The organism is Mediterranea sp. ET5, assembly GCF_023337025.1.
Classification (GTDB): domain Bacteria; phylum Bacteroidota; class Bacteroidia; order Bacteroidales; family Bacteroidaceae; genus Phocaeicola_A.
This window is the reverse complement of sequence record NZ_JAMBLN010000007.1, coordinates 57672-115342: the sequence shown is the minus strand read 5'-3', so window position 1 is coordinate 115342 and position 57671 is coordinate 57672. Positions and strand designations below refer to the sequence as shown.

The following is a 57671-nucleotide window of genomic DNA, read 5'->3' as shown; positions in this document are numbered from 1 at the left end:
AATTGCTTGTCTGGGATTGTTTTCAGGTTCAAGTGTAACATTGCGACTGGTCGTAAGGATATCGTTTTGTTCTTTAATATTGCATAAAGAACTTAAATAATTACGACTATGGCAATTGTATTGGAAAAAGGACAAAGGATAGGCATTGGCCTGTCTAAGGTAAGTGTAGGTTTGGGATGGGACCCCAACGAAGGCTCTGGTTTTGACTTCGATTTGGATGCCTCTGCCTTTATGCTGGGGAGCAACAAGAAAATCCCCAATGATAACTATTTCATTTTCTACAATAACCCCAAGTCACCGGATGGAGCTGTGGAATCTACAGGAGATGATACGACGGGTGGAAACAGTGACGGAGGTGACGACGAGACGCTGAATGTTGACTTGCAGAAAGTGGACTCCTCAATTCAGGAAATCCTGTTTGTAGCCACGATTTATAAGGCTGATGAGAGAAAACAGAATTTTGGACAAGTCCGTAATTCTTATATCCGCATCTATAATTCCATCACGAATGAAGAGATAGCCCGTTATGACCTGGATGAAGACTTCTCAGTGGAAACGGCTGTGGAGTTTGGCCGTCTGTATCGTCGTGGAGAGGAATGGAAGTTTGAAGCGATGGGTATCGGGAACAGAGGTGGTTTGCAGGCTTTGGTGAATAAATATCAATAACCTGCTTTTGGTATATTCCCAATTTATCAGTTGACAAAATTAGAACAATGTTAATGGTATTTGGATTATGGCGATACAATTAGAGAAAGGTCAACGCATCAACCTGGAAAAGGATAATGGTGCGAAACTTACCAACTTTTGTGTAGGTTGTAACTGGGGTGCTATCGTGGTTGAAAGAACCGGATTTTTCGGTTTTGGTGCAAGAAAAGAAGAACTGGATGTGGATGTGGACTTGAGTTGTGTGATGGTCGATCGTCAGGGACAACTCGTGGACACTTTATATTCCCCATTGTATAAACCGGCATTTTTTCAGTCTGAAGGACTCCCTGTCGGCAAGGATTGGTCGGCTGACCAGTCGATGTATCATACCCCGGATGATACGGAAGGGGATAAAGGAGGCGATGACGGACTGGACAATGAGATTATAACGGTTGACTTGAATAAAGTCAATCCTCAGATTGATCAGATATTTTTCTTCCTGAACATTTATCAACCGGACAATATCGATTTCCACCAAATTCCTTATGTGGCAATTCGCATGTATGAAGGAACTCCGGAGAAAGTAAAATCGGTATTTGCCCAGTATGATGTTGCCAAGGAAAGTCAATTTGCCGGAACAAACGCTCTCATCATGGGTAAACTATATCGGCGCAATGGCGAGTGGAAGTTTGCCGCTATTGGTGATGCTTTTGATGACCGGAATGACTTGAGGCAGACAGTAAGACGAATATTAACCTCCTATTCAAAATAGAAGCTCATGAGACGGTTACCTGTATATTTATTGCTGGATACCTCCGGCTCCATGTATGGTGAGCCGATTGAGGCGGTGAAGAATGGTGTGCAGACACTCATCTCTACCTTAAGAGGGGATCCGTATGCGTTGGAAACAGCGTATATCAGCATCATCACATTCAATTCTTCAGCTCAGCAGATTACTCCTCTCACAGAGCTGGCTGCTTTTCAACCACCTCAGATTGAGGCTGGCGGATGCACCGCTTTGGGAGAGGCATTGGCCCTGTTGGCGCAAAAGGCAGATACGGAGGTTGTGAAGACAACACCTGAGATGAAGGGGGACTGGAAACCTTTGGTCTTCCTGATGACGGACGGAGAACCTACGGATGACTTGCAAAAGGGATTGGATGAATTTCAAAAAAGAAAATTCGGTATGGTGGTAGCTTGTGCGGCAGGTCAAGGAGCAAATACGGATACATTGAAACGTATTACTGATAATGTTGTTCAGCTTGACACCGCTGACAGCGCTACGATCAAGGCCTTTTTCAAATGGGTCAGTGCAAGTATTAGTACCGGAAGCCAGAAAGTGGAAGATGCCCATGGCGATGTCGCCACGATGAGCGAGTTGCCGCCTCCGCCTCCGGAAGTAAATATTGTTGTATAGATAGATAATCAGATAGAGTGGCACGAATTGATTTGTGCCACTCTGTGTTATAACTTACTTAAGATTCGCATCAGTTCAACTGTAGCTTGAACTGGCGGATGTTGAATGACTGGATTTGATAATGAGACATTTGCCCGTATATATTTTGATAGATACAAGTGGTTCCATGAAAGGAGAGCCGATAGAGAGTGTGAAAGTCGGATTGTCTGACATGATAGCCGCCCTTCGTCTGGACCCTTATGCCTTGGAAACTGTTTGCATCAGTATCATCACTTTTGATAGAGAGGTTCATCAGATTCTGCCGCTGACAGAGCTGGCAGACTTACAGGTACCTGATATTGTGACACCTGACTCAGGACCAACCTTTCTTGGTAAAGCTTTGGAAATGCTGTGCGAACGAATTGAAGTGGAAGTTCAAAAGGGGACTGCGGAACAAAAGGGGGATTGGCGTCCGCTCTTATTTATACTGACCGATGGAAAGCCCTCGGATATTCAGGACTATGAAAATGTGATTCCGAACGTCAGGAAGGAGAATTTTGCCAGTATTGTAGCTTGTGCTGCCGGTCCCAAAGCAAAGGTTGAGCCATTGAAAAAACTGACAGACCAAGTCTTTACCTTGGACACGATGGATGCGACCTCTTTTAAGAAGTTCTTTGTTTGGGTGTCTGATGTGATAGGTGTGGGAGGAAAGAGTGTGGGGACGACGGATTCGTTGGAACTGCCCGGACCTCCTACGGAAGTAAATATTGTGATTTAACTGAAGTCCCGCATGCCCTCAATAATGACGAGAGCTTGCAGATGTTGAACAATTTGATTTTTTCTTTATGAGACGACTGCCTATATATTTTTTGATTGATGTGTCAGAATCGATGGTGGGTGACCCCATTATTCAGGTTGAAAAAGGAATGCGGAACCTTATTCAGGAACTAAGAACGGATCCGTATGCTCTGGAGACAGTTTTTGTTTCCGTAATCATATTTGCTGGAAAAGCGAAAGTCTTGTCTCCGTTAACTGAACTGTATAAGTTTTATCCTCCCCAGTTCCCTGTTGGTGGAGGAACTTCATTGGGCAGTGCCTTGAATTGCCTGATGGATGATATTGACAAGTCTGTTCAGAAAACCACTGTTGAGGTGAAAGGAGATTGGAAACCGATTGTTTTCCTGTTTACAGATGGTACACCGACAGACAATCCGCAATCGGCATTTAATCGTTGGAATACTCGCTATCGAAGGAATGCCAACCTGGTGTGTATATCAATTGGTGATAATACCGATACGAATATGCTGGGACAGATTTCTGAAAATATTTTGAGGCTGAATGATACTGGAGAACAATCGTTCAAAGCTTTCTTTAAATGGGTTACGGCATCAATCAAGTCTACCAGTGCTTCGGTGACAGATGCAGGGACCGATAATATTCAGTTGGCCTCCCTTTCCGGTATTGATTTAGAAAAAGTAGACACGACACGGAAGTGTACGGTTGATGAGAATTTTGCGGTACTGCTGGGTAAATGTTCCCATACGAAAAAGAAATACCTTATCAAATATGCCAAGCGAATCAGTGATATACCCGGTCTGGAGAAAGTGAGTGTGAAGGAAATAGGCTATAAGCTTGTAGGGGCCTATACCATAGATGACAAGATGTATGATGAATTGAGTGACGGAACATCCAATCGGAATATCAATACGATGTCATTGGTTGGGAACCCGACTTGTCCGTGTTGTGGCAGTCAATGGGGGCTGGTCGTCTGTGAATGTGGCAAGATCATGTGCTCAGATGGTCATGCAACGTCATGTCCCTGGTGTGGACTGAAAGGAGAACTGAGTGAGATTGGAGCAGATGGAATGAATATAACGAGAGGAAAGGGCTGATTATGAACCTGGAAAAATTGCTGGAACTCATGAGTAATGGGGAATCTGATGCACAGATGGAGGATTTTGTCAGATACTATGCCGATAAGTTATGGACGGAATACAATGAATACGTTATGAATGAAGTACTTGTAATGGAAAATAAAGTGAAGGAGTTGTCCATTGTCATCCCTAATGCTTCTATTGGGAAAAAGTATGATGCCGAAGTTTTCATACCTTGTGAAGAAATGACGGATACATCGCTGTCCGGCTTGACAGAGGAACAGCATGGTCTGCAAATAGAAAAGCTGCAAGGAGAACATTCTTTCAGAATCAGCGGCTCACCTAAGGTCAGTGGAACTTTTGATTTGGTACTGCAGTACAGGTTTCAGGGATTGCCTGTGGAACATGCTTGCTTGGAGCGTACCTTGCAGATAATCATAAATCCGGACCCTCGTGATTTATGGAAAGATGTGCCTGTACCCGATGGTATTGAATACCCGAAAGAGAATACTGCCAAGGAGTATCTGAAGATTCAGTCGTTACCTGATGGTACTCCACAAAAGGATATGGTGGCTGCCAGCAAGCGGGGGCGTTCACATGCTCAAGAAGGAAAGCCTAGAGATGACCATTTCTGTCTATACCATGATGATGTGACAAATTGGTATGTCATGGCCGTCGCTGACGGGGCAGGTTCTGCCTGCTATTCAAGAGAGGGAGCTAAAATAGCTTGTGAAACGGCTGTCAGACATTGTAAAGAGCAGTTAAGCAACTCTGCCGGTTTTGATGATGATATTACGTTATATCACCTTGACCAGAAGTCAGAAGCTGCGGGGCAGGCAATCAGTGCAGATATCTATAGGATTGTGGGCAATGCTGCCTTGAAAGCTCATAAGGCAATAGCTGCGGAAGCAATGCGAAAAGAACGGAAGGTGAAGGATTATTCAACTACGCTTTTGTTGGCTATATGCAAAAAATTTGACTTTGGATGGTTTATAGCTTCATTTTGGGTTGGAGACGGGGCAATATGCTTGTATGATGAAAAAGATGAAACGGCCATCATGCTTGGTATGCCGGATGAAGGAGAATATGCCGGGCAAACGAGGTTTCTCACGATGCCTGAGATTTTCACGGATACAGCAAGATTCTATCAAAGAATGAATTGCAGGATAGTGCGGGAGTTCACGGCCCTGTTTTTAATGACTGATGGGGTCAGCGATCCGATGTTTGAGACTGATGCCAATTTGAAGTCGTATGCCAAATGGAACATGCTGTGGCATACCCTGAGAAGTAATGGAGTTGAGTTGACGGATGATAATGAAGATGCAGCCGGACAGCTTTTGCAGTGGCTGGATTTTTGGTCTCCCGGCAATCATGATGATAGAACCATCGCAATATTGTATTAAAAAGGAGAGTCATGGCAAATAAAATATCCCTAAAGGCTAATGATGGGAGCACTGTGGAGTTTTATGATGAAATCAAAGCTCAAGGTGGTGTGAAAGATGTCTATTTCAGCTTGGACAAGAGTTATGTGGTAGCATTTTATCGTAAGCCGATCAATGCAAATGACAGAGAACGAATCAATAATATCGTAGGAATCTATCGCGAACGGATTTTCGACACTCCGGAGGGTGCATATTGGAAGAATCTTTTCGCTTGGCCGACCAAGATGGTTGAATGGAATGGCAAGACAGGTATTGTCATGCCGTTCTATGATAAAAAGTTCTTTTTTTCAAGTGGGCCTTTTAAGGGAAAGGAGAAAGAAGGAAAGTGGTTTGCTTCAGCAAAACTGAGAAATAAGTTCCTGCCGGCAGATCAAAAAGGTAATTGGCTGACTACGCTTCATATGTGCATCAAAATAGCCCGTGCCGTGCGCAGGCTTCATGCAGCAGGATTGGCGCATTCGGATTTATCGTACAAGAATATTTTGGTTGACCCAATATCCGGGAGTGCATGCATTATTGATGATGATAGTTTGGTCGTGCCGGGGAAGTTTCCACCGGAAGTTATCGGTACGCCTGATTTCATTGCTCCGGAAGTCATCGGAACGAAGCATTTGCCATTGGACGATAAACAAAGAAAGTTGCCGAGCATTTATACAGACCGTCATGCTTTGGCTGTCTTGATATACATGTACTTGCTTAACAGACATCCATTGAGAGGAGGCAAGGTCAATGATATCAGTGATAGTGGACATGATGAAGAGCTATCGATGGGAACAAAAGCTCTGTTTATAGAGAATCCTGTAGACCGTTCGAACAGGGTCAAGTCGCAACAACTGTCTCCTGCCGAGTTACCACAGGGAGACCCGGTAAAGATGCCTTATACAATCTGTGGCCCTTATTTGAAAAAACTGTTTGACCGTGCTTTTATTGATGGGTTGCATGACCCCTCGAAACGTCCAAGTGCTGCTGAGTGGGAGGATGCGTTGGTAAAAACCACAGATCTGGTGCAGCCTTGTCAGAATGCACGTTGTGAGGCTCATTGGTTTGTTTTCGACAATACGACAAAGCCCAAGTGCCCGTTTTGCGGGCAAGCTTATCATGGTCAGTTGCCGATATTGAACTTTTATTATGCACCCTCTCATGGCAAGTTCATATCAGAGAACTACCGTTTGATGGTATATGATAAACAAACCTTGTACAAATGGCATTCGAATAACCTTGTTTCGCCAACGGAACGTATATCTGAAGAGGATAAAAAGCCGGTTGGAGATTTTCATTTTTTCAAAAATCAATGGATACTGATTAATCGTGCTCTTCCGGATATGATGGATATCTCAGAGAATAAGGCTATATCCATAGGTGACTATGTACCTTTAACCGATGGGCGACAGATTCTACTGGACAGGGGACAAGGAGGAAGACTGATAGTTGTTCAGTTGGTTAACAACTGAGTATCATTACTCTTATTGGGCAAATGATTAATAAGTTAAAAGTTTACTATATGCAGAAGAGAAAGCATTACATGGGTTTGACAGATAAGGAAGTGCTGGAAAGCCGTAAGAAGTATGGAATAAATAAATTGACTCCACCGGAGAAAGACCCTTTGTGGAAGCAGTTCTTGGGAAAATTTGAGGACCCTCTTATTATCATTCTGATGATTGCAGGAGCATTGTCTGTCGGTATTTCATTTTATGAGTACTTTGGTCTTCATGAAGGCTTTGCCGTCTTTTTTGAGCCGATAGGCATCTTTGTCGCTATCTTGCTTGCAACAGGTTTGGCATTTTATTTTGAATTAAAGGCTGATAAAGAGTTTGCTATTCTTAATCAGGTAAATGATGATGAGCTTGTCGAGGTGATACGTAATGCGAACACCACACAGATTCCTAAGAAAGATGTGGTTGTAGGAGATATTGTCATACTCAATACCGGTGCCGAGGTTCCAGCTGATGGCGAATTGCTGGAAAGCGTCAGTCTGAATGTGGATGAGTCAACCCTTACCGGTGAGCCGATGTGCCACAAAAGTGCCAATGAACAAGATTTTGATAAAGAGGCAACTTATCCTACCAATCATGTTCTGAAAGGAACCAAAGTGATGGAGGGACATGGAGTGTTTCGAGTGACAGCAGTCGGCGATCGAACAGAGAACGGAAAGGTTTTCGAAGCTGCACAAATTGATGACAGTGTTAAAACTCCACTGAATGAACAGTTGGATGGATTAAGTGACTGGATTACAAAACTGAGTTATGTTTTTGCTGCCTTAGTAGTTGTAGGGCGTTTGTTCATTTATTTTTTAGGCGATAATTCTTTGGAATGGTCACACATCACAGCCTATGTCTTACAGACATTGATGATAGCGGTTACCTTGATTGTGGTTGCAGTACCGGAAGGATTGCCGATGGCCGTAACCTTGAGTCTGGCATATAGCATGCGTCGGATGTTGAAAACAAATAATCTGGTCCGGAAAATGCATGCTTGTGAGACGATGGGAGCCACAACGGTTATTTGTACAGATAAGACTGGAACACTCACCCAAAACCAAATGAGTGTGGAAGAAACCAATTTTTATGGATTGTCTCAGCAAGTTTTGGGTGCGGATGAAACGAGCCGTTTGGTTATGGAGAATATGGCTCTTAATTCTACGGCATCGCTGGATTTAAGTCATGCAGAGCAACCGGTTGTCTTAGGAAATCCGACGGAAGGAGCATTGCTATTGTGGCTTAGAGAGAAAGGCATTGATTATCGGGAGTTGAAAGAGCATGCTACAATCCTTGAAGAATTGCCATTCTCTACTGAGAGGAAATATATGGCGACGGTAGTAGAATCAGTTCAACTTGGAGGGAAGAAGATTCTTTATGTGAAGGGAGCCCCGGAAATTGTACGTTCCCTTTGCAGGCACATTGAGCGGAATGTATCGGCTGATGACATGGACAGGCAGTTAGCGGATTTTCAATGTCGTGCGATGCGAACGCTGGGCTTTGCATATCAGGTGCTCGAAGAGGGCGACATCGCAATATCGGATAATAGGGTAATTGCGGACAGACTTGTCTTTATGGGTATTGTGGCTATCGCAGATCCAGTACGTAAGGATGTCCCGGCGGCAGTCCATAAATGTATAGCAGCCGGAATCCATGTAAAGATTGTAACCGGTGATACCCCGGGTACAGCCATGGAGATAGGACGTCAGATTGGTCTTTGGTCAAAGCGGGACAAGGATGAGGCGATTATTACAGGAACAGAGTTCGCAAAACTTTCAGATGACGAACTTGATGAAAGAGTCTTGGATTTGAAAATTATTGCCCGTGCCCGTCCGATGGATAAGAAGCGTTTGGTTGAGTCGCTCCAACGTAAGAATCAAGTTGTTGCTGTAACCGGTGATGGGACCAATGATGCTCCGGCACTCAAAGCTGCTCATGTCGGTTTGTCTATGGGAGACGGAACATCTGTGGCAAAAGAGGCTTCTGACATAACTATCATTGATAATTCATTTGGCAGTATTTGTCGTGCCGTGATGTGGGGGCGTTCGCTCTATCAGAATATCCAGCGTTTTTTATTATTCCAGCTAACAGTCAATGTTGCAGCCTGCCTGATTGTGCTGGTTGGAGCGTTTATGGGAACGGAATCTCCATTGACTGTCACGCAGATGCTTTGGGTAAATCTCATTATGGATACTTTTGGAGCAATGGCACTTGCGTCGTTGCCTCCTTCGCAAGCGGTGATGAAAGACAAGCCGCGCGACCGTAAGGCATTTATCCTGACAAAGCCTATGCTGAAAGATATTCTTGGGGTCGGAGGATTCTTCTTTATATTGTTGGTTGGTTTCCTTTACATCTTCCAACATACAGAAATCACACAAATGACAGACCTTTTGCATTGCGAATTGGGAGAAGCCAATGGTTTGTCGGCATACGAGCAGACGTTGCTGTTCTCTATTTTTGTATGGACACATCTTTGGTATATGTTCAATACTCGTTCTTTTGAAACCGGGAAGAGCTTTTTTCGACTTCGGATGAGCAAGGAATTCTTTACAATTGTTGCAATTATATTTATCGGACAGATTGCTATTGTGGAAGTTCTTTATGATTTCTTTAATTGCACTCCCTTGAAGTGGGTTGACTGGGTGATAATAGTGACCTTATCTTCTCTTGTCCTGTGGTTCAGAGAACTATGGAATTTAATCGCTCATAGAAGATAAGCTACTCTCTATCTTTGTCCATAAAATACGTGTGTCAGAATAGTTGTTCCCATGATAGGGGGACAATGGATTCTGATACACGTATTCTTTTTCTCCGAAAAACACTACCTTTGCATGCATGCCTTACTTTAACAAGACAGAAATCATGAAAAATATACTTCGGAGGATACGGTGCGGTCTGCTGTGGGGCGGGTTGCTTGCCTGCACGGGTTGCAACCAGGAGGTCTTTGTAGACCATATTGCTCCGGCTGAAACACATTTCACGCTGGACGGCAACGGAGATACGCTGGTCATCGATTTTCCATCGGAAGACTGGAGCGTGCTCGATGTGACGTCGGAGTCGGGCAAGTCGCTCATCAGCTTTGTCAGTAGTGACAATGGTGGTCCGGTAACGAAGATGGAGGACCGGGAACGGCTGGAGTTCAGCCTTGGGGGACTGTTGGATTGCGCTGTTGTGCGCGACGAAGGACGTCAGCTGGTCGTGATGCTCGGTGAGAATCTGTTGCAGGAGGATTATCAGATGGACATCCATGTGGGCAACGACTATGTGGACATCCCGCTGGAGTTCCGTTTGACGCTGGGCGAACCTTATCGGGTGGACAGTGTGGTGTACCGGCTTGAACCGGATTCACCATGGACGGAGGTACGCGAGGGCGAGGGACTGGTGGTCTATAATCAGTCCGCCGACACCATCCGTCAGCAGCTCGTCATCTCGGGAAAGAATCGGAGCCGGGGAAGGTTCAGCGTAGTGTCGGATGACAATGTATCCTGGCTTTCCGGAACAGAATTGGAGGTTCCCGACAGCGTGTCGGGCGGAAGGCTGGTCTTCAGCGGAATGAAGTTGCCGTTTTCCCTGAGCGAACAGCCGTTACCCCTCTCCGTGCCTGACCGGATAAAAGTCGTCAGCATTGCTCCCAATGAACATGTACGCATCATCCCCCTCCTCGATTACAGCCTGTTCAACGCATCCTATACCGTCCATGCATCCCATCCGCGCAACGGCAGAAGACGGAGCCTCAGTGGCATGTATCGCGGAACGTTGTTCACAGGAAGTGATTATCATATAAAAATACCGTTGTGAAAAAGTCTCTTTCCCTTATCTTGAATTTCCGGATGCTGACGGGGCTGTTGCTGTCCTTCGGTCTGTCTTCCCCGCTTCTGTCGCAAGAGCAGGTGTCAGTGGCAGACAGTCTGCGTCCGCGCATCACCCACCGTCTCGGTGTAGACCTGCGGACGGGTTATGTGGCTCCTACCGAAACATTCTTTGAAGACGATAACTTGGCAGGCAAGCCCATACGCACGGCCTTGTCCGCCCACCTGAAATATGCCTTCCGTTTTGCTCCCCACACCCGTCTGGGGAAACTCTATCCGCACGCTTATCAGGGCATCGGCGTGGCATACAGCACCTTCTTCAACGCACGGGAGGTAGGCAACCCGTTGGCTGTTTATGTTTTTCAGGGCTCGCGGATGGCAAGTCTTTCCCGACGTCTGTCGCTCGACTATGAGTGGAATTTCGGGGCATCCTTTGGCTGGAAACCTCATGACGAGGAGACCAACCCGAAAAATACGGTCGTCGGCTCACGCATCAATGCGTATATCAATCTGGGGATATTCCTCAACTGGCAGCTTTCTTCTTCATGGAACCTCACGGCAGGTATCGACCTGACCCACTATTCCAACGGAAACACCCGCTATCCCAATGGTGGGGTGAACACGATGGGGGCACGCCTGGGAGTGGTGCGTTCGTGGGGTGAAGAAGGGCAGACGGAAGGAGGAGAACCGGCATCGGTGTTCCGGCCTCACTGGTCTTACGATGTGTTGCTTTATGGAGCTGCCCGCACGCGTGGACTGGACTGGGAAGGGTCGTCTTACCTGCTTCCCGGCAAGTTCGGTATCATCGGTCTCAACGTGGCACCCATGTATCATTTCACGAAGAACCTTGCTGCGGGCATCTCGCTCGACGGACGTTGGGATGAGGGAGGCAACCTGAAGGAACACCTGGCAGGCATTGGTCCGGGCGATGACATCAAGTTCTACCGTCCGCCCTTCCGCGAACAGATTGTCGTGGGACTTTCCGCCCGGGGAGAATGGACGATGCCTGTCTTCTCGGTCAACGTAGGCGTCGGTTACAATTGTTACCGTCATGGCGATGATGCCAAAGGTCTCTACCAGGTGCTTGCCTTGAAGGCCTTTTTCACCCGGAGCATCTTCCTGCATGTAGGCTATCAGCTACAGGATTTCCACGACCCCAACAACCTGATGCTCGGCATCGGGTACAGGTTCCATTGATCAGTGTTTCTTCCAGAAGCTCGGGCTGAACAGCAGCAGGACGGAGAACAGCTCCAGACGTCCGATGAGCATCAGGAAGGAACAGCCCCACTTGGCTGCATCGGGCAGGTTGTTCCATGAATACGCCGGACCGCAGTTACCTAATCCCGGACCTACGTTGCCCAGGCTCGACACCGTGATGCCGAATGCCTCCATGAACCCGACACCCAACGTCAGCATGAACACCCAACCCACAAGGATGATGCCGATGTAGGCGAAGAAGAAGGCGAGCAGGGTCGTCTTGATTTCGTTGGAGATGACCACTCCGCTGATGCGTAGCGGGAGTACGGCGTTGGGATGGAGCATGTGGCGGAACTGGTTGCGCACAATCTTGAACAGCATGGCCAGGCGGATGGACTTCATGGCTCCGGTTGTCGAACCGGCGCAGGCACCGACCATCATGGCGATGCACAACACCAGCCAGGTGCAGGAAGGCCACAGCATGTAGTCGGCCGTTCCGAATCCTGTCGTGGTCTGTGCCGTGGCAACCTGGAAGGATGCAAGACGGAAGCTCTCCTCCAGTCCCATCGGTGTGTCTACCAGCAGGGCGATGGTGATGAACAGTGTGAACACCGAGTAGCTCCCGATGTACCAGCGGAACTCCGTGTCCTTCAGCAGGCGGACGGGCTGCCGCTTCAGGATGGCAACATAGAGCAGGGTGAAGTTCACGCCCGAGATGAGCATGAAGAGGGTTGTGATGTACTCGATGTAGGGCGAGTTGTATGCCATGAGGCTGCTTTGCTTCACCGAGTAACCGCCGGTGGCGGCAGTCGACATGGCGGTGCACAGGCTGTCGAACCAGGGCATGTCGCCCAACAGCAACAAGGCTCCGTGTGTAAGGGTGATGATGAGGTAGATGGTCCATATCCATTTCGCCGTCACGTCGAGGCGGGGATGGAGCTTGCTGTGTGTCGGACCGGTGGTCTCGGCAGCAAAGAGCTTCATGCCGCCTGACCCGAAGATGGGCAGTACGGCAATGGTGAAGAACACGATGCCCAATCCGCCGAACCACTGTGTCAGGCTGCGCCAGAACAGGATGCCGTGGGGCAACGACTCGATGTTGTCGAGCACGGTGGCACCGGTGGTGGTGAAGCCGGACATGGTCTCGAAGAAGGCGTTGGCGACACTCTCGGTGTAACGCCCGAAAAGGAAGGGGAGCATGCCCAGCAAGCTGAACAGCACCCACGAGAAGGTGACGATGATGTAGCCGTCCTTGCGGTTCACCTTCTTGTCGGCATCATGTCCGATCCAGAACAGGATGAGTCCGATGAGGCAGGTGATACCTGCCGAGGCGAGGAAGGGCACGAGGTCGCTCTCCCCGAAACAGATGGGAAAGATGGAGCAGCCCAACAGGAGAATCGCTTCCAGGAAGAGGAGGATTCCCAGTATCTTTGCCACAATCTTATAGTTTATCATTTGGCTGTACGCTTAAATAAAGAATTTTTCAATCTTCTGCATGGTCATGCCCGTGCAGAACACCACGACGTGGTCGCCCGCCTGGAGCTGGGTGTTACCGGTTACGAGGGCGCCCGTCCCCTGACGGATGACACCACCGATGTTGATGCCCTTGGGCAGTCCGCAGTCCTTCACCGGATGCTTGGTAATTTTCGACCCTTCCTTCACGATGAACTCAGCCACGTCGGCATTTGCCACGGTGAGACACTTCACGTTGGTCACGTCGGCATCGAGCATCATCTGGTAGATGTGGCTGGCGGCAATCATCTTCTTGTTGATGATGGTGCCGATGTCCATGCCTTCTGCCATGCTGATGTATGCCATGTTCTCCACTTCCGCTACGGTCTTGCTGACGCCCGTCCGCTTGGCAGCCAGGCAGGCGAGGATATTGGTTTCCGCGCTGCCGGTGAGTGCTACGAACGCTTCGGTGTTTTCGATGCCTTCATCCATGAGGAGGTCCATGTCACGGCCGTCGCCGTTGATAATCATCACGCGGTCGTTGTCGATGAGTTCGGTGAGGCGGTGGCAGCGTTCGATGTCTTTCTCGATGATTTTCACCTTCATGTATTCGGGTGCCATCTGTGCCGTGCGGACGGCAATGCGGCTTCCGCCCATGATCATGACGTTGCGGACGTCCTTGTAGTCGTCTTTTCCGGCTATCTGACGGATGTAGGGGATGTACTTCTTCATGGTCATGAAGTACACGAGGTCCAGCTCCTGCAAGGTGTCGTCACCACGGGGGATGATGGTGTGCATGCCCCGCTTGATGGCAACGATGAGGAAGGGGGTGGACCGGGTGTCCAGCTGATGGAGAGGGATGTCGAGTATGTGTGCCGTGCGGCGCAGCTTGACGGCGATGAGCACCAGTTCACCACCGTCGACCTCCCACCACTGGCGGATCCAGCTCATCTTGATGGCGTCCACGATTTCGCGGGCGGCAAGCATTTCAGGGTAGATGAGTGAGTTGATGCCGATGTTGGCGAAAAATTCCTGATGTTTGGGTTGCAGGTATTCGGCGTTATCGATGCGTGCTACGGTCTTTTTGGCGCCCAGGCTGTGTGCCAGCAGGCAGGAAGTCATGTTGCGACTCTCGTCGGGAGTGACACCGATGAACAGGTCGGCGTTGGGTACGTTGGCTTCTTTCAGTCCGGCGATGGAGAGTGAGGAGGCATTGACGGTCATCAGGTCGAAATTGTCTTCCAGCTGACCCAGCTTTTCTTCATCCGTGTCCATGAGGATGATGTCCTGCTTCTCTCCGGATAACATTTTTGCCAGGTGAGTTCCCACTTCCCCGGCTCCGGCAATGATTATTTTCATACTTTAAATCCTTAGTCTGTGTCTTTTTGCGTGGCAAAGATAACCTATTTCATACTATATAAAAGCTTTTTGCTTTCTTTTTTTGCTATCTCGGCTTGACAATCCGGCGGTTTGCTTGGGAGGAATGTCCGATTGCTTCGCAAGGAGCAGTCTATCGGCTGACGGGGTGCCGGGCAGGTCTTCGTATGGTGTCAAAGTGTCAAAACGTCAAACGAATCGTTTGAGAGTGCCCTTCCTCGCACCCGAAGACAAGTCGGTGAGCAAAGAAGCGATTCTGGAGCGATTTGCAAAATACACTTTGTCGGGAGATGGCAAACATCGCTTTCAGAGCGCAGTGAGATATTCCCTGTAAGTGACTTTGTGGTGTATGCGGTTCCAGAATATGGTGCGATTTAATAGTTGGAAAAGTGATGCGTCCGCGTTCCTTCTGGAGAGCAGTTGTCAGAAATTATTCTTTCGTTTTCTCTTTTCCTTACATCGACGGACGAAACAATATTGTTTCATCGGTCAAACAATATTGTTTCACGTCCCAAACACAAGTGTTTGACGACTCAAACAATATTGTTTGGCGCGTGAAAAACAAGTGTTGGATACTAAGAAACGTGAAATGAATGGGCGCTTCAGAAGTTTAGTGTGAATCGGAATTAACCTTTCTTCGTTCGTTTGCTCGATTTTGCAAAAGTACGCGTTAGTTGAAAAGGCGGATTTGGTAAATTGTGTAAGGAGAATTGCTCTTTTGGCTTTCTATTTGTCAACGGGAATGTGTAGGGGGAAGGAGGGAATGTGTGGGAGTGGCGGAGCGGAAAAACAGGACACGGGCGATGCAGAGGCTGGGCTTGCGCTCTGTATCGTCCGTGTCTATCGTCTTTGGACCGATGTCCGGTCAGCGTTGCAGCTCGGCAAGGAGTGCGTCGCGGATGCCTTCCTTGTCGATGCCGCAGAGGTGGCGCAGGATGTCGACGGCGCCATGCTCGATAAAGCGGTCAGGAATGCCCAGTCGGCGGACGTGCGGTGTGTGGTCATGGTCCGCCATGTATTCCAACACGGCACTGCCGACACCACCCTTCAGAATGCCGTCCTCCACGGTGACGATGCGGTTGAACCGGCGGGCGACTTCCTCCAACAGCTCTTCGTCGAGCGGCTTGGCAAAGCGGAGGTCATAGTGTGCGATGCTGATGTCCGGATGTGCCTGTTCGACCTCGGCTATGGCGTCGGCTGCGGCATTGCCTACGGCGCCTATGGAGAGCACGGCGAGGTCGTTGCCGTCTTTCAGGCGTCTGCCTTTGCCCACCTCGATGGCTTCGAGCGGACAGTGCCAGTCGGTGAGTCTTCCGCGTCCGCGAGGGTAACGGATGACGAACGGTCCCTGGTCAGGCAGCTGGGCGGTGTACATCATGCGCCGCAGTTCGTGCTCGTCATACGGGGCAGCAATCGTCAGGTTGGGGATGGGACGCAGGTAGGCAAGGTCGAACGCTCCGTGGTGAGTCGGTCCGTCTTCACCGACCAGTCCGGCACGGTCAAGGCAGAACACGACGTTGAGGCGCAGCAGGGCGACATCGTGAATGATGTTGTCATAGGCACGTTGCATGAAGGAGGAGTAGATGTTGCAGAAGGGCAGCAGTCCGTCCTTTGCCATTCCTCCGGAGAAGGTGACGGCATGTCCCTCGGCAATGCCCACGTCAAAGGCACGGTCGGGCATGGCGTGCATCAATATGTTCATCGAGCATCCGCTGGGCATGGCAGGTGTGACGCCCATGATGCGGGGATTCTGTTCGGCAAGCTCCACGAGTGTCTTTCCGAACACGTCCTGAAACAGGGGCGGCAGTCCGTCGGTGCACTGCACGAGGCGTTTGCCGGTTTTCGGGTCGAAGAGTCCCGGAGCATGCCAGATGGTGGCCTGTTCTTCCGCCGGAGCGAAGCCCCGTCCCTTGACGGTGCGGACATGCAGCAGCTTGGGGCCCTTCATGTCTTTCAGGGTGTTGAGCGTACGCACCAGTTCGGTCACGTTGTGTCCGTCGACAGGACCGAAGTAGCGGATGTTCATGCCTTCAAAGATGTTCTGTTGTTTGGAGAGGACCGACTTGAGACTGTTGTTGAATCGGATGATGCTCTTGCGGGTACGTTCGTTGAGAAGCCCCAGGTCGCCGAAGAGTTGCGAGAGCCGGTAACGCAGCCGGTTATACTTGTCGTTGGTGTTGAGGTTCAGCAGATACTGACGCATGCCCCCCACACTGTGGTCGATGGACATGTCGTTGTCGTTGAGGATGATGAGCAGGTCGTTGGGGGTTGAAGACGCATTGTTCAACCCTTCGAAAGCCAGTCCGCCGCTCATGGAACCGTCGCCGATGACGGCAACGATGTGGCGGTCGGTCTCTCCCAGACGCTTGGCACTGACAGCCATGCCCAGGGCAGCCGAGATGGAGTTGGAGGCATGTCCGCAGGCGAACGTGTCATATTCACTCTCTTCGGGTGAGGGGAAGGGCCGGATACCTTTATATTTGCGGTTGGTGGAAAACATCTCCTTGCGTCCGGTGAGAATCTTGTGTCCGTAAGCCTGATGGCCCACGTCCCACACCAGGCGGTCGTAGGGGGTGTTGTAGACATAGTGCAGTGCGACGGTCAGTTCCACCACACCCAGACTGGCGGCGAAGTGTCCCGGGTTGCACGAAAGTTCGTTGATGATGTCTTGGCGTAATTCACGACACACCTCAGGCAGTTGGTCTAGGTTGAGCCGGCGTAGGTCTGCCGGATAGTGTATGGCGTCGAGCAGCGTGTATGTGTTCTCCTTACTCATCGTTGTTAGTCTCTTACTTAAAACCTCGTAGGCGTTCCACGGTGTGCGCAGTGGATTCGGCGGACGGGAAGTCGCCTCGTTCACTACACCTTGGGCTTGCGAAAGTTGGATAATAATCGGCAAAAATATATAATTACTCACTAAGATGCGTACTTTTGCGGTGGATTTTTAGCCCTCGGAGGAATATGATGAACTTCAGAACGAAAGTAGAATTGCCCGCCGGCATCCTGTCCGTCGGTTATCAGAACCGGCTGATGTCGCTGGGTTCGTGCTTTTCCGAACACATTGGTAACCGTCTGTCGGATGCCAAGTTCGTGTGTGATGTCAATCCGTTTGGCATCCTTTACAATCCCTTTTCGATTGCCCGTGCGCTGGAGACGTTGCTGGACGGACGCCTGTATGACGAGACGTCGCCCGAACTGTTCGTCTCCAAAGACGGGTGGTGGCACAGCTTCATGCACCATTCGCGCTTTTCCGCTTCGTCCCGGGATGAATGCCTGAGTCTGATCAACGGAAGGCTGAGCCGGGCGATGGAGGCGTTGCCGTCGCTGGACTTCCTGCTCATCACCCTGGGCACGTCGTATGTGTACTGCCTGAAGGGAGAAGACGGTGTTGCGGCCGACCCATTGGAGCAGGTGGTGGCAAACTGCCACAAATTGCCGGAGAGCCGTTTCGTGCGTCTGCGGGTCAGTCCCGATGCCATCGTCCGGAGGCTGGGTGCGGTCATCGGACGGCTCTTGGAACGTCGTCCCACGTTGCAGGTCCTGTTCACCGTCAGTCCCATCCGTCATGTCCGCGACGGATTCCATGCCAACCAGCTCAGTAAGTCGGCTCTGCTCCTGGCGGTGGACGAACTCTGTGCGACCTGTCCCTGCTGCCACTATTTCCCTGCCTATGAGATTGTGCTCGACGAGTTGCGCGATTACCGTTTCTATGCCGACGACATGTTGCATCCCTCTCCGTTGGCTATAGATTATGTATGGGAATGCTTCACTGACGCCTGCCTGACAGCGGAAGCTCGGTCGGTGATGGCTGAATGTCAGGAGATAAGACGGGCTTTGGAGCATCGTCCGTTTCATCCGGAAGCCCCTCAATACAAGAACTTTTTAACACAAATAGTGTTAAGGATAAACCGTCTTACAGAAAAATGTCCGACCTTAGACTTCAAAAAGGAATTGGAATTATGCCATACACGATTGAATCAATAAGTCACCAGATAGGAGCCGAACGTTTCGGTAACAAGAAGGCCCGGATCGATTGGATTCTCACCGACAGCCGTTCGCTGTGTTTTCCTGAAGAAACCCTGTTTTTCGCCCTGCGTTCGAAGCGTAACGACGGACATAAATACATCATCGACCTCTATAACCGCGGTGTGCGCAACTTTGTGGTGTCGGAGCTTCCCGGTACGTGTGAGGACTTCCCCGGAGCCAACTTCCTGCGCGTCGTAAGTCCGCTGAAGGCGTTGCAGCACCTCGCCGAACTGCACCGCAAGGAGTTCGATGTCCCCGTGGTGGGCATCACCGGAAGCAACGGGAAAACCGTGGTGAAGGAATGGCTCTACCAGCTCATCTCGCCCGACAAGAACGTGACACGCTCCCCACGGAGCTACAATTCGCAAATCGGTGTTCCGCTTTCCGTGTGGCTCATGAACGAGCAGACTGAAGTGGGCATCTTCGAAGCCGGCATCTCCGAAATGGGAGAGATGGATGCCCTGCGCACCATCATCAATCCGACCATCGGCGTACTGACCAACATCGGCGGTGCTCATCAGGAGAACTTCTTTTCGTTGCAGGACAAGTGCAGCGAGAAGCTGTCGCTCTTCAAGGATTGCGACGTCATCATCTATAACGGTGACGACGAATTAATCTGTGACTGTGTGGCAAAGACTATCCCTTCCGCCCGTGAAATAGCGTGGTCGCAAAAGGACGACGAGAAACCCCTCTACATCCGTTCCATCAAGAAGGACGATACCGGGACGACGGTCAACTACCGCTACCTCGGCATGGAGAACAGTTACAGGATTCCTTTCATTGACGACGCGTCGGTGGAAAATTCTCTCAACTGTCTGGCAGTGTGCCTTTACCTGATGATATCGCCCGAGGACATTGCCGTCCGCATGGCACGGCTGGAACCGGTAGCCATGCGCCTCGAAGTGAAGGAAGGCAAGAACGGCTGTACGCTTATCAATGACAGCTATAATTCAGACCTGGCTTCGCTCGACATAGCACTCGACTTCATGGCACGGCGTACCGACACGAAGGGGCGCAAGCGTACGCTGATCCTTTCCGATATCCTGGAGACGGGACAGAGTGCGACCTTCCTCTATCGCAAGGTGGCGCAGCTGGTGCAGAACCGCGGCATCGAGAAAATCATCGGGGTAGGTCCCGACATCTCGGCTGCTGAGGCACGTTTCCCGATGGAGAAGTATTTCTTCCCCGACACTGCCTCCCTGCTGGCATCCGACGTGTTTGCGTCCCTGCGTAACGAAGCCATCCTGGTAAAAGGTTCGCGCAAGTTCCACTTCGATGAAGTGTCGGAACAGCTGGAACTGAAGGTGCATGAGACCATTCTCGAAATCAACCTGAACGCCATGGTGGACAACTTGAACTACTACCGCAGCTTCCTGATGCCCGACACGAAGATGGTGTGCATGGTGAAGGCGTCCGCCTACGGTGCCGGGTCCTATGAGATAGCCAAGACCTTGCAGGACCACCGGGTAGACTATCTGGCCGTTGCCGTGGCAGATGAAGGGTCTGACCTGCGTAAGGCGGGCATTACGGCGTCCATCATCATCATGAATCCCGAGATGACGGCGTTCAAGACCCTGTTTGACTACAAGCTGGAACCGGAAGTCTACAGTTTCCATCTGCTCGATGCGCTGATCAAGGCTGCCGAGAAACAGGGGATCACCAACTTCCCCATCCACATCAAACTCGACACCGGGATGCACCGTCTGGGATTCATGCCCGAGGAGATTCCTGCCCTTATCCGTCGGTTGAAGAGCCAGACGGCTTTGTTGCCCCGTTCGGTGTTTTCCCATTTCGTGGGGAGCGATTCACCACAGTTTGACGACTTCACCCGTCAGCAGAATGAAATCTTTGCCAAGGCTTCTGCCGAACTGCAGGCGGCATTCCCCCATAAAATCCTGCGCCACATCTGCAATTCGGCAGGGATTGAACGTTTCCCGCGTGCCCATTACGACATGGTACGTCTCGGCTTGGGACTCTATGGCATCAATCCGGTGAACAATGCATTTATCCATAATGTCAGCACTCTGAAGACCACCATCCTGCAAATCCACAATGTTCCTGCCGAGGACACCGTGGGCTACAGTCGGCGTGGTGTGTTGACCCGTCCATCGCGCATTGCAGCTCTCCCTATCGGATACGCTGACGGGCTGGACCGTCACTTGGGTTGCGGGCATGGCTATTGCCTGGTCAACGGACAGAAAGCTCCCTATGTGGGCAACATCTGCATGGATGTCTGCATGATTGACGTGACCGACATTGACTGTCAGGAAGGCGACCGTGTGGAAATCTTCGGCGACAATCTGCCGGTGAGTGTTTTGTCTGATATTTTGGAAACCATTCCTTATGAAATCCTGACAAGTGTGTCGGGACGAGTGAAGCGTGTCTACTTCCAGGACTAAATAATTATGCCGGATCTCTTTCCCGTTTCTTGGGAAAGAAAAGCCGGCATGCCTCTCTTTTTTCTAATGAAAAGCTGTCCAGGAAATTGTGAATCTGTTTGAACTTGTGTAACCTGACTCGAAACCGTGAATCTAAAATTGCTTTAAAGACAATTGCTTAGCGGAAAATTCTGAAAAGATAAATATCTTTTAACCTCATGGGGGGGGTAAAAATACTTTTTAATCTTTTCCCCTTACAACATTTCCTATACCTTTGTAATTACTTTACATAAAAATGGCAGAACTATTATGCAACGGGAATCTCAAAAAGTAACCTTATTGCGTTGGGCAGTCATCCTGAATGATCTGGTCATCCTCAATCTGTTGTTGACTGTTTTCTATTGGTTGAGTCCGGGGCTGTATCCCGCGCTGGCATCCACTGAATATCATTTGGTCTATTTCGTCTTCAACGTCATTTACCTCTTGTGTGTGTCGTGGAAGAAGCCTGTGGTGTATATGCGTAAGGTACGTCCCGAGGAGATTGTCGCCCGTTCGTTTGTCACCGTGTTCTGGTTTGGTGTCCTTTCGTTCCTGACCATTGATTACCTGGAGGGGCATCTCTTTTCGTGGGCATGGGTTTTCACGTTCTATCCGGCATTGTGGGTGGGTATCCTGGTGGGCCGTCTGGTTGCCCGCTATTTTATCCGACGTTACCGTCGGTTGGGACGCAATCTCCGCAGTGTGATTTTTGTCGGCAGCGGATTGAACATGCTTGACCTTTATGGTGAGATGATGAATGACCCTTCGACCGGTTACCGCATCCTGGGATACTTTGACGACCAGCCGGTCGAGCACTTCCCCTTGCCCTATCTGGGGAAGGTGAACGAGGTGATTCCCTATCTGCGCAACATGCCCATTTCGCCGACAGCTCCGCCACGGCTCTACTGTTGCCTGCCTTCGGTTCGTGCGTCGGAGATTATGGAGCTGATCAACTATTGTGAGAACCACCTGATCCGTTTTTGCAGTGTCCCCAACGTGCGCAACTACCTGCGCCGTACGATGCGTATGACGCTGATGGGAGATGTCCCCGTGCTGTATATGCGTGAAGAGCCCTTGCGTCAGCCTATCAACCGCTTTGTGAAGCGTCTGTTTGACATTGTGTTTTCGCTGACGTTCCTCTGTACGCTCTTCCCGTTCATCTATCTCTTTGTTGCCATTGTGACCAAAATCACCTCTCCCGGTCCTGTTTTCTTCAAGCAGAAACGGAACGGGCTGAACGGAAAGGAGTTCTACTGCTACAAGTTCCGCAGCATGAAGGTCAACAAGGATGCCGACAGACTCCAGGCGACCAAGGATGACCCCCGCAAGACGAAGTTTGGCAATTTCCTTCGCAAGAGCAGCATCGATGAGTTGCCGCAGTTCATCAATGTACTCCTGGGAGACATGTCGGTAGTCGGTCCTCGTCCGCACATGCTCAAACATACCGAGGAATATTCTGCACTGATAAACAAATACATGGTGCGCCATTTGCTGAAGCCGGGCATTACCGGTTGGGCACAGGTGAACGGTTGCCGTGGCGAGACCAAGGAACTCTATCAGATGGAAGACCGCATCCGTAAGGACATCTGGTATGTGGAGAACTGGTCGTTCTGGCTCGACCTGCGCATCATCTACATGACCGTACGCAACGCCATCCGTGGCGAAGCCAATGCCTATTGACGGAACCATTCGTTGCCGTCCGCTTCTGAAAAAACGCTAAGGAGACCGGACACGCAGGAACGGCGAACTAAAATAAGCTAAATGAGTGCCTTCCTTTGTGCGGATGTATGTACTTTCTCCCTATTTTTGAGGCGATAAACCATCTAACATAATGAGCCTATGAAAAAGAAACTGTTGTTATGGGCGGGATGGTGCCTGGCGTTGTCGGCCATCCCCGTATCTCTGTCGGCACAAAGCAAGACTGAGAAGAAGCAGGAACGCGCACAGATGGTGAAAGAGCGTATGGAGGCGAAGGATTTTGAAATCGAAGTCCGTTCAGCCTTGACACAGGGTGGACATAGCATACAGTTGTCGCCTTACTATTCCCTCACGGTCAGAAATGACTCCGTCTTTTCCTATTTGCCTTATTATGGACGTGCCTACTCCATCCCTTACGGGGGAGGCGAGGGACTGAACTTTGAAGCCGAGGTACTGGATTATGAACAGAAGCTGGGCAAGAAGGGCAATTACGAGATTGAGTTCTCTGCCCGTACCCGTGAAGACTATTACACCTTCCATGTCGATGTGTACGATAATGGTGCATCCAACATCCGTGTCAACATGCAACGGAAGCAGTCCATCGACTTTATCGGCGATCTGGTGACGGAAGAGAAGGAGCCGGTTTCGAAGAAGGAATGAGTCGGTTCCCAGAATTATAAAAGGCACGGAAGCACAGAAGGACTATCCTGACTGTTTCAGGTAAGAATCCTCTTTGTGTTTCCGTGCCTTTTTCCATCCTCATCGGGTTGAATGCCCTCAGAAAGCGAATTGTGGCGACACAACTTCAGATGACGCGTCTCCGACTGTTCAGTCGTGTTTGATCAGGTTCATGAACTCCTCGCGGGTCTTGGCCTGGTTGAAAGCTCCGGTGAAGTCGGAAGTGGTCGTGATGGAGTTCTGTTTCTCCACTCCACGCATCTGCATGCACATGTGCTTTGCTTCAACTACCACCATGACTCCCAACGGATTGAGAGCTTCCTGGATACACTCTTTGATTTGCAGGGTCATGCGTTCCTGCACTTGCAGACGGTGGGAGAAGATGTCGACCACACGGGCTATCTTGCTCAGTCCCGTAATGTATCCGTTCGGGATATAAGCCACGTGTGCCTTGCCAAAGAAGGGCAGCATGTGGTGTTCGCAGAGCGAAAAGAAGTCGATGTCTTTCACGATGACCATCTGTCTGTAGTCTTCTTTAAACTTCGCCGACAGGAGCACTTCTCGTGCGTCCATGTGGTAGCCCCGGGTCAGTGTGAGCATGGCTTTTGCCACACGTTCGGGCGTTTTGAGCAGTCCTTCGCGTTCAGTGTCTTCACCCAGTAAGGTAAGCACCTCCCGGTAACAACCTTTCAGTGCTTCGATACGCTCGGGACTGGCAAATGCTTGTAGTTCTTCGTTCATCAATACGTAATGTTTATTTGTGCACGCACGATGGATACCTCTTTGAAGTCGCCGGTCGCCTTGAGCTTACGCATCACTACGTCGGCCTCTTCAATGCTGCGGAAGTCGCCCACCTGGCAGAGCCAGCGCGGATTGACGAAGTGGGTATAGACCTGCAGTTCGGGGAATGAAGTGCGTACTCTGGTTGCCATCAGGTTAGCCTCGCTACGTGCCTGGCGCGAGTTGTTGCCGGCATATACCTGTACTCGGAATCCGGCAGTTTTTGCCACCCGTTCGCCGTCGCTGTTCAACGTCGTGTTGATTCCTTCCTGCAACAAGGCATTCAGCCGGAGGTCCTGGTGGATGACTACGGTACCTTCGCTGGCTTTCTTTTCAGTCAAAGCTGACACGATGTCCTTCTGTGCCCATGTTGCCAGGCTGACAAAGGCGAACATCAGTAAAGTGATCAGTCTCATAGGAGGAGAGGTTAGGTGTTGGTTGAGTCGGCAAGTGAACAGGCTGACTCCTTGTCAATCCCCGTTCACTCGCCAACTGGTCAACTGATGTTATTTGAATGCGTCGATGATGCCTTTGAAGTCAGCAACCTTCAATGATGCGCCGCCGATGAGGCCGCCATCCACGTCGGGATTGGCAAAAAGTTCCTTGGCATTCGAAGGCTTGCAGCTGCCGCCATAGAGGATAGACGTGTTGTCTGCCACTTCCTTGCCGTATTTCTCAGCTACGAGTGAGCGGATGTAGGCATGGATTTCCTGTGCCTGTTCGGGAGTAGCCGTCTTACCGGTGCCGATGGCCCATACCGGTTCGTAAGCAAGGATGATTTTCGAGAAGTCTTCAGCTGAAAGGGAGAAGACAGAAGCCAGCTGGGCAGCCACCACTTCGTTCTGCTTGTTGGCTTCACGCTCTTCGAGCACCTCACCGATGCAGAAGATGGGTTTCAGGTTGTTGGCAAGAGCCAGCTTCACTTTCTCGGTCAGGATTTCTACAGTCTCGTGGTAGTATGCACGACGCTCAGAGTGACCCAGGATGACATATTGAGCACCGGTGGATGCGACCATTTCAGCCGAAACTTCACCTGTGTAAGCACCCGAAGCCTTGTCTGCGCAGTTCTCGGCACCTACACCGATAACCTTGGAGTCAACCAACGGAGTGACGGAAGCCAGGTGGATGAACGGCGTGCAGATGATCACGTCGCAGTTGGGTTTATCGGCTGCCAGAGCCTCGTTCAGTTCTTTTGCCAAAGCAATACCTTCTTGCAGGTTCTTGTTCATTTTCCAGTTGCCTGCTACGATGTTCTTTCTCATGATGATTTGTATGTAATTAAACTAAAGTTGATAATTCGGGTTTATCAGGCACCCTGTGCCCGTCGGTTCTTGCGTGCCTGGTAGAGGTGATACCAGTTGTCGAGCAGGGTGAATACCGCCAGCGGCACAATGAACCAGAGGAACACGATGCCCACACGGTGGGTGAGGGGCATTTGTTGGATTTGTCCCAGCGGAATCTCCTCCAGCCGTCCGTTGAGCGCATACTCGTCGGGCAGGTTCTGGAAGCTCCATTTGTTGATGATGGTACCTTCCTTGAGCAGCACCAGTCCCGGGTTGGAACGCACGACGGTCTTCAGTACGGTTTCATCACCGATCAGGTACGGATATTCAGCCCCGGTGCGGTCCTTCCACTGTTCCACTTCCTCTTCCGGCGAAGGGGTCACACAGTAGAAGGGGTAACCGTTCTCCATGCTGTAGTCATAAATCTCGTTGATGAGGTCTATCGAACCGTCGTCGGCATCTCCCAGTGATGGGGAAATCAGGAGGAACGTGTATCCCGGTTCGCTCAGGATGAAGTCCGTCACCTCGTCCCCCGTATCATAAAGGCGCAGGGAGAAGTCGGCAATCGGCGGCACGTAGCCCTCCTTCACCAGGTGGAGGCGGCTGTCGACGAACGTCCAGGTGCTGTCGGGGTAATTGTCCAGTGTGAATTCCTTCTGCACGCCGTCCTTTTCCAGGATGAACGTGGTGTCATAGACCGGAGGCTCCTCGCCTTCAGGGATGCTCATCTGTTCCTTGATGTTCGCACCGATGTAGTACGGACGGAAGTCGAAGATGGGCAGGTAGAAGATGCAGTAGGACACGATGGCAACGCTGTAGAGGATGCCGTACATGGAGATAATCCATTGGTTCTTCTTGCTGATGAACTTCACCACCAGCCGGTAGTGCTTGAACAGCCACAGGGCGAACACCAGCAGCACGACGTTCTTCCAGAAGGTTTCCCAGTTGGTCAGCTTCAGTGCGTCGCCGAAGCAGCCGCAGTCTGACACCGGATTGGCGATGGCGAGGTAGAGTGTGAAAGGCGTCATGACCAGCATCACCAACGCTACAGCGATGGAGGTCAGCCTCTTGCGGATTCCGAAGAAGAGATAGACACCCAGCGTGAACTCGAAGACAGCAAGCAGGCACGACAGGAAGAGGGGCATGAAGGAAGGCATGAAGTCGGTCCATCCGAATGCCACGAAATAGTCCTGAAGCTTGTAGACCATGCCATAGGGATCGTCCGCCTTGACAAAGCCGGAGAAGATGAACACGATGCCCAAGGCAAACCGGCAGAAGTTGGTCCACACCACGTTGGCACGATGCATTGTCTTACTCTCCATAGTCAAGCTTGATGAGTGCGAATACCGAATAGTTTATCATGTCCATGTAGTTGGCATCGATGCCTTCCGACACCAGGGTCTGTCCCGACAAGGATTCAATCTGCTTCGTGCGGTAAATCTTCATCAGGATGAGATCGGTATAGGAGGTGATGCGCATGCTGCGCCATGCTTCATCGTAGTCGTGGTTCTTGGCGATCATCAGGTCAAGTGCCGCCTTGGCATACTTGTCGTACAGTTCCAGTGCCCGGTCGGTGCTCAGGTCGTCACGGTCGCAGTAACCCAGCTCAAGCTGTATCAGACCGATGATGCCATAGTTGACAATGCCGATAAACTCCGGGCGGATGCCTTCGCCCACCAGGGATACCCCTTTGATTTCCAGACTGCGTATGCGGTTCGCCTTGATAAGTATCTGGTCGGTCACGGAGGAGGGACGCATGATGCGCCATGCCGCGCCGTAGTCATGCAGCTTCTTGGCAAAAAGGTCGCGACACACCGTCATGACCTGTTGGAATTGCTGATTCGTATCGTTCATAAGTTCATTTATGTCTAGCGTGCACAAAGATACACAATCTCGCTGAAAAGCCCATCTATTCTGTAGAAGAGCTTCCGGACAGGAACGAAAAACGGCTGTCCCCGTCTCATTGCGGCAGGAAGAAGTCTACCCGGATGGGCAAATGGTCGCTGTAGCCGCCGTTGTAACGCATGCCGTTGTAGGTCCGTGCAGGACGGAGCCCGCCGTATCGCTTTTCCCTTTCGAGCAGATAGGGGAAGGTCACGATGGTGGCTGCATCGCTGCGGGTGTGGAAGCCTGCACTTTCGTCCAGCAATAACCCGGAGACCAGCAGGTGGTCGATGGTGCTCCACTCACCCCGGTAGCGGTAGGTCCCCGGACGTTTCCCTGCCATCAGGTTGTAGAGGCGGTGAGGTGAGGGAGTGTTGTCCGGTGCTCCTGCCTGCATCACTCCCTGTACGACGTCTCCCTCCGGAGTGTCGTTGAAGTCGCCGGTTACTAACAGACGCGGTTCCCTACGGACATGCATCAGCGAGTCGCAACACCTCTTCAGGACCTCTGCTGCCCGTTGTCGTCGCAGTCTGCCCCGTCGTGCCCCTGTGATGCGTGAAGGCAGGTGGCAGACAATCACGTCGAGTGTGTCCCCGGTGGCAATGCGTCCGCTCACGTGGAGCAGGTCACGCGTCGGTCTTTCATCGGAAGGCAAAGGGACGGGGATGCTGTGGTGTGACAGGACCCTGAAGCGTGCCCGCTGGTAGAGCAGGGCGACGTCGATGCCCCGTTCGTCGGGCGAATGGGTGATGATGAAGCGGTAGTCCAATGTTCTCAGGGGAGTATGTTGGGTCAGTTTGATGAGCACGGAGTCGTTTTCCACCTCGCACAGGGCGATGAGGTCCGGTGCCTGTTCTTTGCCGACGGCGGCTATCAGCCGTCCCAGCTTCAGCAGTTTGTTGTGGAGACGGTAGGGAGTCCAGTGTCGTGTGGCTTCCGGCAGGTAGGCGAGGTCGTCCTTCAGGGTGTCGTGTCGGCAGTCAAAGAGGTTCTCTGTGTTGTACTCCATCACCCGGAAACGGTTGGTCTGTGCCGGACTGGTGGTCATGCCCAGGCTCCAGATGATGCCCCAGGCAAGCAGACGAAAGATGTTCATGGTCCAATGCGTCAGTTAAGGGAAGGAATGGTTGGCGGACGGAAGGTTGTGTTGTCCCCATCCGGATACAGACAACGCGGATGACACGGGGATACTCATTCATCCCGGGTGTGGCGATGAAGAGAAGTCCGCGTCATCCGCGTTGTCTATGTCTATCAGTTGACTTAAATACGAGGTTCTATCCCCAGGTCTTGTCAGGAGAAGCGCAGCACTTGTCCGATGCGCAGTGTCGTACGGGTCGTGATGCCGTTCAGCTGACACAAGCGGCGTACGGAGACACCTTGACGTGCAGCAATCTTCGACAGCGTGTCGCCCTTCCGTACACGATAATAGCGGATTTCCGAACTGCTGTTGCTACCTTCTGTCTTGCTTCCTTTCCGGCTGCCCGGTTTGTAGTAGGTATAAGTGTCTGCAACAATATCCTGATTGGGGAAGTCAAACATTCTCGTCGGGTCGATGTCCTGTCCGAGGAAGCGGGTCTCGAAGTGGAGGTGTGATCCCGTGGAACGTCCGGTGTTTCCACCCAGTCCGATGGGTTCTCCCGCTTTGACTATCTGGTTTTCACCTACCAGCTGCTTCGACAAGTGTCCGTAGATGGTCTCCAATCCGTTGTCGTGACGAATGACCACGTATTTGCCATAACCGCGACGTTCATATTGCACCACGCGTACCTTTCCGTCAAAAGCCGAGCGGATGGTGTCGCCGATGTAGACTTTCACGTCCACCCCTTTGTGCATGCGTCGGCGGCGGGGACCATACTTGGAGGTTATCTTACGGTTGTCAGTGGGCATGCAGAAACCCTTCAGGTCAATGGTGAACGAGTCGGGCATGGCAACGTTGCCATACACATGAACGCGCTCGTTTGTCCAGTTCGGATACAGGGCAAAGCCCGGGTATTCCATTTTCTCCTTTTGGATCTGGCGTTGGAGAGCCACTGAGTCGATTGCCCGCATTTTCTTGTCGATGGGCGCTTGGCTTGCGAGCAGGTCTTGTGCGGAGGCTGTCACACCGACCATTGCCAAGAGCGCCACAGTTGCAGTTCTGATAGTCCTTAATATCATTCCTCTAAAAAACTTTTAGTACTCGTCGTTTGCATACAGGTACCCGAAGGTAGCCTGTTTGTATTCGAAGATTTCTTCTGGTTTAAAAAAACGGTTTAACTCAATCTCCGCGTTTTCAGGGGAATCTGAGGTGTGGACAATGTTTTCCTGGAAGCTCATCGAGTAGTCACCTCGAATGGTTCCGGGGGCAGCCAAACGACCATTCGTCACACCTGCCATTGCGCGTACGGTCTGCACGGCATCGACGCCTTCATAGCAGCACACAATCACAGGAGTCACCATCATCGAGTCTTTCACCCGCTGAAAAAACGGTTTTGCACTCAGGTGCGCGTAGTGTTGATTTAGTATCTCGTCTGTTAGTTGTATCATTTTCATGCCTGCCAGACGCAAGCCCTTGCGTTCAAACCGGTTGGTGATTTCACCTACCAATCCGCGTTGCAGCGTGCATGGTTTCAATATGACCAGTGTTTTTTCCATAATTTCATGTTATTAGACGTTCATACTAAATTCAAAAACGCCCAAAGATACAGCTTATTCCTTAATAAGCGAAAGTCTGCACTCCCTTTTTTGAGAAAAAACTAAGATTATTAACGATTTTAACTCAAATGCCTTTCGGAAACTTTGCTCTGATTTTTGACAATCGGAGGCGGAGCGTTGTCGGGTCACCAGGGAACAGAGGTTCATCAGGGAGGACTGACAGCAGGTTGGCAGGCAGGAGTTTCCTGCTTAATTCAGGAGCCATTGCCAGGCAGGCACCACCCGGATATGTTTGCTATCCTGTTCAAGGGAGGACTCCTCGTCGTGTGTAATGATCAGCAGTTCGTTGCATCCGGTGTCGGCAGATGCTTCGAGTAATCCTTTTATCTCCCGTTCCCGTGTTTCACGGTCACTCATACTCCAGGTGACCTGTATGAGCTGAATCACCTTGTCCTCACGTTGGAGCACAAAGTCGCATTCTCCTTTCCCCTGGAAATAGGATATCTTGTCGGTCGGTAACTTCTGGCGTTGCAATTGCAGGAAAACGGTGTTTTCAAGGTTCTTTCCGTCGTCGTTGCTCTGAGGCATGAGCACGGCGCTGCGTAATCCGTTGTCGATACAGTAGTATTTGTCCAGCGACTTCCGTTCTCTGACCAGCGACCGGTCGTATTTGGGGATTCTCAGGAACAGGAATATGTTGCAGACATAGTCACCCCACAGGTAGAGTTCATCCTTGCTTATTTTGAGACCTTGCGATTTGATGTCGTTATAGATGGCATTGATGGAAGTCGGTTTGGTCAAGTTTGCCATGATACGTTTGACGAAGTAACGGAGTATCCCGGTATTAGTGATGTGATAGTGTTCGGCCAGGTCGCGTAGAATCATGGCATCGAAATAGCCGTGGAGCAGTTTCAACTGTTCGATTTTGGACGTCGTGAGTACGATTTCCGGAAAAGAGCTGCTGCGGTTGTACTGGTCGAATGTCGTTTTCAGTCGTGCCTTGTCCTGCTCCAGGAAACACTGGGTGCTGATGCCTCTGAAACGGCAGAATTCGGTGAAAGAGAGGGGATATGTCTCATATTCCAGTGGGTATCCTCTTAAGACAGATTTCAGTTCACTGGAAAGCATGGTGGCGTTGCTTCCGCAGATATAGATGTTCTTGCAATAGGACTTGTAGACACGCAGGACAAAATACTCCCAATCCTTGATGAGCTGGATTTCATCGAAAAACAGGTAAGCCTCTTTGATGGGTATGTCGGGATACATTTCCATGTATGCTGTGATGACCTGGTCCAGCTCTTCCGCCTCCATGCTCTTCAGGCGTTCATCATCGAAGCCTAGCCATAGGATTTTTTTGGGAGAGACTCCTTCTTTTACCAGATGATTGATGGCAATTTCCATCCTGGTCGATTTGCCGCAACGTCGCACGCCGGGCACTGTGATAATCTTTTTCCGGTCAATGGGCAGGGCCGTGTCCCGTTCGATGATGCTGAACGGGATTTCCTCTTGCTTGAGGGCAATGAGCGATTTGATGACGTCCTTTCTCATGATGTTTCCTTTTTGTAAGGACAAAAATAGAGAATCTTTCCTTTTTTGAAGGAAATATTCTCTGATTTTTTCCTTCAAAAAAGGAAAGATATTCATTGTGCCTGTCGGTTTACTACAAAAGAGGGGGGATGATATGCAAAGACACCGCGTATGCAGAGGGCCTGCATGCTCCGGTGTCTTTTGCTGTCAGATTATTGTGCGATTCGGGTCTGAGACCGTTTCTCAGAAGTCTTGATTCGCCTCTTCCTTCTTCTCCCTATCCGATTCCGAGAAGGCTTGAGGGGTCGTACTGCCCTGTAGTTGGTCGATGTGTCGGTATTCCAAGTTCTCGAGCAGTGCCCACAGTGCGGTGCTACGGGTGATGCTGCGTTTGGCAGCCGTACGGAAATAGAGTCTGGGGACAGACTGTTGGGGAAAGACTTCATCCGGGGTTTCCGCCCCGTTGCCTTGCGACCTTAGCCGAATCCGGAACGTCCCGATACCGTCGAGTTCCACCACTTCGGAGGCAACCAGATGCTTCCGCATGACGGTGATGAGGTTGGCGATGGTGCTTTTGACGTCACCTGCCGTGAGCGAAGAATACTCCGCGATTTCTTTTGCCAGTTGGGCAGTGGTTATGATTCCCATGCTGATGATGGACGGATGGTAGAGCTTCTTGCCTTCCTTCGTTGCCCTGCTTGCTTGTTTTACCTTGTAGATTAGAGCCATGTGATTTGTTGTTGATTTGAGTTAGACGTTCGTGATTTCTTCCGTGGTTCTTCTCCGTCCGTTCCCGGGATGTGCGTCCGTCATTGAATCACTTTGCAAAGGTAGTCCTTGTTGCAGGCTCCGGAAAGCGAAATGCACCGTTTGCGTTCATTCTTGCGTTCACACTGGATGCGGGGAGTGTTTCGTAGCTATCCGATTCAGGGGCAAATGTAGGGGCAAGCGGTCTGCTCGCCCGGTCTTCATAATATAATAAGGTATAGTGTGGCTCCTGGTTAGGTTCTCTTTTTACACCCCTTTCTATCAAACTGTCATTCTCCCGTCCATTTTGTCTTTTTGTCAAACGAATCGCTCCAGACGGGCTTCTTTCGGAGCAAAATACGTGGCGGTGGATTTGGAGGGCATTCTCAGGCGATTCGCAAAATACACAATGATGAAGATTGGGCGATTGTCTTGTCAATGGAGTAGGCGTTATGCACTTGCTGTATTCTTTTTGTCAGATGAAAGGTGGTTCCTATGAGCACATTCATAGTTGGGAAAATGGGCGTATGACAAGCAAACTAGAAGTAAATGAATGTAAAATTCGGTTTATTATTGTTGTTTGTCAGCAAAAACAAATGTTCGAATCGCGAAACAATATTGTTTCACTTGCCAAACAATATTGTTTGACGGATGAAACACTTGTGTTTGACGAGCCAAACAATATTGTTTGAGTGAATAAACATGCAACTTTGAGCCTTGAATGGAATGTTTATGCGTCAGGAAGCGTATGTTTATTCTTAAAATAACCTACTTTACTCCGTTCCTCAAAAATACGCGTTAGCTGGAAATGGCAATAGAGCTAAATCTGTCAAGCAAATCTTCCGTTTTTGCTTTCTTTCTGTTCGGTGAAATGTTTACAGGAGAGGTAGGTTGGGCTGCCGGAGGTCAGGCACTCGTGTATTTGTTTTTAGTCAGCTGCCGGTTCACTTACTTTCCTGATTGCTTTATAAATCTCGCTATAGGAATCACGACCTCTATATTTCTCAGCCAATTCACATGCCTTGTTCATCTTTTCGTCTGCAAGCATGTCTCTGACCCATTTGTCTTTTTCAAGATATTTGCGTGTCTTGTCGTATGCAGGCAGATAGTGTTTCAAAGCCTTTTCTGTTGCTGCTGAATCCTTGAAATGGCGACACGTATCTTCAAAGTGCAGTAAGAACCAGTATTCTATGGACTGCAGGCTGTCGCATAGAATCACATTTTTATTCTTTTCATATTTGTTTTTGAGTGCTACCATCTTTTTGTTTTCTGCCTCAGAGCGTCTGCTGACATCGGCATCAAAAACACAGATGACAAAAACATCTTCATCAAGCAGCTCCTTGATTTTCTTCTCAATCTTCTCGATACTGTTGTTCTCGAACAGGCGTGGGGGAGATGGAGTATCTATAACCAAGTAGTTTCTTCAGGTGGCTGAAATAGAACAACTCCGTCAGTACTTCACCTACAACATGAATGATTTGTCGGGTGGCTGTGTGTTTGCTGGCTTTTCTCATGAGACTGGTTGATTATAAGTTAGGGACTGCACCGAATTTACCGAATTTATAGGCTTTCCGGAGAGAACTGATCCGGTTCAGTCCCTTGAAATCTGTCAAAGGATAAAGGGCACTGGAGCCGTCTGTATTTTTTTCCGTAAACCAGATGGTGTCTTTCCGAAGCAAATCGTCCTCCTCCAACAGACCGTCATAATGTGTGGTGAGCAACAGTTGTGCTTGTTCGGATTCTTTCAGGAAGCGTTCGATGATGTATTCGATGAGCTTGGGATGTAGGGAGGATTCAATCTCATCGACAGCAAGGAAAGCATTGTTTTCAAGGGCCTTTTGCACTTGGGCTGCCAGTCCGAAAGTTCGGATGGTGCCATCTGACTCAAACATCTCCGGAAATTCATAAAAATCGGATGCCCCATCGTCTGAAAAGACCTGATGCTGATAGATGGTGGCATTGACCGTACCTCTTTTTGTCTTCTGCTCTTTGGAGCTAATGTTGGAGATGTTGAAATCGGCTTCCTGCAAGTATCTCAGTATATACTCTTTCGCCGATTCATCCTTAATCGATTCTTCCGCATACCGGTTCAGTGGTGAGGTCGGAACGACGGCAGGCATGATCCGTCTTGTCAGATACTGAAGTACGGTTTCCAATTCCGCAAGGTGGGTATTTACCTGCATGTAGGCAGCAAACACAGACATGTTTTGCAGGCATTTCAGGGTTATCTCTTCTTTGACGGCTTGTGTAGCTTTGATTCGTTGTCCGAATCTGATGACAGACACGCCGTTCTCCGTACTTCTTTCAAAGATGGTAGCAGGCTGTTGGCTGGGGTAATAGGCCAGTGTCTCTTTTGCCACATGTGTGTGGTCCAAAGCAACGGAATAGACATAACGGGTGGTTTTTCTGTCTGTTGTCAGGTAGAATGAAATGGAATATTCGGACAGGAGCTTCCGGTTGTCTGAATTCAGGAGGAAAGGGAGCACCGGTATCTGTTCAGCCTTGTTTAGAGGGGTATAGGTGATGAATGATTTCAGGAAGTCACAGATTTTGATGATGTTGCTTTTGCCGGAAGCATTTGCTCCATAGACTACGGCGATTTTTAAGAGTCTGACATTTTTGTCCAGCTCTATTACATGATAGGCTTCCATGTCTTTGCTCTTGTCAGCCTCGAAGCTCAATACGGTCTCATCCCTGAACGAAAAGAGGTTTTTGAACTTAATCTCTGCTATCATAGTTCTTTTGTTTTTGACAAAAGTAATTGGAACTTTCGTATTAAACTAATATTAGTATTGAAAATTTGCAGCTTTTGTGCGATTTCATGAAACTAATAGTGCTCGTTGCTTTCCTTTGTACTGCATCTCTTAAGTAATTTAACATACAAACAGTCTTATTTCTTATATTTACTCCGTATCTTTGCCGTGCAATCCCGCCCATCGTTGCGGCTGTGGCACCCCGGTAGGTGCTAGACGGAAGTATTTTTTCGGCAAAGACTTCTGGACCGGATTCAGGAGGCAACTGAATGGAGAGCCAATGACGGAGGAGTGATTCTCCCTGGGGGAAACGGTCTTTTCCCAAACAAATGACGCCGGTGAAACGGATGCCCGATGCGCCTCGAAAGGAGGACGGGGCTTCGTTTCACCGGCGTCATTTGTGTCCGGACTTGTGACCGGTTGGGGTTAAGTCCAGCTTTCCAGCAGGGTGACGTGACCTTCGGGCCGTATGTCCACCCAGCGTGTACAGGCAGGGACGAGTACGGTCTCGCCTTGGCTGATGGGCAGTGAATGGTCTCCGTCGCTGTGCAGGGTGGCTGCTCCGGCCGTGCAGACATAGATGATGAAGGTGTCCAGGTCGGAATAGTCGCAACACATCGGCTCGGTCAGGTCGTAGAGCGAGGTGGTAAACTGGGGCGATGTCACCAGTTCCACCGGTTCGTTGGCGTGCGGCGTGTAGTGGGAGCGGTAGTCGGCGAGTACGCGGTAGTCGATGGCATCCTTTGCCAGCTCGGTATGCAGCTCGCGCAGGTTTCCGTTGTCGTCGCGGCGGTTGAAGTCATAGATACGGTAGGTGATGTCGCTCGTCTGTTGAATCTCGGCAAGGAACGTCCCGGCACCGATGCTGTGTACCCGTCCGGCAGGGATGTGGAAGACATCTCCGGCATGCAGGTCGTGGAAACAGAGCACCTCTTCGATGGTGCCTTCCCGGACGCGGCGTTCGTATTCGTCGGCATCAATGGTCTGTGACAGTCCGGCACAGAGGCGTGCACCGGGTTCGGCGGCAATGACATACCACATTTCGTTCTTTCCGGGACAGCCGTGGCGTTCGTGTGCCAGGCGGTCGTCGGGATGTACTTGGATGGAAAGGTCTAGGCGGGCATCGATGAATTTCACCAGAAGTGGGAAGAGATTGCCGTGTCGGGCAAGGTTGTCGGCGCCGACAAGGTCGGCTCCCAGGTGACCGATGAGGTCGGGCAGCAGGGTGCCTTTCCATTCGCCATTGGCCACGACAGACTCATGCCCGGGGACTCCGGACAATTCCCAGCTTTCGCCCACATGGGGAAGGGTGTTGTGCAGGTGTTTGTACGTCCTGATTTTGTCACCGCCCCAAAGGGTCTGCTTCAGCAGAGGTTCGAATTTAAATAAATACATTACGAAAACAATCTTGATGGACATCGGCTGGTGTGCTTCCGTGACTGGCTCTTCAGCCGGGCGGGACACGGCGGATGTGCATCCTTCTTACTTACGGTTAGTTTGTGAGTTGCAAAGGTAGCCATAGATTTGATAGGGCTCTATAAAAAATGGGAATTATTTGTAGGAAGGCGGGAGGATTTAAAAAATGGGAAGGATTTCTTGCGATTTTGGCAGAATATGTATTCCTTTGACTCGTTTTAGCGGACGGATGATGCCGGCAGGCGTGCGGCCACTGTTCATTCCGGCATTCCGCCCATTCATTAGGACTGAATACATAGTAAATAGATGAAAAAAGTAGCATTAATTTCAGGAATCACCGGTCAGGACGGTTCGTTCTTGGCCGAGTATCTGTTGGAGAAAGGGTATGAGGTGCATGGCATTCTGCGCCGTTCCTCATCGTTTAACACCGGACGCATCGAGCATCTGTACTTGGACGAGTGGGTGCGCGACATGAAGAAAAGCCGACTCGTGAACTTGCATTGGGGCGACATGACGGACTCCAGTTCGCTCATCCGCATCATTGCGCAGGTGAAGCCCGATGAAATCTATAACCTGGCTGCACAGAGCCATGTGAAAGTCAGCTTTGACGTACCTGAATATACGGCAGAGGCGGATGCACTCGGGACGTTGCGTCTGCTGGAGGCGGTGCGCATCTGCGGACTGGAGAAGACCTGCCGCATCTACCAGGCATCCACTTCCGAGCTTTTCGGTAAGGTGCAGGAAATTCCCCAGCGCGAGACGACTCCTTTCTATCCGCGTTCGCCCTATGGAGTGGCCAAGCAGTATGGTTTCTGGATAACGAAGAACTACCGCGAGAGCTATGGCATGTATTGCGTGAACGGCATCCTGTTCAACCACGAGAGTGAACGTCGCGGCGAGAACTTCGTCACACGTAAGATTACCTTGGCGGCAGCCCGCATCGCCCAGGGACATCAGGACAAACTCTATCTGGGCAACCTCGACGCACGCCGCGACTGGGGCTATGCCAAGGACTATGTGGAGTGCATGTGGCTGATTCTCCAGCACGAGACTCCCGAGGACTTTGTCATTGCAACCGGTGAGATGCATACCGTGCGTGAGTTCTGTACCCTGGCATTCCATGAGGCCGGCATCGACTTGCGTTGGGAAGGCGAAGGGGTGGACGAGAAGGGCATCGACACGGCTACCGGACGTGTGCTGGTGGAGGTCGACCCGAAGTATTTCCGTCCCTGCGAAGTCGAGCAGCTGTTGGGTGACCCGACCAAGGCAAAGACACTCCTGGGCTGGAATCCGCAAAAGACGTCCTTTGCCGAACTGGTGCGTATCATGGTTGCCCATGACATGCGTTTCGTGAAGAAGCTGCACCTGAAGGCGAACCTGTGATTTGGATAATTGGAAATCGTAAAAATGGATAAGAACACAAAGATATACGTGGCAGGACATCGCGGGCTGGTGGGTTCTGCCATCTGGAACAACCTGAAGCAAAAAGGATATACCCGGCTGGTGGGGCGCACTCATGCCGAGCTGGATTTGCTCGACGGGGCTGCCGTGCGCCGCTTCTTTGATGAAGAACAGCCGGAAGCTGTCATCCTGGCTGCCGCCCATGTGGGAGGTATCTGGGCAAACCTGCATCAGCGTGCCGACTTTATCTGGCAGAACCTGCAGATTCAGCAGAATGTCATCGGAGAGAGCTATCGTCACGGGGTGAAGAAGCTGGTCTTCCTGGGCAGCACCTGCATCTATCCGCGGGAGGCTCCGCAACCGATCAAGGAAGAAGCCCTGCTCACCTCACCGCTGGAGTACACCAACGAGCCGTATGCCATCGCCAAGATTGCCGGACTGAAGATGTGCGAGAGCTTTAACTTGCAATACGGGACCAACTACATCGCCGTGATGCCTACCAACCTCTACGGTCCGAACGACAACTTCCATCTGGAAAACAGCCATGTGCTGCCTGCCATGGTACGGAAGATTCATCTGGCGCATTGCCTGTCGGAAGGCAACTGGGAGGCTGTACGGCACGACCTGAATCTCCGTCCGGTGGAGGGTGTCGACGGTTCTGCTGCCGACGTAGAGATACTCGAAGTGCTGGCACACTATGGCATAGCTCCCGGCGTGGTGACGCTGTGGGGAACGGGGACGCCGCTGCGTGAGTTCCTGTGGAGCGAAGAGATGGCAGATGCCACGGTCTTCGTGATGGAGCATGTCGATTTTGCAGATACGTATGCACCCGGTTCGCAAGAGGTGCGCAACTGCCACATCAACATTGGTACAGGCAAGGAGATTACCATCCGCCGGTTGGCTGAGTTGATTGCCGGGACGGTGGGCTTCAAGGGTGAAATCCGTTGGGATGCGTCGAAGCCGGACGGTACCCTGCGCAAGCTGACCGACGTGAGCAAGCTGCATGCCCTCGGCTGGCACCACACCATCGAGATTGAGGAGGGTGTCCGCCGTATGTACGACTGGTACCTGGGACGATAAGTACGAGCTGACTAATAAAGAAAGGGGACAAGCTGATGAGGTCTGGAGTGATTCGCCTCGTCCGCTTGTCCCCTTTGTTTATTGCTTCCTATTTCAGGTGCACGGTGGCTTCCCGTTGTTCACGGTCGATGACCACTTTCGCCTTCTTGGCATAGATGATGGAGCGCAACGAATGCTCGTAGGTGAAGTAGTTCCACATCCAGTTGAGCAACACATTCATCTTGTTGCGCACGCCCAGGATGGAGCGCAGATGCACGACCAGCCAGAGCACCCAGGCAAACCATCCCTGGAACTTCACCGCTCCCAGCTCCACCACGGCTTTGTTTCGTCCGACGGTCGCCATGGTGCCCAGATTCCGGTAGGCGAACGGTTGCATCGGTTCACCTTTAGCCAGTCGTTTCAGGTTGCGTGCCAACAGACGTCCTTGTTGGATGGCGACTTGTGCCAGCTGCGGATGTCCGTTGGGATAGCGGGCGTCGGCTGTCATGAGTGCCTGGTCGCCGATGCAGAACACGTCGTCCATGCCTTCCACCCGGTTGAACGCATCAACCTTGATTCGCCTTCCTCTGCCGAGGCAGTCGGCAGGCATGTTCTCCACGATGTTTGCCTGGATTCCGCTGACCCAGATGAACGTACGGCTCGGGATGGACTCTCCGCCTTCGAGGCACACGCGGTAGTCCTTGTAGTCCAGCACGCGGGTGTTCACCCTCACCTCCACACCCATCTGTTCCAGGAACTTCCGGGCTTTCTCCGACGACACCGGCGACATGGCTGCCAGCAGACGGCTGCCTGCTTCAATCAGGATGACACGCACCTCGCTCATGTCCATCTCCGGATAATCCTTCGGGAAGATGTAACGCTTCATTTCCGCTAGTGCACCGGCAATCTCCACACCGGTGGCACCGCCTCCCACAATCACGATGGTGCGCAGTTCCCGGCGTTCTTCAGCCGTTGCGCAGGTGATGCTCCGTTCGAAGTTGCCCAACAAGGCATTGCGCAGGCCCATGGCCTCGGAGAGTGTCTTCATCGGGATGGCTTCCCGTTCCACGGCCTGGTTGCCGAAGAAGTTGGATGTAGCGCCGGCTGCCAGCACTAAGTAGTCATATTCCACCTTGCCGATGGAAGTCTGCAACAGCTTCTTCTCGGGCCAGATGACCCTTGCTTCCGCCAGGCGGAAATAGATATCCTTGTTCCGTTTGAAGAGTTTCCGGAAGGGGAACGCGATGGAGCTGGGTTCCAGTCCCGATGCCGCCACCTGGTAAATCAGGGGAGGGAACTGGTGGTAATTGTTGCGGTCGATCAGGATTACCTGGAACCCGGAGTTATGCAACTCATTGGCAAGCTTCAGACCACCGAAGCCGCCACCTACAATGACCACACGTTTGCGGTCGGTTCGTTCAATGTTTAAACTCATAGTCGGTTGGTTATGATTGCGCGGCGAAGTTACGGCAAAAACAACGGATTATCTGCTGAATTTCGACAGATTTAACAGTCTCTTCAGACAGACTGGTGTATCCCTTGTTGCGCTCTGGTCCGTCCATGGAATAGTATACCGTCGGTAAGGGAGTTCAAGGGGCAAATGGAAGAAAATGAAGAGACGGATTGTTTTTCAAGGCATCGGATGCAGGTCGGTTTCAGGAAATACGTATATTTGTTGCTCCCATAACTTATAACCTCCTTTAATCTTGACCGATGCGGGACAAATCAAACGATAGACATACTTTCGAACAAGAGTTTGAGACTTTGTTCAGGAAGAATTACGACAGACTCTACTACACGGCGTGCGATTGGGTCGAAGATGCCGAGGTGGCGCGTGATGTAGTGAGTGATGTATTTGGCGAATTGTGGGTGCACTATGAACGGTTGCGTAATGAGAACTTGGACGCTTACCTGTTTCGGAGTGTACGGAATCGTTGTATGAACCACTTGCGCCATAAGGTTATAGAAGGTAAGTATCAGGATTATTTCCTGGCTATGAAAGTGGAAGCCATGGACGAGGATGAGGCTGAGAGGGAAGCACGGCTGCGGGAGATTGACCGGGTTATGGACAGCTTTACCAGTCAGACCCGTTTCATCTTTGAACAGTGTTACTTTGAAGGTCGGAAATACAAGGAGGTGGGCGATGAACTGAACATCAGTGTCAGCGCGGTCCACAAGCACATGAACAAAGCTTTTGCAATGTTAAGAGCTGTTTTTAATAAGAAAAAGACAGACTGACCGGGTGTCTCTTCCGGTGAATGGGGTGTTTTATAGATAAATCTGATTAGTATGGATACAGACGATAAAAAGGAACAGGCAGGCAGACTGACAACACAGCCTGTTGGAAACGATCCAGACGAGGCGGAGCGTCAGCTGACAGAGGAGGAAGCCCGTTGCGTGGTGTGGGCTCGCATGGCTCACGACAGGCATACGCGTCCCCGTCCGGATGCTGAGGCTGCCTGGAAACAGTTCCGGAGCGAGAGAAAGCCTGTACGTTTGGAAACCAGAAGACGCACGTGGCAGATATGGGTGGCTGCGCTGGCTGGAGCGGCGGCAATGTGGATTGGCATTATGGGCTATGATGCCTGGGTAGAACCTCGCTTGCAGGCTGTACATGACGTGGTTGCCATGCAGTATGAGCGGATGCCCCAACAGGTGGTCCTGCACGATGCTGACGGAGTGGTGGACTTGACGGGACACGATTCGTTGTCTTACCGACTGGCGGCATCAGCCGATGAGCTGTCGAAGGAAGAAGCTGGAACGGCAGGAAGGCTTCGGGTGCAACCTGTGACCTTGCAGAAGCTGTCCACTCCCCGGGGAATGGACTTTAAGGTGATTCTCCCCGATGGTTCGGAGGTATGGCTGAATGCCGAGAGCACCATCGAATTCCCGTCAGCATTCACGGAGAAGGAGCGTCGGGTAGTCTTGCACGGAGAGGCCTTCTTCAAGGTGGCACACGATGAACGTGCACCGTTCTATGTGGAGACGGACCGACTGAAGGTGCGTGTGCTGGGTACGGAATTCAACTTCCGGAATTACCGGGACGAGGAGGCACATGTGTCGCTGGTCAAAGGTAGTGTGGAAGTGATGCAGCCCGGAACGGATGAGGCAGCGGCGCGTCTGCAACCCGGACAGGATGCTTGCTGGAACGAAGCCGGTCAGGTGGTTGATGTGCATGCGGTTGACACGTTTGCAGTGACTCAGTGGGTGCAGGGTTTCTTCTATTTTGATGATGCGCCTCTCAAGACCATCTTGCGTGAGGTCGGACGCTGGTACAACCTGGGTGTCGTGTTCCGCAATGCGGCATACCTGGATTACCGGGTACACTTCAGCGCCTCGCGCAACGAGGAGGTGGAGCAGCTGGTCGACTATCTGAACCGCTTGCGCAAATTCAAGGTCCGGAAGGAGGGGGTGAACCTGGTGGTCGAGTAACGGCTCTCTTATCAGTCAGATACAACAAGACACCCACACAGAAGGTCTGCCGGAAGGCTTGCCCGATGTGTGGGTGTCTTGTTTTTATAGAGCTTCGGAACCGTTGCTTATTTCAGAAGTGTGGGGAGGAGGGTCATCAGACTGTCGCCCCGCAGGTCACGGGCTACAATCTTGCCGTCTTTGATAAGTACGGTGGCAGGGATGGCGCTGACCCCATAGAGTCGGGCGCCTTCACAGTTCCAACCTTTCAGGTCGGACATTTGCGGCCAGGACAGTTTGAGCTGGTCAATGGCTTTCTTCCAGGCTTCGGCATTGTTGTCCAATGAGACTCCTATAATTTCAAAGCCTTGGTTGTGGAACTTCTCATAGGCTGTTTTTACGTGAGGCATCTCTGCCCGGCACGGTCCGCACCAGCTTGCCCAGAAGTCAATCATGGTTACTTTGTGTGCCTTTGCAATGTCGGTTATGGAGAGCTTCTCTCCATTGGGTGTCTGCATGGTGAAGTCCGTGAAGGGTTGCCCGATAGCGGTGCGTTGCATCTGTTCATATTGTTCCTTGATGCCTTGTAGTTCTGCCGTCATGTACATGGGAGGGACTTGACCGATGAGGTTCACGACGGTGGTATCCGGGAAGCGGTCGCCGAACATTTGCAGCGTATAGGCACCGGCTGCTGTCTGAATCTCCTTCCGTGCGAAGTCGATGCGGAGCTGTTCTATCTTGGCGGACAGGTCCCGGTCCTGCTGTTCCAGTTCGGCACGTTTGTCAGGTGTCAGTGTCGAGTCTTGCAAGGCATGGTAGATGTCCATGGATTGTCCGCAGAGCTGCTCGTCTTCGTTGTGGAAGGCTGCCCACCGTTCATTGGCAGGAGACCCCTTGATGTCATATTGATAGGTGCCCGGAGTGAGATGGACGCTGAGTCGGGCATTTTCCAACACGAGTTCCACGGACGTGCCTTCTCCCTTTATCGGACGATAGGACAGGTAGCGCATGGCAGCCGTATCCTGTTTTCCTTCCAGTACGAACTTCCCTTCCTTGACGAATGTGGTTTGCAGAACTTGTGGTTGCATGCCATCAAAGTAAATCAGTTCTACGGTGTCGCCGTCGGCGGCATTGTCTACGGTGCCTTCAAGGATGTATCCTTTGGACGATTGGCACCCTGTCCAGGTCAGCAGTCCGATGCAGGCTGCTGCGCCTAATAACTTTTTATTTCTCATAAGTTTATGTGATAAGATTCTGTTCTGAGTTTAGTGGATGTGCTCGCTGAGCAGGCGTTCGATGTCCTGCGGGTTGGAGGCTGCCTGTACCACCTTTCCGTCGGGGGCGATGAAGAGCAGGTAGGGCACGCCGTTCCCGACCTGATACTTGTGGAAGAAGTCATCGAATCCCTGTTTGGTGAGGCGGTACTGTTGCCAGGGCATGTGCTTTTTGGCAACTGCATTGCGCCATGCTGCCTCTTTTTCATCACAGGAGACGGCGAGGACTGTCAATCCCCGGTCGGCATACTGTCGCTCCACTTCCCGCAGCTCGGGCATGGCAGCCAGACACATGCCGCACCATGATGCCCAGAAATCCACGATGACCCATTTCCCCTTGGGGAGAATGTCTTTCAGAGTCGTCGTCTTGCCTTGCAGGTCGGTCAGGTCCAGATTGACTAATGCTGCACCCCGGGTGGTATGCCGGGCATATTGCAGCTTTTCGTTGAACTCTCTCATCCGTTCCGGTGCTTCCGGAACACGGATGTGTGCAGCCAGGTAATCCACCTGTTCCGTAGTGAGCTTATATCCCCGTTCCAGCAGTTGGTTGGCCAGGTAGACGGCGATTAGCGAGGTCGGGTTCGTACGGATGAACTCCCATTGTGCCTGTTCTTCTTCCTCCGGACGGTAGTTGGCCAGCAAGCGCTGGTAGGCTGTGAAGTCGGCTTGTGGCTTTCCACCCACGATGTCAAACGTGAAGTTGTAGTTTTTCTCGCTGGCATACGGATAGCGTTCCGCCCGGACCTGCTGTTCCGGGGCAGTCAGGAAGAAGGAGGTGTAGCTCCACTGGATGGAGTCGTTGCTCCATCCTCGTTGCTCTGTCTGTTTCAGGTTGTTGGTGATGAGCGTGCATAGCTGAGGACGGTCGATGGCACCCGTCAGACGGAAATGTCCGTCCTTTGCCGTGGTTGTGGCAAGAGTCTTGCTGGGCATTGTCTCTCCAGTAAGAATGGATACCTCCACCCCGTCGGGCAGATTCGCGATATTGCCCTCTACCACGAATGTCGTTTCTTGGGCATGGAGGGCGGAGAGACTCAGCAGTCCGCCCAGCAGGCCTGCATGGATTTTTTTGTTCATGATGGTTTTTATTGCGCGTCGCGTACGAAACGGACGCTCAGGTAGTAATTCTGGATATTGATACTTTCTCGGTAAACTTGCGGACGGTCGTACATTACCTTGCGGTAGAAGTAGTATTCGCCCTCCTTACTGGTATCCTTCGTCTGACTCCAGAAATAGCCGAAGCTGCCTATATGGCGGTAGTTCGCGCCATCTCCGTTGGCATCGAAATAGGTGTTGTAATAGCCGCCCATGAGGAGGTTGAGTCCACTGTCGGCCTCATCCTGTTGCATGGCGAGTCCGGCTGCGCCTCTCCAACCGTATTGCTGGAGTTTATCGGAGGAGGAGCCCAGGGCTGCCTCCAAGCGGTTCCAGTCTTCATCCGTCGGGAGACGCCATCCTTCCGGAACAGCTTTTTGAGCTCCTTCAAAGGTGTACAGGTAACCGTACTTGGGGAGGTTGGCTTCCGAATAGGTCACCGAACTTCCGTGAATCTCCGGATAGATGAAGCAGGAGCCTTCCCCGGTATCATAGTGTGCATTCTCTACGGTCCAATCGAGTCCGTCGAAGCGTACCCAGTGGTATTCATATTGGTCCCGAGAGTCCACGAAAGTGCCGGAAGTCTCAGGCTTTACATTCGGCAGGTATTCTTCCTTGTCGTCCTGACAGGCTGCAAGCAGAGCAGCCAGGCAGAGACAACTGATTTGTAGTAGTTTCATAATCGGGTGATAAATTATTCAGGGATGTATCCCAATTGATAAATGAGTGTGTTGATAATCTCAAACTTTTTCAGAACCAAAGGATAGTCGGCATACTGTCGGTGCACTTCTTCGGGGGTGGAACTCAGGCAGAGCTTGACGTAGGAGGTCACATCCTGTACCTGCTTGGGATAAATCCCGTTGGCTTCAGCATTGCTCCAGATGCTGAGTCCACGTACGAGGAAACCGTGTTGCAACAGGGTCTCCATATTGTCCTCGTCGGTCTCATAGTCGAAGTAATTTCCGTAGAGCCCGTTGCCCGGTTCATAGAACGGAGTCATGGGCTTGTCGACGCCCGAGAGGATGTTGCCCATGACGGTTGTCATGATTTCCCTGGACAGAGACAGCTTGTCTTCGTCCGTGGCGATTGAGATGTCTCCCACGGCAATGGCGGTCGCTCTTTCTCCGGCAAAAGTCTTCAGCTCGGTCAAGTCATTCAAAAACTCTTCCGTCAGTGTCTTCAGGACAAACCAGGAGTAGGGGCGTAGCCGGGTGCTGAGGTGGGGGAGCACATAGGTTTGCAGGAACTTGACTGCATCCTGCTTTTCACGGTCGGTGTTCAGGAACACGAAGTGATACTTCTTGGAGGAACGCACACCGCCAATGACATAGTCCAGGTCAAGCTTTTCGAGGAGGTATTGTGTCTCTCCGTAGCGGTCGACGCCCAGCGGTTCGTAGCGCAGGGTGTCGTTGAAGAGCAGGTAGCTCCCCTCCTTGGCAAAGAACTGCCTGCGGAGTTCAGCTTCGGCGCTGGTATCTTGCTCGTCGGGCATAAAATAGGAGCTGCGGGGGTCGGTCTCTCCGGAGAGGACGTCGTCGTCGCTGCAGGAGCCCAATGCTCCCAGGGTCAGCAGACCGGCCAAGTAGAAGGTATATGGTTTCATACGGATTGTCTTCTAGGGTTAATGGATAGGGATGAGTGTGTAGTCACGACGGGGATGTTCGTTGTTCTGCATGCCGGTGTTGAACTCCAGCACCTCGTTGGGGATAGGCAGGGTGTAGGCGGGGTCATTCGCCTTCAGCACATAGCGTCGCCGTTCTGTCATGGTGGTGGAGTTGCGGCTCTCGAACAGTGTGTATTCATGCACGATTTCTTTCGATTGGGGATGCACGGCGCACACGGCATAGCGGCGCAGGTCGAACCAGCGATGCCCCTCCAGTGCCAGTTCCCGGCGGCGTTCGTCGCGGATGGCTTCAATCAGCTTGTCGCCACTCTCTGTCAGCTGGTAGTCGCTGCCTGTCTGGTAACGGTTCATGCGCAACCGGTTGATGATGTCTCGGGCGATGCCGTCGTGTCCCAGGTAGGCTTCTGCTTCCGCCTTGTTCAGATAAGCTTCGGCGGTGCGGAACAGGAAGCGGTCGGACACTTCTGCCAAGGCTCCATTTGAAGCCCAGTTGTAGCCGTAATAGTAGTATTCCTGACTTGTCGTTTCAACGGTTGCCTTGTAGGGCATTTTCGGTTTGATGTCACCCACGAAGTCTTCATACGTCCACCACCACTGCGTCTTGCGCAGGTCTTCGTCGGCATACGTTTGGTAGAGGTCATGCGACACGCGGAAGCTCTTCCAGCTGTTGCACATGGTGCAGGTCACGTCCGAGCCGCCCATGGAGAAGAGGACTTCCGGATTGTCTTTGCGCAGGAAGGCTTCTTCGGCTGTATTCAGGTTCTCCAGCTGGGTGTGGGGCGCCCGGAGGACTTTGTCGGCGTAGCGGCTGGCATCTTCCCACCGTTGCATGTAGAGGTAGACACGGCTCAGCAACAGGTTGACCGCCGTGCTGTCTGCCCGGTAGATGGTCTTGCGGGGTTCTGACTGGTTCAGGCTGCTTTCAGCCACCTGCAGGTCGGCAAGTATCTGGTCGTAGACTTCCTGCACGGTGTTGCGGCGGAAGCGTTGGTCCTTCACTTCCGGGAATACTTTGATGGGGACTCCCAGGTCCGTTCGGGCGGAAGAGGGTTGATAAGGCTTGGCGTAGAGGTTGACTAGCCAGAAGTAGTACAAGGCACGCAGGAAGTGTGCTTCACCGTTGACGCGGAGGGCGCCGGCTTTCTCCTGTGCGGTTGCCTGGGGAATCTTGGGTACTTCGTTGATGATGTTGTTGGCTACGTTGATAAGGCGGTAGGTCTCTTTCCACGTACCATTTTCCGATTTGAAGCCGGAATCATCTTCCGTCGCACCCACACGGTCCTGCCAGGTGAAGTAGCCGAAGATGGATTCATGGTCGTCGAACGTCTGTGAGAAGGTACCGTTCTGCTCTTCGATTTCGTCACAGATATACGGCAGGAAGTAGCCGATGTCGGGCGACGAGGCGAGGGGTTGGGACGCTTTGGTCCGGAGGTAGCAGTCGCCGATGAGCAGCTCGTCCAGGTCTGCATAGGAAGAGATGTAATATTTGTCTTGCGACTGTTCCTCCAGGAAGTCGGAGCAGCCGGAGAACGCGCCACAGCTCAGGAGAGCCAGGAGGCAGCAGATATAGTGTTTCATAAGGTCAGTCATTAGAAGTTAGAAGTTGATGTTGAGTCCCAGCGTGTAGGTCGGGGTGTCGGTGAGCTGCACTTCGCTGAAACCGCCCTGGGTCGGTGTCTGTCCTTTCAGTCGGCTGTCGCAGAAGGTGTAGAGGTTGGTGGCCTCCAGTGTCAGGGCGACGCGCTGCATCTTCCAGGCATCAAGGACACGTTTGGGCAGTTCGTAGGTCAGCGAGAGACTTTGTACTTTCAGGTAGTTGCCGCTTGCCACACGGGCATTGGAGTAGTCATACATGTCCCAGGGCACTTCATGGAACCGGGCGCCGGAATACAGCGAGCTCCAGTGACGCCAGTAGTCGTAGTAGCCGTTGGATGCCTTGCCCATGACGGCGGGAATCTGTGTGTACGCTTCATCGCCGGGTTTCTGCCAGGCGGACAGCAAGACGCGGTTCATGTTCTTCTCCGATGAGTAGCCGTTGACATAGTTGTCAAACACACGGAACAGGCGGGTCTTGGCGCCCATGCTGTAATACAGCCCGACATTCAGACGCCAGGCTTTGTAGGTGAAGGTGTTGTTGATGCTGCCGGTGACTGTCGGCTCGCGTGGACCGGAGGGTTCCAGGATGGTCGTATAGGTCTCATAGGGCGACATGGTTTCCAGCTCGCTGATGCGCTCTTCTCCGTCATCGAACAACGGACCTCCGTTCAGAGGATTCAGTCCCAGGAAGCGGTAAGACCAGAAGGTGCCGATGGCATATCCCTTGACGACAGCTTCGCCGGAGAGGAACGAATCCAGCGTATAGGCTTGGGAGCCCGGAGCCGTCAGCATCTCATTGGTCACGTGGGAGAGGGAGCCTGACAGAATCCAGTTGAACGACGGGGTGCGGACAGGAACAAAGGTTGCATTGAAGTTGTAGCCGCGGTTCACCATCGTGCCGGAGTTGATGACGTAGGAGTCAAAGCCGTTGACATCGGAAATCACCTTGTTCATGAAGGCATCGCCCGTACGCTTGTGGTAATACTCGAATTGCAGCTGTACGCGGTTCCGGAAGAAGGAGCCTTCAAGCGAAAGGTTGACCGTACGCGTCTTTTCCCACCGCAGGTCCGGGTTGGCGAAAGTCGAGATGGTCGAGGTCAGTTCGTTGTAATAGGAGTTCATGGAACCTTTCTTCAGGATGGGTTCGGGGCTTTGTCCGTTGAGCATGTTTCCCTGTTCGCCGTAGGAGGCTTTGAAGGTGAGGCCGTCTATCTGGTCCCACGCTTTCTTCAGGGGAAAGACTTCGCTCAGGTCGACCATGCCGGACACGGACCACACCGGGAGCAGCTTCTCGTTGCTCCGGCTGCCGAACTGGTTGGAGCCGTCGTACCGTGCATTGGCATTCACGGTGAAAAAGTTGCGAAAACTGTAGGATGCTGTCGCATAGGCTGCCAGCAAGTTCGTGCGGTTGTCTGTGATGGTGGGATGGTTTCCCAGCAGCCAGGCATTGTATTGCTGGTAGTCATTGGTGAGATTTTCCACGAAGCTGCGTCCACGGTCGGGATAGTAACCCCGTTCCGTGTTGGCGTAGGAGTTGTAGTGGGAGGACTGTGCCTCAGCACCCAGGGCGATGTTCAGGTAGTGCTGTCCGTCACTGCCGAGTGTCTTGCTGATGTTGCCTTGCAGACGGGCGGTGTAACTCTTGTTGGAGGTGGATTGTGTGTTCAGCTCTCCGCCGTAGGGCAGTTCGCTCCGGTCTTTGGGCGGCACTTCTCCATACTCACACTTGCGCAAGGCTGCCACGTGGAACGAGCGTTCACCCCAATAGCCTTCCAGACCGGAGCGTGTGGTCGTCCCGGACAGGATGGCGTTGATGAATGCCCAGTCGGTCACGTCGTAGCGCAGGTTCAGGGTGGCGGTCAGTCCGTTGGTGCTCTGGCTCTGTCCGCTGTTGGCCAGCTCGTTCAGGATGTTGAAGTCCATGTAGCTGGTGTCACTGGCAGGCTTCTTGTAGAAGGCGTACGAGCCATCCTCGTTGTATGCCGGGATGGCGCGGCTGGTGTTGTAGGCATAATCGATGGGGTTGAGGCTCGTCTGGGGATACTTCTTGTCGTTCTGGTATCCGCTCAGGCTGAACTCTGCCTGAAACTTGGGGCTGAGCACCATGTTCAGCTTGATGTTCCCCGTATAGCGTCGGTTGGTCGTTCCCTTCACGACATCGTTTTCGTCGGTATATCCCGCCGAGCTATAGTAGCGGATGTTGTTGGAACCGCCGGAGATGCTCACGTTGTGGTTCTGGGAGAAGGAGTTGTGCGTCAGGATGTCAAACCAGTCGGTGTTCATCGTCTGCAGGCGTGCCACCTCAGCCTGGAACTCCTCTTCCGTGTAGTTCCTGTTGTAGAGTTTCTTCAGGGCTGCCTCATAGCCGACGAGAGGTATGTCCGACGGATAGTCGTAGTGGATGTCGACGAGGTGTTGCGAGAACCCGATGCGTTCCCTGGAGTCCATCAGGTCGATGCGCGGGTCGCTGTAGTAGGGCCGACGGCGGAAGGTCGCCTGTCCGCTGTAAGATACTGTCGGCTTTCCGACCCGTCCTTTCTTGGTTGTGATGACGATGACGCCGTTGGCGGCTTTCGTTCCATAGAGTGCCGTGGCAGCGGCATCCTTGAGGACGTCGAGGCGTTCGATGTCCTGCGGGTTGATGCCCGAGATGGCATTACCGATACGGTTTACATAGTCCGGGTCGTTGAGTACGTCGGGCGAGAGTTCCACCGGGTCTGTCACGATGATGCCGTCGACCACCCACAGCGGTTCCCGGTTTCCGATGATGGTCGATGTACCCCGGATGCGCAGCCGGGGAGTGGCATTGATGTCGCTGCTGTTGGTGCTGACAATCATGTCCGGAATCTTCCCTTCCAGCATTTGCGACAGGTTGCTGGTCCCGAGCACCCGTATGTCGTCCATCTTGACGGAAGTCACCGCGCTGGTCAGGTGGCGGCGGTCCAGCTGTTGGTAGCCGGTGACGACCACTTCGTCCATCAGTTGGGAGTCATCCTCCAGGACCAGTTTCACCTCTTCGCCCCGGCGCACCTTGCGCGTCACGGTCTTTTTGCCGATGAACGTCGCTTCCAGGATGGCTTGTCCTGTGGGGAGCGGCAGGGTGAAGTGTCCGTCGAGGTCGGTGACAACCCCGTCCTTGCTGCCCTGTCTGCGGATGGCAACTCCCACCATGGGCGCACCCGTCTCATCAACGACCGTGCCGTTCACGGCATTTCCCTGTCCTACCTTGGACAGTTGCTTCCGGAATACCTGGATAAACCGTCCATCCACGTCGAATTTCAGCTCCGTCCCTTGCAGGGCTGCCTGCAGCGCTTCGCTCATGGTGGCTTTGTTCAGCGCAAGGCTGGTCCGGTAGTCTGCCACATCCTCATACGTGAATTGCAGACGGTAGAAGTTCGACAGGCGTTCCAACTGACGGAGGGCATCAGCCAGGTTTTCGTCTTTACAAGAATAGGTGATGGGATTCCCTTGGTCGAGAGACTGTCCGTAGGCTGCTGCCTGGAACAGGATGAGGCAGACCCACGTCAGCAGACGGACATGTAGCCGTTTCCTCCTCTTTCTAAAAATTAATTGCATATCGGTAGCGTTTAAAGATTAAAAATTTTCGGATGTTTACTCATAAAACACTCCGTACGGACAAATGGATACCCTCTCCCCGAATCTTTTTTGCGGAAGGGTAGCCTGTGTTTACCCTTTTACCAAAAAGTAATCATTTCCCTTCTTCTGCTTGACAGATTTCGTTCAATCGTCCTTTTCAGCTAACGCGTACTTTTCAAAAATCCGATAATCTGGAGACGAAACGTGAATGATTGCAAACGAAACGCACGGAAAAAGCCTTTGATTTTAGAAAACTATACATTTCATTTTCGAAAAACAGACAAAACGTGCCCGGAACAATATTGTTTCGCGCGCCAAACAATATAGTTTGAGGCGTCAAACAATATAGTTTCACCTGCCAAACACGATTGTTTCGTCCGCGGAAGTCAAATCTTTGGAAAATGAAACGCAAAAACACCGGGTTTCGTTCGCTGGAAGGAGTGCCGTGTCAACAAATTGGAAGGTAATAAAATGCGTTGGATTGGGAGCGGGGGCTGTTCGCGTGAAAGCCGGATGCCTTCCGGATGTTCCATCAGGATACCTTTTCCGGCGAATCGATAGCAAGGTGTATTTTGCGAATAGCCTGAGAAGGGCCTCGGAATCCACCCAATCGTATTTTGGTGCGAGCATGCTCTCTGTGGAGCGATTCGTTTGACATTTTGTCAGAAGGGAAGGGAATGCTGGTGAAAAAACAATACGTTCTGACAGAATTAAAGAAAACGCGATAAAAAAGTAACATATTATTTTTGATATATCAAATAAACCGTTACTTTTGCATCCGTAAAACGAAAAAAGTATGATACAGAACAGTCTGCATATTCTAGGTCTGAACATTTCCATTATTCTACTGGCGAAGGTCGGCGGAAGTGGGTGTTGCGCTTAGAATCGTGTATGACGATGAAGATACATGAAAGCCTTTCTCACTTCCGGGTGCGAAAGGCTTTTTGATTTTGTGAGCTGTGCGAAACTTAAAAAACAAATATACTATGAGTGACAGACTTTTTATTTTCGATACCACCCTTCGCGATGGTGAACAGGTGCCCGGCTGTCAGTTGAACACCGTGGAAAAGATTCAGGTGGCACGCCAGTTGGAAGCACTGGGAGTGGATATCATCGAGGCAGGATTCCCCATCTCCAGTCCCGGAGACTTCAATTCAGTGGTGGAAATCTCCAAGGCAGTGACCTGGCCCACCATCTGTGCGCTGACCCGTGCGGTGGAGAAGGACATCGACGTGGCTGCCGAGGCGCTGAAGTACGCCAAGCGCAAGCGTATCCACACCGGCATCGGCACGTCCGACTCACACATCCGTTACAAGTTCAACTCCAACCGGGAAGAAATCATCGAGCGTGCGGTGGCTGCCGTGAAGTATGCACGTCGTTTTGTCGACGATGTGGAGTTCTATGCCGAGGATGCCGGACGGACGGAGAACGAATACCTCGCCCGGGTGGTGGAGGCGGTCATCAAGGCAGGTGCTACGGTGGTCAACATCCCCGACACGACGGGCTACTGTCTGCCGGGCGAGTATGGTGAAAAGATCAAGTACCTCATGGAGCATGTCGACGGCATCGACCGCGCCATCCTCTCCACACACTGTCACAACGACCTCGGCATGGCGACTGCCAACACCATCAGCGGTGTGCTCAACGGGGCTCGTCAGGTGGAGGTGACCATCAACGGTATCGGCGAGCGTGCCGGAAACACTTCGCTCGAGGAGATTGCCATGATTGTGAAGTGCCACAAGGACATCGACATCGAGACCAACATCAACACCCAGAAGATATACCCTACGAGCCGCATGGTCTCCAGCCTGATGAACATGCCCGTGCAGCCCAACAAGGCGATTGTCGGACGCAACGCCTTCGCACACTCGTCGGGCATCCACCAGGACGGTGTGCTGAAGAACGTGCAGACCTATGAGATTATCGACCCCAAGGATGTGGGCATCGACGACAACGCCATCGTGCTCACCGCCCGCAGCGGACGTGCTGCCTTGAAACACCGTCTGCAGGTGATGGGCGTGGAGCTGGCGCCGGATAAGCTCGACAAGGTGTATGATGCCTTCCTGAAGCTGGCGGACAAGAAGAAGGAAATCAACGACGACGATGTGCTCATGCTGGCAGGGGCTGACCGTTCGGAGAACCACCGCATCAAGTTGGAATACCTCCAGGTGACCAGTGGCGTGGGAGTACGCTCCGTGGCAAGCCTCGGGGTGAACATCTCGGGAGAGAAGTTTGAAGCTGCCGCTACGGGCAACGGTCCGGTGGACGCTGCCATCCGTGCGTTGAAGAAAATCATCGACCGCCAGATGGTGCTGAAGGAGTTCACCATCCAAGCTATCAGCAAGGGCAGCGACGATGTGGGCAAGGTGCACATGCAGGTGGAGTATGATGGACACGTCTACTACGGCTTCGGTGCGAACACCGACATCGTGGCGGCTTCGGTAGAGGCTTACATCGACTGTATCAACAAGTTCAAACACTAGGATTTTCAAGAATCGGACGCACCGCTTGTGCGTCCCCCTACAAACATACCTCAATGAATACATTATTCGACAAAATCTGGGACGCACACGTGGTGCAACAAGTTGCCGACGGTCCCACACAGTTATACATCGACCGCTTGTACTGTCACGAGGTGACCAGTCCGCAGGCCTTTGCCGGGTTGCGGGCACGCGGTCTGAAACCTTTCCGTCCCGAACGCATCTATTGCATGCCCGACCATAACACGCCGACGCATGACCAGGACAAGCCCATCGAGGACCCCGTGTCGCGTACCCAGGTGGACACGCTGGCAAAGAATGCCGCAGACTTCGGGCTGACACACTTCGGCATGATGAATCCCAAGAACGGCATCATCCACGTCGTCGGTCCGGAACGCGGACTCACCCTGCCCGGCATGACCATCGTCTGTGGAGACTCCCATACCTCGACGCACGGAGCCATGGGAGCCGTGGCATTCGGCATTGGGACGAGTGAGGTCGAGATGGTGCTCGCCTCGCAGTGCATCCTCCAGACACGTCCCAAGACCATGCGCATCACCGTCGATGGACGCCTGGGACGGGGTGTCACGGCAAAGGACCTGGCACTCTACATGATGTCCCGGATGACCACCAGCGGAGCTACCGGCTACTTTGTGGAGTATGCCGGCGAGGCGGTGCGCAGCCTGACGATGGAGGGACGCCTCACGCTGTGCAACCTCTCCATCGAGATGGGAGCACGGGGCGGCATGGTCGCTCCCGACGAGACGACGTTCGCCTACATCCGCGGACGTGAATATGCACCGAAGGGTGCCGACTGGGACAAGGCGCTGGCCTACTGGCGGACGCTGAAGAGCGATGAGGATGCCGTGTTTGACAAGGAGGTGCGCTTTGATGCGGCGGACATCGAGCCGATGATTACCTACGGGACCAACCCCGGCATGGGCATGGGCATCACCGGTCACATCCCCACGACCGACACGATGAGCGAGGTGGAGAAGGCTTCGTTCGAGAAGTCGATGCACTACATGGGCTTCCAACCCGGCGAACAGCTGTTGGGCAAGCCGGTCGACTACGTCTTCCTGGGAGCCTGCACCAACGGACGCATCGAGGACTTCCGTGCGTTCGCCTCGTTGGTGAAAGGCCGGCACAAGGCGGCACACATCACGGCGTGGCTGGTGCCCGGTTCGTGGATGGTGGCTGAGCAGATACGCGAGGAAGGACTTGACCGGGTGCTCGAGGAGGCAGGCTTTGCCATCCGTCAGCCGGGCTGTTCCGCCTGTCTCGCCATGAACGACGACAAGATTCCGGCAGGGAAATATGCCGTGTCGACCAGCAACCGTAACTTCGAGGGACGGCAGGGTCCCGGTTCGCGGACGTTGCTTGCCAGTCCGCTGGTGGCAGCCGCAGCCGCAGTGACCGGTGTCATCACCGACCCGCGTGAACTGCTTTAGCCCAAGTCCCCAATCGGTCATTTAAAAGTATACAACAATGAAACAGAAATTCAATATCATCACCAGCACGTGCGTACCCCTTCCGTTGGAGAATGTCGATACCGACCAGATTATCCCCGCACGTTTCCTCAAAGCCACGACGCGCGAAGGGTTCGGCGACAACCTCTTCCGCGACTGGCGTTACCGTGCCGACGGCACTCCCAACCCCGACTTTGTGTTGAACGACCCGACCTACGGCGGACAAATCCTCGTGGCAGGCAAGAACTTCGGTTCCGGTTCCAGCCGCGAGCATGCAGCCTGGGCGATTGCCGACTATGGCTTCCGCGTGGTCGTTTCGAGCTTCTTTGCCGACATCCACAAGAACAACGAGCTGAACAACTTCGTCCTCCCCGTGGTCGTGAGCGAACCCTTCCTGAAGGAGCTGTTCGACAGCATCTATGCCGACCCGAAGACGGAAGTCGTGGTCGACCTTCCCGCGCAGACCATCACCAATCGGGCGACGGGCAAGAGCGAATCGTTTGAAATCAATGCCTACAAGAAGCATTGCCTGATGAACGGCCTGGACGACATCGACTTCCTGGTGGAAAGCCGGGACAAGATTGAAGCGTGGGAGAAGAAACAGTAAACCGACATACATGGAAAATCATCCTCAAATAGAAATCATGGACACGACGCTGCGCGACGGCGAACAGACCAGCGGCGTATCGTTCATGCCCCATGAGAAACTGATGATTGCGCGGCTGTTGCTTGAGGAAGTGAAGGTGGACCGCATCGAGGTGGCTTCCGCCCGGGTGTCTGACGGCGAGATGAAAGCCGTGCATGGCATTTGCGAGTGGGCGGCACGCCACGGCATGCTCGACCGGGTGGAGGTGCTGGGCTTTGTTGACGGTGGAACGTCGTTGCGTTGGATTCGTCAGGCAGGAGGGAAGGTCATCAACCTGCTCACCAAGGGGTCGCTCAAGCATTGCCTCGGGCAGTTGGGCAAGACACCCGAGGAGCACATTGCCGACATCCGTGCCGTGGTCCGTATGGCGGACGAGATGGGCATCGCCGTCAACATCTACCTGGAGGACTGGAGCAACGGCATGAAGGATTCGCCCGACTATGTGTTCCAGCTGATGGACGGACTGACCGGGACCAGCATCCGCCGCTACATGCTGCCCGACACGTTGGGCATTCTCAACCCCTTGCAGGTCATTGAGTATTTCCGCAAGATGAAGAAGCGTTACCCCGACCTGCACTTCGACTTTCACGCGCACAACGACTATGACCTGGCGGTGAGCAATGTGCTGGCTGCCGTCCTGAGCGGTGCCAAGGGACTACACACGACCATCAACGGACTGGGCGAGCGGGCAGGCAATGCGCCACTTGCCAGCGTGCAGGCGATTCTGAAGGACCATTTCAGTGCCGTCACGAACATCCATGAAGAGAAGCTCAACGATGTGAGCCGAGTGGTGGAGTCATACTCCGGCATCTCCATCCCGCCCAACCAGCCCATCGTCGGCGAGAACGTCTTCACGCAGGTGGCAGGAGTGCATGCCGACGGCGACAACAAGAACAACCTCTACTGCAACGACCTTCTGCCCGAGCGTTTCGGACGCAAGCGCGAATATGCCCTGGGCAAGACCAGCGGCAAGGCGAACATCCGCAAGAACCTCGAAGACCTGGGACTGGAGCTGGACGAAGAGTCGATGCGCAAGGTGACGGAACGCATCATCGAGCTGGGCGACAAGAAGGAGCTGGTCACACAGGAGGACCTGCCCTACATCGTGAGCGATGTGCTGAAGCACGGCGTGAAGGGCGACCGCGTGAAGCTGAAGAGCTACATCGTCAACCTCGCCTACGGGCTGAAGCCGATGGCGACCATCAAGATGGAAATCGACGGACGCGAATACGAAGAGAGCTCCAGCGGAGACGGACAGTATGACGCCTTTGTGCGTGCCTTGCGCAAGATATATAAGGTAACGCTGGGACGCACCTTCCCCATGTTGACCAACTATGCCGTCAGCATCCCGCCCGGCGGACGGACCGATGCCTTTGTGCAGACAGTCATCACCTGGAGCTACAACGGCAAGGTGTTCCGTACCCGTGGCTTTGATGCCGACCAGACGGAAGCTGCCATCAAGGCGACGGTCAAGATGCTGAACCTGATTGAAGGGGGACCAGGGAATGA

Annotated in this window: 44 protein-coding genes and 1 pseudogene (1 of these 45 only partly in view); 22 read left to right on the top strand and 23 right to left on the bottom strand. The window is 52.2% G+C overall.

The window, feature by feature from the left end:
• The first annotated feature begins 108 nt into the window (after positions 1-108).
• From M3087_RS06160 to M3087_RS06115, 10 genes are all read left to right on the top strand, one after another.
• Positions 109-666 carry a TerD family protein gene (locus M3087_RS06160; RefSeq protein WP_249094438.1) on the top strand — a complete coding sequence of 186 codons (558 nt, stop codon included), beginning with the start codon at positions 109-111 and terminating at the stop codon, positions 664-666.
• Between the two features lie 67 nt (positions 667-733).
• On the top strand, positions 734-1417 hold the full coding sequence (locus M3087_RS06155) for a TerD family protein (protein ID WP_249094436.1): 684 nt from the start codon (positions 734-736) through the stop codon (positions 1415-1417).
• Between the two features lie 6 nt (positions 1418-1423).
• Positions 1424-2062 carry a vWA domain-containing protein gene (locus M3087_RS06150; protein WP_249094433.1) on the top strand — a complete coding sequence of 213 codons (639 nt, stop codon included), beginning with the start codon at positions 1424-1426 and terminating at the stop codon, positions 2060-2062.
• 121 nt (positions 2063-2183) lie between these two features.
• Complete coding sequence (locus M3087_RS06145; RefSeq protein ID WP_249094430.1) at positions 2184-2819, top strand: vWA domain-containing protein; 636 nt, start codon at positions 2184-2186, stop codon at positions 2817-2819.
• Positions 2820-2886: 67 nt separating this feature from the next.
• Entirely contained in the window at positions 2887-3933 is a 1047-nt protein-coding gene (locus tag M3087_RS06140; RefSeq protein ID WP_249094427.1) for a TerY-C metal binding domain-containing protein, read from the top strand.
• Positions 3934-3935: 2 nt separating this feature from the next.
• On the top strand, positions 3936-5318 hold the full coding sequence (locus tag M3087_RS06135) for a PP2C family serine/threonine-protein phosphatase (RefSeq protein WP_249094425.1): 1383 nt from the start codon (positions 3936-3938) through the stop codon (positions 5316-5318).
• Between the two features lie 11 nt (positions 5319-5329).
• A complete protein-coding gene (locus M3087_RS06130; RefSeq protein ID WP_249094423.1) occupies positions 5330-6808 on the top strand; it encodes a helix-hairpin-helix domain-containing protein in 1479 nt (492 codons plus the stop codon).
• A gap of 50 nt (positions 6809-6858) precedes the next feature.
• Positions 6859-9549: a calcium-translocating P-type ATPase, PMCA-type gene (locus M3087_RS06125; RefSeq protein ID WP_249094420.1), complete on the top strand. Its 2691-nt coding sequence runs from the start codon at positions 6859-6861 to the stop codon at positions 9547-9549.
• A 145-nt stretch (positions 9550-9694) separates the two neighbouring features.
• Complete coding sequence (locus tag M3087_RS06120; RefSeq protein WP_249094418.1) at positions 9695-10630, top strand: hypothetical protein; 936 nt, start codon at positions 9695-9697, stop codon at positions 10628-10630.
• A gap of 32 nt (positions 10631-10662) precedes the next feature.
• Positions 10663-11838: an acyloxyacyl hydrolase gene (locus M3087_RS06115; RefSeq protein ID WP_262918905.1), complete on the top strand. Its 1176-nt coding sequence runs from the start codon at positions 10663-10665 to the stop codon at positions 11836-11838.
• Here M3087_RS06115 and M3087_RS06110 read toward each other — a convergent pair whose 3' ends face one another.
• The 3 genes from M3087_RS06110 to dxs form a co-directional block, all read right to left on the bottom strand.
• Complete coding sequence (locus tag M3087_RS06110) at positions 11839-13293, bottom strand: TrkH family potassium uptake protein (protein ID WP_022383756.1); 1455 nt, start codon at positions 13291-13293, stop codon at positions 11839-11841.
• 12 nt (positions 13294-13305) lie between these two features.
• Positions 13306-14649 carry a Trk system potassium transporter TrkA gene (trkA, locus tag M3087_RS06105; RefSeq protein ID WP_022383757.1) on the bottom strand — a complete coding sequence of 448 codons (1344 nt, stop codon included), beginning with the start codon at positions 14647-14649 and terminating at the stop codon, positions 13306-13308.
• Positions 14650-15532: 883 nt separating this feature from the next.
• On the bottom strand, positions 15533-17443 hold the full coding sequence (dxs, locus tag M3087_RS06100) for a 1-deoxy-D-xylulose-5-phosphate synthase (protein WP_249094415.1): 1911 nt from the start codon (positions 17441-17443) through the stop codon (positions 15533-15535).
• Positions 17444-17631: 188 nt separating this feature from the next.
• Here dxs and M3087_RS06095 point away from each other — a divergent pair, with 188 nt between their 5' ends.
• From M3087_RS06095 to M3087_RS06080, 4 genes are all read left to right on the top strand, one after another.
• On the top strand, positions 17632-18651 hold the full coding sequence (locus M3087_RS06095; protein ID WP_249094469.1) for a GSCFA domain-containing protein: 1020 nt from the start codon (positions 17632-17634) through the stop codon (positions 18649-18651).
• Positions 18627-21092: a bifunctional UDP-N-acetylmuramoyl-tripeptide:D-alanyl-D-alanine ligase/alanine racemase gene (locus M3087_RS06090; protein ID WP_249094412.1), complete on the top strand. Its 2466-nt coding sequence runs from the start codon at positions 18627-18629 to the stop codon at positions 21090-21092. The genes M3087_RS06095 and M3087_RS06090 overlap by 25 nt, the downstream gene beginning before the upstream one ends.
• Before the next feature lie 288 nt (positions 21093-21380).
• The gene (locus tag M3087_RS06085; protein WP_022383761.1) at positions 21381-22790 is read left to right on the top strand and encodes an undecaprenyl-phosphate glucose phosphotransferase; all 1410 of its coding nucleotides are present in this window, start codon (positions 21381-21383) and stop codon (positions 22788-22790) included.
• Positions 22791-22949: 159 nt separating this feature from the next.
• Entirely contained in the window at positions 22950-23468 is a 519-nt protein-coding gene (locus tag M3087_RS06080) for a DUF4251 domain-containing protein (protein ID WP_022383762.1), read from the top strand.
• A gap of 168 nt (positions 23469-23636) precedes the next feature.
• On the opposite strand, the gene folE is transcribed toward M3087_RS06080, so the two are convergent.
• The 13 genes and pseudogenes from folE to M3087_RS06015 form a co-directional block, all read right to left on the bottom strand.
• The gene (gene folE / locus M3087_RS06075) at positions 23637-24227 is read right to left on the bottom strand and encodes a GTP cyclohydrolase I FolE (RefSeq protein ID WP_022383763.1); all 591 of its coding nucleotides are present in this window, start codon (positions 24225-24227) and stop codon (positions 23637-23639) included.
• Positions 24227-24682, bottom strand: a complete 456-nt coding sequence (locus M3087_RS06070; RefSeq protein ID WP_249094410.1) for an SPOR domain-containing protein — start codon at positions 24680-24682, stop codon at positions 24227-24229. Before M3087_RS06070 ends, folE begins: the two co-directional genes overlap by 1 nt.
• A 90-nt stretch (positions 24683-24772) precedes the next feature.
• Entirely contained in the window at positions 24773-25528 is a 756-nt protein-coding gene (gene tpiA, locus M3087_RS06065) for a triose-phosphate isomerase (protein WP_106484470.1), read from the bottom strand.
• A gap of 44 nt (positions 25529-25572) precedes the next feature.
• On the bottom strand, positions 25573-26871 hold the full coding sequence (locus tag M3087_RS06060) for a BT_3928 family protein (RefSeq protein WP_249094407.1): 1299 nt from the start codon (positions 26869-26871) through the stop codon (positions 25573-25575).
• The gene (locus M3087_RS06055; RefSeq protein WP_022383767.1) at positions 26861-27403 is read right to left on the bottom strand and encodes a DUF1599 domain-containing protein; all 543 of its coding nucleotides are present in this window, start codon (positions 27401-27403) and stop codon (positions 26861-26863) included. The genes M3087_RS06060 and M3087_RS06055 overlap by 11 nt, the downstream gene beginning before the upstream one ends.
• A 106-nt stretch (positions 27404-27509) precedes the next feature.
• Complete coding sequence (locus tag M3087_RS06050; RefSeq protein WP_249094405.1) at positions 27510-28529, bottom strand: endonuclease/exonuclease/phosphatase family protein; 1020 nt, start codon at positions 28527-28529, stop codon at positions 27510-27512.
• A gap of 194 nt (positions 28530-28723) precedes the next feature.
• Positions 28724-29590: a peptidoglycan DD-metalloendopeptidase family protein gene (locus M3087_RS06045; protein WP_022383769.1), complete on the bottom strand. Its 867-nt coding sequence runs from the start codon at positions 29588-29590 to the stop codon at positions 28724-28726.
• A 15-nt stretch (positions 29591-29605) separates the two neighbouring features.
• The gene (ndk, locus tag M3087_RS06040; RefSeq protein ID WP_106484473.1) at positions 29606-30070 is read right to left on the bottom strand and encodes a nucleoside-diphosphate kinase; all 465 of its coding nucleotides are present in this window, start codon (positions 30068-30070) and stop codon (positions 29606-29608) included.
• 246 nt (positions 30071-30316) lie between these two features.
• Positions 30317-31615, bottom strand: coding sequence for an ATP-binding protein (locus M3087_RS06035; RefSeq protein WP_249094403.1), 1299 nt, complete (start codon positions 31613-31615; stop codon positions 30317-30319).
• A 222-nt stretch (positions 31616-31837) separates the two neighbouring features.
• Positions 31838-32323: an HU family DNA-binding protein gene (locus tag M3087_RS06030; protein WP_249094400.1), complete on the bottom strand. Its 486-nt coding sequence runs from the start codon at positions 32321-32323 to the stop codon at positions 31838-31840.
• A gap of 946 nt (positions 32324-33269) precedes the next feature.
• A pseudogene (locus M3087_RS06025) lies at positions 33270-33855 on the bottom strand (RloB domain-containing protein).
• Between the two features lie 12 nt (positions 33856-33867).
• A complete protein-coding gene (locus tag M3087_RS06020; protein WP_022383775.1) occupies positions 33868-35076 on the bottom strand; it encodes an AAA family ATPase in 1209 nt (402 codons plus the stop codon).
• Positions 35077-35520: 444 nt separating this feature from the next.
• Positions 35521-36489: a type I phosphomannose isomerase catalytic subunit gene (locus M3087_RS06015; RefSeq protein WP_249094397.1), complete on the bottom strand. Its 969-nt coding sequence runs from the start codon at positions 36487-36489 to the stop codon at positions 35521-35523.
• 327 nt (positions 36490-36816) lie between these two features.
• Between M3087_RS06015 and gmd the strand changes: the two genes are divergently transcribed.
• Both gmd and M3087_RS06005 read left to right on the top strand, forming a co-directional pair.
• Complete coding sequence (gene gmd / locus M3087_RS06010; protein ID WP_249094394.1) at positions 36817-37893, top strand: GDP-mannose 4,6-dehydratase; 1077 nt, start codon at positions 36817-36819, stop codon at positions 37891-37893.
• Between the two features lie 24 nt (positions 37894-37917).
• A complete protein-coding gene (locus tag M3087_RS06005; RefSeq protein WP_249094391.1) occupies positions 37918-38991 on the top strand; it encodes a GDP-L-fucose synthase family protein in 1074 nt (357 codons plus the stop codon).
• Positions 38992-39079: 88 nt separating this feature from the next.
• Here the strand turns inward: M3087_RS06005 and M3087_RS06000 are convergent, their stop codons facing one another.
• Positions 39080-40405 (bottom strand): NAD(P)/FAD-dependent oxidoreductase, encoded by a 1326-nt coding sequence (locus tag M3087_RS06000; RefSeq protein WP_249094388.1) that lies wholly within the window; start codon positions 40403-40405, stop codon positions 39080-39082.
• A gap of 329 nt (positions 40406-40734) precedes the next feature.
• Here M3087_RS06000 and M3087_RS05995 point away from each other — a divergent pair, with 329 nt between their 5' ends.
• Complete coding sequence (locus tag M3087_RS05995; protein ID WP_157948193.1) at positions 40735-41208, top strand: RNA polymerase sigma-70 factor; 474 nt, start codon at positions 40735-40737, stop codon at positions 41206-41208.
• 51 nt (positions 41209-41259) lie between these two features.
• Positions 41260-42402: a FecR family protein gene (locus tag M3087_RS05990; protein WP_249094386.1), complete on the top strand. Its 1143-nt coding sequence runs from the start codon at positions 41260-41262 to the stop codon at positions 42400-42402.
• Between the two features lie 107 nt (positions 42403-42509).
• On the opposite strand, the gene M3087_RS05985 is transcribed toward M3087_RS05990, so the two are convergent.
• The 6 genes from M3087_RS05985 to M3087_RS05960 are packed head-to-tail and all read right to left on the bottom strand — an operon-like array spanning position 42510 to position 51546.
• Positions 42510-43616 carry a TlpA disulfide reductase family protein gene (locus M3087_RS05985; RefSeq protein ID WP_249094384.1) on the bottom strand — a complete coding sequence of 369 codons (1107 nt, stop codon included), beginning with the start codon at positions 43614-43616 and terminating at the stop codon, positions 42510-42512.
• Between the two features lie 30 nt (positions 43617-43646).
• Positions 43647-44732: a TlpA disulfide reductase family protein gene (locus M3087_RS05980; protein ID WP_249094382.1), complete on the bottom strand. Its 1086-nt coding sequence runs from the start codon at positions 44730-44732 to the stop codon at positions 43647-43649.
• Positions 44733-44740: 8 nt separating this feature from the next.
• Positions 44741-45430 (bottom strand): fibrobacter succinogenes major paralogous domain-containing protein, encoded by a 690-nt coding sequence (locus M3087_RS05975; protein ID WP_249094380.1) that lies wholly within the window; start codon positions 45428-45430, stop codon positions 44741-44743.
• A 14-nt stretch (positions 45431-45444) separates the two neighbouring features.
• Positions 45445-46353 (bottom strand): hypothetical protein, encoded by a 909-nt coding sequence (locus tag M3087_RS05970; RefSeq protein WP_249094378.1) that lies wholly within the window; start codon positions 46351-46353, stop codon positions 45445-45447.
• A gap of 18 nt (positions 46354-46371) precedes the next feature.
• Positions 46372-47952, bottom strand: coding sequence for a RagB/SusD family nutrient uptake outer membrane protein (locus tag M3087_RS05965; RefSeq protein WP_249094376.1), 1581 nt, complete (start codon positions 47950-47952; stop codon positions 46372-46374).
• 18 nt (positions 47953-47970) lie between these two features.
• Positions 47971-51546 carry a SusC/RagA family TonB-linked outer membrane protein gene (locus M3087_RS05960; RefSeq protein WP_249094374.1) on the bottom strand — a complete coding sequence of 1192 codons (3576 nt, stop codon included), beginning with the start codon at positions 51544-51546 and terminating at the stop codon, positions 47971-47973.
• Positions 51547-52553: 1007 nt separating this feature from the next.
• Here M3087_RS05960 and M3087_RS05955 point away from each other — a divergent pair.
• The 4 genes in view from M3087_RS05955 to M3087_RS05940 are tightly spaced (at most 53 nt apart) and all read left to right on the top strand, a layout consistent with a single transcriptional unit that may run on beyond the window.
• Positions 52554-54050 carry a 2-isopropylmalate synthase gene (locus tag M3087_RS05955; protein ID WP_249094371.1) on the top strand — a complete coding sequence of 499 codons (1497 nt, stop codon included), beginning with the start codon at positions 52554-52556 and terminating at the stop codon, positions 54048-54050.
• Positions 54051-54103: 53 nt separating this feature from the next.
• On the top strand, positions 54104-55498 hold the full coding sequence (gene leuC / locus M3087_RS05950; protein ID WP_022385119.1) for a 3-isopropylmalate dehydratase large subunit: 1395 nt from the start codon (positions 54104-54106) through the stop codon (positions 55496-55498).
• A 37-nt stretch (positions 55499-55535) separates the two neighbouring features.
• A complete protein-coding gene (gene leuD, locus M3087_RS05945) occupies positions 55536-56123 on the top strand; it encodes a 3-isopropylmalate dehydratase small subunit (RefSeq protein WP_022385120.1) in 588 nt (195 codons plus the stop codon).
• 10 nt (positions 56124-56133) lie between these two features.
• Positions 56134-57671 carry the 5' portion of an alpha-isopropylmalate synthase regulatory domain-containing protein gene (locus tag M3087_RS05940; RefSeq protein ID WP_249094368.1) on the top strand. 10 nt of this gene lie beyond the right edge of the window, so 1538 of the gene's 1548 nt are visible here — the first part of the coding sequence; the start codon lies at positions 56134-56136; the stop codon falls past the right edge of the window.

What these genes read in the sequence shown, in the direction of transcription:
- M3087_RS06160 (WP_249094438.1), top strand. Translation starts at nt 109, where the DNA reads ATGGCAATTGTATTGGAAAAAGGACAAAGGATAGGCATTGGCCTGTCT.
- M3087_RS06155 (WP_249094436.1), top strand. Translation starts at nt 734, where the DNA reads ATGGCGATACAATTAGAGAAAGGTCAACGCATCAACCTGGAAAAGGAT.
- M3087_RS06150 (WP_249094433.1), top strand. Translation starts at nt 1,424, where the DNA reads ATGAGACGGTTACCTGTATATTTATTGCTGGATACCTCCGGCTCCATG.
- M3087_RS06145 (WP_249094430.1), top strand. Translation starts at nt 2,184, where the DNA reads ATGAGACATTTGCCCGTATATATTTTGATAGATACAAGTGGTTCCATG.
- M3087_RS06140 (WP_249094427.1), top strand. Translation starts at nt 2,887, where the DNA reads ATGAGACGACTGCCTATATATTTTTTGATTGATGTGTCAGAATCGATG.
- M3087_RS06135 (WP_249094425.1), top strand. Translation starts at nt 3,936, where the DNA reads ATGAACCTGGAAAAATTGCTGGAACTCATGAGTAATGGGGAATCTGAT.
- M3087_RS06130 (WP_249094423.1), top strand. Translation starts at nt 5,330, where the DNA reads ATGGCAAATAAAATATCCCTAAAGGCTAATGATGGGAGCACTGTGGAG.
- M3087_RS06125 (WP_249094420.1), top strand. Translation starts at nt 6,859, where the DNA reads ATGCAGAAGAGAAAGCATTACATGGGTTTGACAGATAAGGAAGTGCTG.
- M3087_RS06120 (WP_249094418.1), top strand. Translation starts at nt 9,695, where the DNA reads ATGAAAAATATACTTCGGAGGATACGGTGCGGTCTGCTGTGGGGCGGG.
- M3087_RS06115 (WP_262918905.1), top strand. Translation starts at nt 10,663, where the DNA reads ATGCTGACGGGGCTGTTGCTGTCCTTCGGTCTGTCTTCCCCGCTTCTG.
- M3087_RS06110 (WP_022383756.1), bottom strand. Translation starts at nt 13,293, where the DNA reads ATGATAAACTATAAGATTGTGGCAAAGATACTGGGAATCCTCCTCTTC.
- trkA (WP_022383757.1), bottom strand. Translation starts at nt 14,649, where the DNA reads ATGAAAATAATCATTGCCGGAGCCGGGGAAGTGGGAACTCACCTGGCA.
- dxs (WP_249094415.1), bottom strand. Translation starts at nt 17,443, where the DNA reads ATGAGTAAGGAGAACACATACACGCTGCTCGACGCCATACACTATCCG.
- M3087_RS06095 (WP_249094469.1), top strand. Translation starts at nt 17,632, where the DNA reads ATGAACTTCAGAACGAAAGTAGAATTGCCCGCCGGCATCCTGTCCGTC.
- M3087_RS06090 (WP_249094412.1), top strand. Translation starts at nt 18,627, where the DNA reads ATGCCATACACGATTGAATCAATAAGTCACCAGATAGGAGCCGAACGT.
- M3087_RS06085 (WP_022383761.1), top strand. Translation starts at nt 21,381, where the DNA reads ATGCAACGGGAATCTCAAAAAGTAACCTTATTGCGTTGGGCAGTCATC.
- M3087_RS06080 (WP_022383762.1), top strand. Translation starts at nt 22,950, where the DNA reads ATGAAAAAGAAACTGTTGTTATGGGCGGGATGGTGCCTGGCGTTGTCG.
- folE (WP_022383763.1), bottom strand. Translation starts at nt 24,227, where the DNA reads ATGAACGAAGAACTACAAGCATTTGCCAGTCCCGAGCGTATCGAAGCA.
- M3087_RS06070 (WP_249094410.1), bottom strand. Translation starts at nt 24,682, where the DNA reads ATGAGACTGATCACTTTACTGATGTTCGCCTTTGTCAGCCTGGCAACA.
- tpiA (WP_106484470.1), bottom strand. Translation starts at nt 25,528, where the DNA reads ATGAGAAAGAACATCGTAGCAGGCAACTGGAAAATGAACAAGAACCTG.
- M3087_RS06060 (WP_249094407.1), bottom strand. Translation starts at nt 26,871, where the DNA reads ATGGAGAGTAAGACAATGCATCGTGCCAACGTGGTGTGGACCAACTTC.
- M3087_RS06055 (WP_022383767.1), bottom strand. Translation starts at nt 27,403, where the DNA reads ATGAACGATACGAATCAGCAATTCCAACAGGTCATGACGGTGTGTCGC.
- M3087_RS06050 (WP_249094405.1), bottom strand. Translation starts at nt 28,529, where the DNA reads ATGAACATCTTTCGTCTGCTTGCCTGGGGCATCATCTGGAGCCTGGGC.
- M3087_RS06045 (WP_022383769.1), bottom strand. Translation starts at nt 29,590, where the DNA reads ATGATATTAAGGACTATCAGAACTGCAACTGTGGCGCTCTTGGCAATG.
- M3087_RS06035 (WP_249094403.1), bottom strand. Translation starts at nt 31,615, where the DNA reads ATGAGAAAGGACGTCATCAAATCGCTCATTGCCCTCAAGCAAGAGGAA.
- M3087_RS06030 (WP_249094400.1), bottom strand. Translation starts at nt 32,323, where the DNA reads ATGGCTCTAATCTACAAGGTAAAACAAGCAAGCAGGGCAACGAAGGAA.
- M3087_RS06020 (WP_022383775.1), bottom strand. Translation starts at nt 35,076, where the DNA reads ATGATAGCAGAGATTAAGTTCAAAAACCTCTTTTCGTTCAGGGATGAG.
- M3087_RS06015 (WP_249094397.1), bottom strand. Translation starts at nt 36,489, where the DNA reads ATGTATTTATTTAAATTCGAACCTCTGCTGAAGCAGACCCTTTGGGGC.
- gmd (WP_249094394.1), top strand. Translation starts at nt 36,817, where the DNA reads ATGAAAAAAGTAGCATTAATTTCAGGAATCACCGGTCAGGACGGTTCG.
- M3087_RS06005 (WP_249094391.1), top strand. Translation starts at nt 37,918, where the DNA reads ATGGATAAGAACACAAAGATATACGTGGCAGGACATCGCGGGCTGGTG.
- M3087_RS06000 (WP_249094388.1), bottom strand. Translation starts at nt 40,405, where the DNA reads ATGAGTTTAAACATTGAACGAACCGACCGCAAACGTGTGGTCATTGTA.
- M3087_RS05990 (WP_249094386.1), top strand. Translation starts at nt 41,260, where the DNA reads ATGGATACAGACGATAAAAAGGAACAGGCAGGCAGACTGACAACACAG.
- M3087_RS05985 (WP_249094384.1), bottom strand. Translation starts at nt 43,616, where the DNA reads ATGAGAAATAAAAAGTTATTAGGCGCAGCAGCCTGCATCGGACTGCTG.
- M3087_RS05980 (WP_249094382.1), bottom strand. Translation starts at nt 44,732, where the DNA reads ATGAACAAAAAAATCCATGCAGGCCTGCTGGGCGGACTGCTGAGTCTC.
- M3087_RS05975 (WP_249094380.1), bottom strand. Translation starts at nt 45,430, where the DNA reads ATGAAACTACTACAAATCAGTTGTCTCTGCCTGGCTGCTCTGCTTGCA.
- M3087_RS05970 (WP_249094378.1), bottom strand. Translation starts at nt 46,353, where the DNA reads ATGAAACCATATACCTTCTACTTGGCCGGTCTGCTGACCCTGGGAGCA.
- M3087_RS05965 (WP_249094376.1), bottom strand. Translation starts at nt 47,952, where the DNA reads ATGAAACACTATATCTGCTGCCTCCTGGCTCTCCTGAGCTGTGGCGCG.
- M3087_RS05960 (WP_249094374.1), bottom strand. Translation starts at nt 51,546, where the DNA reads ATGCAATTAATTTTTAGAAAGAGGAGGAAACGGCTACATGTCCGTCTG.
- M3087_RS05955 (WP_249094371.1), top strand. Translation starts at nt 52,554, where the DNA reads ATGAGTGACAGACTTTTTATTTTCGATACCACCCTTCGCGATGGTGAA.
- leuC (WP_022385119.1), top strand. Translation starts at nt 54,104, where the DNA reads ATGAATACATTATTCGACAAAATCTGGGACGCACACGTGGTGCAACAA.
- leuD (WP_022385120.1), top strand. Translation starts at nt 55,536, where the DNA reads ATGAAACAGAAATTCAATATCATCACCAGCACGTGCGTACCCCTTCCG.